Origin of the sequence: Methylophilus luteus, from assembly GCF_042676265.1 — a bacterium.
Classification (GTDB): Bacteria; Pseudomonadota; Gammaproteobacteria; order Burkholderiales; family Methylophilaceae; genus Methylophilus; species Methylophilus luteus.
This window is the reverse complement of the sequence record NZ_JBHTKB010000002.1, coordinates 516,398-574,068: the sequence shown is the minus strand read 5'-3', so window position 1 is coordinate 574,068 and position 57,671 is coordinate 516,398. Positions and strand designations below refer to the sequence as shown.

The following is a 57,671-nucleotide window of genomic DNA, read 5'->3' as shown; positions in this document are numbered from 1 at the left end:
CAAGCTTGCAGTAGAGACCGGCCTATTGGTCCATCATCAACGGTGCGCTCTTGGCATAAGGCTTGGCCAGCGGCTCACCGACAAACAGCCCTTGCGCAGGCCATTTGACGCTTTTCCAGTAAGACTCAATCAAGGTTTCCCCGGCCAGGTAGTGCCCCATCACTATTTGCGGATTAGGGAATTTCTGCCAGTAATTGCAAGGTTCTGTCACGGTGCCATAACTGCCGGTGACCCCGGCATCCAGCCAGCGCGTGGCAGGCATTTGACCGCTGCGGGTCAGCGTACCGCCAAAAGAGGTCAAATGATCGGCTATCGCACCCGGCAGATAACTGTTGGTCAGCATGTAATCGACCTGCGCCTGGCCGGTAAAGTAGAACATCACCGACTGGGCTTTCTCCAGCGCTTCCTGGTTCAGCGTATGCAAGGTCAGGCGTTTGGAGTTGACCGTGGTGCCATCCGGCGGAAAAAACGGCTCGCGCGGTCTGGAGCGGGCGGCGTCCTTGGTTTTGAGGAAATAGCCATTGCCTTCATTGAGGCTGAATTCACTCATGGTGCCGCGGTCTATCAATGCTTTGGCCGCATCTACACTGGTGATAGGCAGCAGCATGGAGAGGCGGATATGATGATCTGCCCAGGGCCGCAGTGAGCCACTGTTAAAGTAAGGGCTGTCACGGCCGGGGTCACAGGTTTTTTTACACTGTTCCAGGTCCAGCCCCAGGGTCAGCGCGCTGGTCAGGCTGTTGCACTGCACGGCAAACGGCGTTTTCCACACCACTAACAACACTTGCTGATCGCCGAGCTTGGCTTCGATCTGGTTTTTCAGTGACTCGAACTCCGCCACGCTGAGCACGTCCTTGCTATGCCGCGGCAACTCCACGCCTATCAGGTTTTCGGCCGGCACCTGACGCGCCTGCAAATAATAACGGGCGACTTCTTCACTGAGTGCATCATTGATATTGTAAATGACCGCGACATCCTCTGGCTTGAGCAGAGAGGGCCTGCTGCGTAATTGCCGGCTAATATCGGTTGCCCCGGCCAGAACTTCACTCAGCATTAACAGACAAAACAGACAGAGTGCAACAATGAACACCCCCTTTTTTCGGTTCAAACGCATCAAGACCAGCCACTCCGTTTATGGTTATAAATATACAGCTCAGGCAAACTAAACCGCGTAAAATTCAATCATAGCGCAGATTAGCACGACTATCTGACGACATTGATTCAAGGAGATGCAAGCAATGACGACTACGCAAACGATTCTGATCACCGGCGCCAACCGTGGCATAGGGCTGGAATACGTAAGCCAATATGCGCAGGCAGGCCACACGGTATATGCCACTGTGCGTGATGTCGGCAGCGCCTATGACCTGCAAGCGCTGGCGGCCAGGCATAGCCAGGTGCATGTGCTGCCACTGGATGTCGCTGATATTTCGGCTATCCGCGCCCTGGCTACGCAGTTATCCGAGCTGACTATAGATATCCTGATCAGCAATGCCGGTATCTACCCGCCCAGCGGCTTAGGCACCACTGACCCGCAGGCATGGCTGCATGCTTTTCAGGTTAACACTCTCACCACCTACTATCTGGCAGAATCATTTTTAACCCAGTTGCAACGCGCCGAGAAAGGCAAGGTGATCGCCATGACCAGCAAAATGGGCAGCATTACAGACAATAGCAGCGGTGGTGAGTATATTTACCGCAGCACCAAGACCGCGCTCAATATGGTAGTCAAAAGTCTGGCGCTGGATCTGCAACCGTTCAATATCGCAGTGGCTTTGTTACACCCCGGCTGGGTGCGCACCGATATGGGCGGCCCTAACGGATTGATCAACACCGAAACCAGCGTGACCGGGCTGCGCAAAGTGATAGATGAGCTGAGCGTGGCGCGCTCCGGTGAGTTTATCGCCTATGATGGCAAAACCGTGCCCTGGTGATCATGTCTAGTTATCGTGTATAGGTGATCATGTAGCCTGATCGTTTAGCTGGTCGCCACCGGCAGCACCATCATCTGCTTCGGCAACCACCTTGTAAGGGCTGCGCTCTTCCAGTTCATTGACATAATGCTGCATGGCGGTTTCTTCCCTGGCTAAAAAGCGCTCTACACTTTGCTGGAAATCCTTATGCGTCAACCAGTGGTAAGAACAGGTGGTATAAGGTACAAACCCGCGCGCCAGTTTATGCACGCCTTGCGCGCCGCCCTCAAAATAACGGATACCGTGACTGATGCAGAATGCCTGCGGCTGGTAATAGCACAACTCGAAATGCAGGCAGGAAACATCGCGCAGGCTGCCCCAATAGCGGCCATACAGTACGTCCGGCCCCAGTATACACAGACTGGTGGCGATATCTTTTCCCGCCTGGGTGGCAATAAATAGCAGGATATTGTCAGGCATGTCGCGCACTATCTGTGCAAAGAATGCCATGGTTAAATATGGCTGGCTGCCGTGCCGGTGATAGGTATTGCTATAGCATTGATAAAACAGGGCCAGTTCATCTGCAGTCAGCTGGTGCCCATTACGCACCCGGCAAGTCACGCCTTGCTGGGCAACCTTGTTTCTCTCCTGGCGTATTTTTTTACGCTTGTCACGGCTGAGCACCGCCATAAAGGCTTCCCAATCGGCATAGCCGTGGTTCTCCCAGCGAAACTGCACCCCTTCACGGCGCAACAGGCCTTGCGCTGCACACTGCGCTGCTGATGCTGGGTCGGGGAACAGTACATGGCTGCCGGATAATGCATTTTCCTCGCACAGCGCACGCATCTGCTGCAACATGGCAGCGGCAAGCTGCTCAGGTTCAGCATAATCAGGGTGTACCAGCAAGCGCGGCCCGGTGACTGGGGAAAAAGGAATGGCAGAGATCAGTTTTGGATAGTATTTGCCGCCCGCCTGTTCGTAAGCATCGGCCCACGACCAGTCAAACACATATTCGCCGTAGGAATGGGTCTTAATGTAGCAAGGGGCGGCAGCGACCAGTTGCTCGCCATCTGATACCGTCAGGTGATATGGCACCCAGCCGGTCTGCTGGTCTACCGATGCCGAGGTCTCAAACGCGTGCAAAAACCTGTAGTCCAGCATGGGGTGTGGCCCGGCCAGGGCTTGCCAGGCGTCAGCTGGAATATCCTGCAGTCCACGCTGCCAGCTAAAAGATAAATGACTAAGGGGCATGCTCAGTTTATACCATGCGCACAGGCTATCTGGTAAGTAGCAAACACATAAGGGGCAGATCGCCAGGCCAGCTGGCAGGTAGTGCTAAAACTAGCTGGGGCGTTTGCGCAGGCCGGCACTCTCTTTACCGGAAGAGTTCACCGAACTGCTGGCGGGGATCACTGAAGGGTTGGATTTGGGCTTGTTCTTGAGTTTGGCATCCATGTCGGCTTCGCTCGCCGCTGCCTGCTGGGCCTCAGTCCGCGATTCAGCTTCACGCTGACGCTCGGTCATTTTGGCATAGGCGTTTTCCAGCTCTTCCAGGGTAATGACACCGTCGCCGTCGAGATCGACATAAGAGAAATGTCGTGCCACCTGTGGCAGGCATAAAGTGGCCTCTTCGCGGTCCAGGGTTTCGTCGTTATCGCGGTTACATTCGTTAAAGCGCTGCGAAATGCTGTCATGCATGGCTTTACGCTTTTGCTGCATCAACTGATGGTCTGGGTCGGTATTGCGGGCATACTCGGTAAGCGCCCTGCGCAAGCGCGCACGGTCTTCCGGGCTGAAGTTGTGTTCCAGGGTCTTGGCTAGTCCGGCATCGTCGTTGTCCACCACGCGGTTATCACTCAGGCGGATAGGCAACTTAAGGTCGGCACATGCAGGCAATGCTAGCAACATGGTCGTTGTTAGCAAAAAAACCTCATTTAAATGTTTTATCGCTCTAAACATCCACACCTATACATAACATCGTGTCTTAATGTCAGCACCTAGCTAGGCTGGGCGCAAGCTGGGTACAATCTAAGACCACTCGGAAAAATGCCAGCTGACTGCAAAAAGTCAGGCTGCATACCATAACGCAACTCTTGCAAGCACATCAACAGTTTTAACACAAAATAGCGTGTTTCAAAGCAGCGTTTAGTGCAAACGGGCACTCATGATGCCTAAGGATTGTAAATGTAATATTTCATACAAACGCTAATTGTAACCAATTTGTAACTGCACCCATTTCATGCTCTATGCAGCTTGGAGTATAATGTCAGCTGATAAGTTTAGTCCCCCCAGCCGTTTTATCATCAGGTCTCATGACCCCGGTATTTCGGCTTAACGCGTTAACCAAGACGCCAGTTTTAGTGTGAAGGTTCGTATGGCAGAACAGTTTAAAAAAATCCTGATGGTCGATGACGACTTGCGCATGCGCGAACTTTTACAGCGCTACCTGACGGAACAAGGCTTCAATATCAAATCTGTGTCTGACGGCAAGGAACTGGACAAGGCCATGGCGGCCGAGAGTTTTGATCTGCTGATTCTTGACCTGATGCTGCCGGGTGAAGATGGCCTGGCCATCTGTCGCCGCTTGCGCGGTGCCAACCATGTCACGCCCATCATCATGCTGACCGCGCGTGGCGATGAAGTAGACCGTATCGTCGGCCTGGAGATGGGGGCGGACGACTACCTGCCTAAACCATTCAATCCGCGCGAGTTACTGGCCAGGATCAACGCCGTGTTACGCCGCCATGAGATCACGCCCAAGCTGGTCGCCGACGATAAAGCTTCCGCCTTCCAGTTTGGCGAATTCGTGTTTGATATCAACACCCGCAGCCTGAGCAAGAACGGCACCCAGATCACCATCACCAGCGGTGAGTTCACCCTGTTGAAAGTGTTTACCGAGCACCCGCGCCAGCCGCTGTCACGCGACCGGCTGATGCAACTGGCCCGCGGGCGTGAGCTGGATGTGTTTGACCGCAGTATCGATGTGCAGGTCTCGCGTCTGCGCCGCATCATTGAACCAGACCCGGCGCACCCACGCTACCTGCAAACCATGTGGGGCTTTGGCTATGTGTTCATTCCTGATGGCGAATCGCCACAGTAACGCTGTGCGTGACCACGCCTAGCTCTCGTGCGCCTACTACCCCGCAGATTACTCTCCCGCATCATGTTGCTGATCGCCATTCTATTGGCGGTCAGCATTTATGCGTCGCTCAAGATCTTTGATTATTTTGATCGCGAACCGCGTGCCACTGCGGCCGCGTTACAAGCTGTCACCATCGTCAACTATACGCGCGCTTCGCTGATCGCCTCACACGAGAACCGCCGCCTGGCGCTGCTCTCCGAACTGTCAGGCCGCGAAGGCGTGCGCGTCTATGCGGCAGATTTTCTGGAAGACATAGAAACATTGCCTGCTGACCCGTTTATCAGCCTGATGGCGCAGAAGATACGCGACAAGCTGGGTGAAGAAACCATCATCACGGTTAACCACTACGATATTCCCGGCCTGTGGATCAGTTTTAATGTCGGCCAGGATGATTTCTGGGTGGTCATCCCCAAGATCCAAGTCGACCGGCCTTTCCCCTGGCACTGGCTGGGCTGGGCGGCGGTGGTCGGCCTGTTGTCGCTGGTGGGTGGCTACCTGCTGACTGCGCGCATCAACCGGCCCTTGACCATGCTGGTGCACGCTGCTGAACGTTTGCGCAATGGCGAACCGGCCCCCAAACTGCCTGAGGACAGCGTAGAAGAACTGCGTGAAGTGACGCATACCTTTAACGAGATGGCCGAATCACTGGCCAGGCTGGATGCCGAGCGCACCCTGCTGCTGGCCGGCGTATCGCATGATATACGCACGCCACTGGCCAGATTGCGGCTGGCGGTGGAAATGCTGCCGCAGGAAGCCGATTACATGAAGCACGGCATGATAGAAGATATTTCCGATATGGATAATATCATTCACCAGTTCCTGGATTTTGTGCGTGGCGTGGAAGGCGAACCTACCCGCATGATGGATATCAATGATCTGTTACGCGCTTTGTCTGAACGGCAACTGCGCGCTGGCCGCGAGCTCAAGATATCGCTGGGGCCCAAATACTTCATCCCTATCCGGCCATTGGCCATGCAGCGCCTGCTGGACAACCTGGTAGGCAACGCCTACAACTACGGCAAAGGCAAAGTAGAGGTGCGCAGCCAGGTGATGGCCGACAAGATCGTGGTCAGCGTGCTGGATAATGGCCCCGGCATTCCACCCGAGCATGCCGAGCGCTTGTTACGCCCGTTTGAACGCATGGATAGCGCACGCAATAAATATGAAGGTGGCAGTGGGCTGGGGCTGGCCATTTGCAACCGTATCTCCAAACTGCATGGCGGCCAGCTCTACTTGCTCAACCGCCCCGAAGGCGGGCTGGAAGCCAGGCTGTCGCTGCCTATCCTGCCAAATACTTAAGCCACCGACAGTAGTGCGCCTGCCCAGACTACGCTAGCGTCAGCCGGCAGCACCCTCAGCCGGGGTGAACCAGTTCAGCCGTGAGCGCAGCTGCACCACTTCACCTATGATGGTCAGGCTGGGCGGTTTCAAACCGGCGGCCGCCACATCCTCAGCCAATCTCGCCAGGGTAGATTCCACCACACGCTGCTTGTGCGTGGTGCCTTGCTGTATCACCGCGGCAGGCATGTCCGGCGAGACGCCATGCGCGACCAGTTGCGCGCAGATCTGCTCCAGCCCGACCAGCCCCATATAAATCACCACTGTTTGCCGCGGACGCGCCATCGCCTGCCAGTCCAGATCCACCGTGCCATCCTTGAGGTGGCCGGTAATAAACAGGCAGGCCTGCGCATGATCTCTGTGCGTCAACGGGATACCGGCATAACTGGACACGCCATTGGCAGCGGTGATGCCAGGCACGACCTGGAACGGGATACCATGCTGCATCAGCGTTTCAATCTCTTCACCGCCACGGCCAAAAATAAACGGGTCGCCGCCCTTGAGTCGCAACACGCGCTTGCCTTCCAGCGCCAGCCTGGCCAGCAAGGCATTGATCTCTTCTTGCGGCAAGGTATGCTGATCTCGCGATTTACCGACATAGATCAGCTCGGCATCACGGCGTACCAGCTCCATCACCTCTTTGCTCACCAGTTTGTCATATACGCAGACGTCGCATTGCTGCATCAAACGCAACGCACGGAAAGTCAGCAGATCCGGATCGCCAGGCCCGCCACCGACCAGATAGACCTCCCCGCGTGCCGGTGCATCGTCACTTTGGTTGATCAACTCAGCCAGCAGTTCGCGCGCCGCCTGCTCCTGGCCGGACAATACCCGCTCGACCAGCGGGCCATTCAATACCTGCTCCCAAAACCGGCGCCGGCTTTGCGTGGTGGAGAACCTGGCTTTGACCTGCTCCCTGAACTCGCCGGCTATGGTCGCTATGCGGCCATAAGCGGCCGGCAGCATGGTTTCAATCTTGCTGCGTATATGCCGCGCCAGCACCGGCGCATTGCCCTCGCTGGAAACCGCAATCACTACCGGGCTGCGGTCTATGATAGAGCCCATGGTGAAAGTGCACAGCGCAGGCGCATCCACCACATTGACCGGAATATTCAGGCGTTTGGCCGCCACTGACACTGCCTCGTTCACCGCCTCATCATTAGTCGCCGCGATCACCAGGCAAGCGCCGGTCAGCTGCTCGGCGGCAAAACGGGTCTTGACATACTCGATCTCGTTTTGCGCCAGCATCTCCTGCAACTCGCTGCTTAGTTCAGGCGCGATCACCACCACACTGCCGTGCGCCTTGCGCAGCATGATGACTTTGCGGGTCGCCACGTCACCGCCGCCTATCACCAGGCAGCGACGTTGCGCAATATTGAAGAAAATCGGTAAGGCTTGCATGCAGGTCAGGTTTTTTGAGAGAACACCATTTTACCGCAACCCGTGAATTGCGCTGCCGATTATCATGTCAGCCACAGTCAAATACGCTAAAATGCTGTTTTGATTTGAAAAATTGCTAGATGAAGCAGGACAGCGGTAAAAAGATATTCATTAAATCGTTTGGTTGCCAGATGAACGAGTACGATGCTTCACGCATGGTGGATCTCATGCGCGAACACGACGGCATGACCCAGACCGACAATATGGAAGAAGCTGATGTCATCCTGCTCAACACCTGTTCGGTGCGCGAAAAGGCTGAAGAAAAAGTGTTCAGCCACCTGGGCCGCATGATCCCGCTCAAGGAGAAAAACCCCAACCTGGTCATCGGTGTCGGCGGTTGCGTGGCCAGCCAGGAAGGCGACGCCATTATCAAGCGCGCACCGTATGTAGACGTTGTATTTGGCCCGCAAACCCTGCACCGCCTGCCGGAGCTGATCCAGGCCAAACGCGCACAGAACAAACCCCAGGTCAATATCACTTTCCCCGAGATTGAAAAATTCGACCACCTGCCGCCACCAAGGATAGAAGGTGCCACCGCCTTTTTAAGCATTATGGAAGGCTGCAGCAAATACTGCACTTTTTGCGTAGTGCCTTACACCCGCGGCGAAGAATTTTCGCGCCCGTTTGAAGACGTGCTGACCGAAGCCATACAACTGGCCGAGCAAGGGGTGAAAGAAATCACCCTGCTAGGGCAAAACGTCAATGCTTACCGCGTGCAGTACGAAGGCATAGAAGCGGACCTGGCCATGCTGATCGAAACGGTGGCCGAGATCCCGCAGATAGAGCGCATACGCTACACCACCAGCCACCCTAACGAAATGAACGAGCGGCTGATCGCCTGCCACGCCAATGTGCCTAAACTGGCCAATCAATTGCATTTACCGGTGCAGGCCGGCAGTGACCGCATCCTGATGGCGATGAAGCGCAACTACACCGTGCTGCAATACAAAGGCCTGATCCGCAAACTGAAAGCGGCCAATCCGGCACTGACCATCACCAGCGATATCATTGTCGGTTTCCCCGGCGAAACCGAAAAAGAATTCCAGTCCACGCTCAAGCTGATGCGTGATGTCGGTTTTGATTACAGCTTCAGCTTTTTGTACAGCCCGCGCCCGGGCACGCCGGCCAGTTACTTGCCGGATGAAACCGCGCCAGAGATTAAAGCCAACTGGTTGAAACAATTGCAAGCTGAAAACGAAAGCAACGGTGACGCCATCAGCCGCGCCATGCTGGGCAGTGTGCAGCGCGTACTGATTGACGGCCCGTCCTGGAAAGACCCCACGCTACTGGCAGGCAAGACTGACAATGGCCGCGTGGTGGATATCGCCGCCGATGCACGCTTTATCCACCAGATGGTCCAAGTAAAAATTACCGATGTCTACAACCCGCACCGCCTGGTAGGCGAAATAGTGAATTAAGCATGGAAATCACCCTAAAACCTGAAGACAATCTGATGCTGGCCAATTTGTGCGGCCCGCTGGATGAAAATATTCGCCAGCTGGCGAATGGCCTGGATATTGACATCAACCGCCGTGGCAGCACTTTTCATCTGACCGGCACCGAGACCAATATGCGGCTAGGCGCACAAATGCTGGAGAATTTTTATGCGCGCGCGAAAAAACCGATAGAGCTGGAAGACATACAACTAGGCCTGGTCGAAATCGATAAGCTCAAGCCAGAAGAAGTAGCCACCAGCGCCATGCCGACGCTGATGACACGCCGTGGCGACCTGCATGGCCGCACCCCGCGCCAGGTCAGCTATCTGCAACAGATACAGGATCACGACATCACCTTTGGCATAGGCCCTGCCGGCACCGGTAAAACCTACCTGGCTGTCGCCAGCGCCGTAGATGCGATGACGCGTGACCGCGTCAAACGCATAGTACTGGTACGCCCGGCGGTAGAAGCCGGTGAGCGCCTGGGTTTCCTGCCCGGTGACCTGAACCAGAAGGTAGACCCGTACCTGCGACCGCTGTATGACGCGCTGTATGATCTGGCCGGTTACGACACGGTGAACAAGATGTTTGAACGCGGCGCGATCGAAGTGGCACCGCTGGCCTATATGCGCGGCCGCACATTGAACCAGAGTTTTATCATCCTTGATGAAGCGCAGAACACCACGCCAGAACAGATGAAGATGTTTTTGACGCGCATAGGCTTTGGTACTAAAGCGGTGATCACGGGTGATGTGACGCAGATAGACTTGCAACGCCACCAGAAAAGCGGTCTGGTTGAAGCGCAGAAGATTCTGAAAGAAGTCAAAGGCATCGCCTTTACCCAGTTTATGTCACAGGATGTGGTGCGTCATCCGCTGGTGCAGAAGATTATTAATGCTTATGAGAGATATGAGCAGGATAGTTAAAGCTTAGCCTAGCGGAGTTACGGGCGACGGCTGCACAGCCAAGTCTGCTTGCTTTAGAGCACACTGATTGCAATTTTCTTTGTGGTTTTAATAGGTATTTCTTTGGATGGTTCAGTGTTCCGTTTGTGTTCTGTTTCGGCGTTTTATTTCGCCCCTCGGCGAGTTACTTTTCTTTGCTTGCCCAAAGAAAACGTAACCAAAAGAAATGCACCCTAGCTTCCGCTTGTTTCCTGCGTTGCTCATCAAAATAAGCGCTCGCGAAACTCGCCCTAGCGGCCTGCACACTACGCAGGCCACCGCGGAACTCAGACAGTCGCTCCCTTCCTCCTTATTTTGACTCCGCTACTCGGCGCGTCAGATAGGGGCCCAAAGTCAACACCACCACGATGTGACTTCTGTTAACTGCATTGGGCTGAGGGCGCTTAGCGCCTATGTAATCTAAAACCAACCCGCCAACCCTCTTGCTGTTTTGCTTTTGCTTTGTTTGGTTTTATTGCGCTAGTCGAGCGGGATACGATGTGAGAACGACCTACCACACTAGCCGCGTAGTGCCTTTCAGGGTCCCCTATCTGACGCGCCGAGTAGCGCAGGCAGCGTGGGAGGGGTCGGCCAGCGTCTGTTCGAGTTCCGCGGTGGCTTGCGCAGTGTGCAAGCCGCTAGGGCGAGTTTCGTTGGACGCCCACGTTGACGAGCAACGCAGGAAACAAGCGGATGCTAGGGTGCCCTTTCTTTTGGTGCCTTTTCTTTGGGCACGCAAAGAAAAGACACTCGCCTACAGGCGAAATAAAACGCTGAAACAGAGCACTACACCTTCCAAAGAAATACCTACTAAACCCTCCAGCAAGCGCTACATCTTTATCCTAATGCAACCAAGCTATGTATGAACCTTGCCTGGATGGCCGCCCCTCGAAACTTCGCTACGCTACGTTTTCCGACCTACGCCGGAATGACGGGAGAACCTAGCGTCCACCATTCAATCCTCACCCCTCAACATAAGTCGCAAACTTCTTCATCACCTCATCAAACAATGCACTCTCCACCCACCCCGCCAACCACACCCTCAAATTGCCATAAGCACTTTGTGCAAACCACTCGCTATCCACCGCCGCAAATTGGCGGATAAACGGAAAAATCGCCACATCCGCAATACTGGCAGCATCACCCAGCAAATAGCGATGACCAGCCAGTGCCGTTTCCAGCCGTTGTAAAAATTGCTCACCCTGCTCACGGTAAAACAATTGTGATTGCTCAGGATAGCGATCAGGGTATTTATAGCGGTCTAACGCTTTTTTAAACTCACCATCATTGGCACTAATCAGCGCATCGGCCTGCGTTATATCTATGTTTAGCCAGCCTTGCGCATCATTCTGCTGCAAGGCCCAATGCATGATATCCAGGCTTTGCTCCAGCACCGTGCCATCCGGCAATTGCAATACCGGCACCGTGGCTTTGGGGGAGATCTGTAATAGATACTGCGGTTTTTCGCGCAAGGAGACTTCGCGTAGTTCGACTTGCACCTGGGCTGCCCATAACGCCATACGGGCGCGCATGGCATAAGGGCAGCGGCGGTAGGAATAAAGGATAGGCAATGCCATCACAGCAGCGCTTTGCGGCTATCCTTGATCAATTGCGGGCCTTTATAGATCAGGCCACTGTACAACTGCACCAGGCTGGCACCTGCCGCGATTTTTTCTCTGGCATCTGCACCACTGAGAATGCCGCCTACGCCTATGATAGGCAGACTGTTTTGCAGGCTTGCCGCCAATGTACGGATCACCCGAGTAGAACTCTCCTTGACTGGCGCACCAGACAGACCACCGACTTCTTCGCCATGCGGCAAGCCTGCAACCGCTTCACGCGCCAGTGTGGTATTGGTCGCGATGACGCCATCTATCCTATGCTGCATCAATAAACCTGCGATTTCCTGCACTTGTTCAGTCGTCAAATCAGGCGCGATCTTCAAAGCGACCGGTACATATTTGCCATGCACTTGTGCCAGGATATTCTGCTCGGCCTTTAAGGTGGCCAGCAACTGGCTGAGCGCGTCTTTTTCCTGCAAGGCGCGCAGGTTCTTGGTATTGGGTGAAGAGATATTCACCGTTATATAGCTGGCATGTGCATACACTTTGCGCATGCAGGTCAGGTAATCCTCAGCCGCGCGTTCGTTAGGCGTATCAAAGTTCTTGCCGATATTGATACCCACCACGCCTTTGAATTTCGCTGCCTTCACATTCTGGATAAGCTGGTCTACGCCCAGGTTATTAAAACCAAAACGGTTGATGATGGCTTCGGCCTCGGGCAAGCGGAACAAGCGCGGTTGCGGGTTGCCGGGTTGCGGGCGCGGGGTCACCGTGCCGACTTCGAGAAAGCCAAAACCCAGTGCGGCCATACCGTCTATCACCATGGCATTTTTATCCAGGCCGGCGGCCAACCCTACCGGGTTGGGGAAATGCAGCCCCATCACTTGCCTGGGTTGGTCAGGCAGACGCCCGGTCGCCCATGCCAACAGACCCAGTTGCTCAGCGCGTTTAAGCGATTTCAGCGTCAGGTCATGCACTTGTTCGGCGTCCAGCCTGAACAGTAGCGGTTTTAATAAGGAGTACACATTCATCAACTATTTCCTGTTATTGGCGCGTGAAAAAGTGATTTCACAGCATGCGGCATGCATGGGGTTTGCGTTATATCAAAAACCATTTCGGTGTAACAGCTCAGAATAATCATCAGCTAGGTAGTTTCACTCACAGGAGGACATACGATGAAAATTCTGATTGATTTATTCTCTACTGACTATGGTTTGATGAGCCTGATCGTCATTGCTGCCATCACCATGGTCATGACATGGGCAGGGATTTATGTTTACCTTAAAGCACGCAAGTAAACCGCCCTTTTTACATATAAAAACAATCACCTTGCCGTTTATTACGCGTTTAAGCCCTGCACCTGCAGGGCTTGCATTTGAATTATAGCAGCCCCGCTTAGTTACTGGCATACTCCAGGCAGGTTGGCGCGCTACAGCACGCCCATAAACAATCCACAATGCCTGCCACCCTGGCATCCGGGCACGAATAATAGGCCTGGTTAACCTGCTTTTACGCAATAACAGCATTTCATTTATGCTATACTCACGAGCTTATTTTTCCTCCACTGATTCATTTCTTTAGGTAGCGTATGGAATCAAATATTAAAGAATCTGCCCGGTTTTTATTGTTAGAAGGTGTGCATCAAAACGCCATTGATACACTGAACAATGCAGGCTATACCAACATTGACTATGTCAAGACTGCTCTGGACGAAGATGCCCTGATCGAAAGGATCAAAGGCGCACGCTTTGTCGGTCTTCGTTCACGCACGCAAATCACCAAGCGCGTACTTGAAGCAGCTGACAGGCTGGCCGCGATCGGCTGCTTCTGCATAGGCACCAACCAGGTCGACCTGGACGCTGCACGCGACAAAGGTATTCCGGTATTCAATGCCCCTTATTCAAACACACGTTCGGTAGCCGAGCTGATCATTGGTCAGATCATTTTATTGCTGCGTGACATTCCAAGAAAAAGTGTTGCGGTGCATCAGGGCTCCTGGCCTAAAACAGCTGCCAACTCGAATGAAGCACGCGGCAAGACACTGGGCATCGTCGGTTACGGCAGCATAGGTTCGCAATTATCCGTACTGGCGGAAAGTCTGGGCATGAAGGTCATCTACTTTGATGTGATCACCAAGCTGCCTTTGGGTAATGCGCGCCAAGTGGGCACCATGAAAGAATTGCTCAACCAGTCTGACGTGGTGTCTTTACACGTGCCTGAACTTGAGACGACCAAAAACATGATGTCGACTGCCGAGTTTGAAGAAATGAAGCCCGGCTCTATCTTTATGAATGCTGCGCGCGGTACTTGCGTGGATATTGAAGCCTTGGCCGTTGTCCTGAAAAACGGCAAGCTGCGTGGCGCTGCCATTGATGTGTTCCCGACCGAGCCGAAATCCAATGACGAGCCACTGGAATCTCCATTGCGCGGTCTGGACAACGTGATCCTGACACCGCACGTCGGTGGTTCAACCGAAGAAGCGCAAGCCAATATCGGTATTGAAGTGGCAGAGAAATTTGTGCAGTTTGCCGGCGCGGGCAACACCGTTTCTGCCGTCAATTTCCCGCAGATCGCCATGCAGCAACAGCCGAATACGCACCGCTTGCTGCATATCCACCACAACCAGCCTGGCGTGTTGTCCAACATCAACCACCTGTTTGCCGAGCAGAACATCAACATCGTGGCGCAGAGCCTGATGACCAGCAATGATATAGGTTATCTGGTCATGGATGTGGCGGATGTAGACTCCAAACTGGCGTTTGAACAACTGGATAAAGTCGCCGGCACCATACGCCTGAGATTGCTTTACTAATCAGTCGTTAGTGACAAAAAAAGCCTTGCAGTGATGCAAGGCTTTTTTATTGCTGCTTGGGTGAGAAAAATACTTTAAAGCATCAGCGCTCAGCCCAACCCTTTAGCTTGCTGGTCTTACCTATGCCAGGGTTAAAACTGTTGGTCGGGTCCAGCACCCGGTAAAACTTCCTCAGCGGCTCCTTGGCGATATATTCGTGCCCAACATTGTGTTCCGCCGGATATTCCGCACCACGCGCATCAAACGAGCTTAATATCTTCTGCTTTAAAGCTTTGGCATCTACGCCTTTTTTCAGCACGTAGTTCTGATGCATGACATGACAGAATAAATGGCCGTAATAAAACTTGTCGGCGATCAGGTCATCGATCTCTTTCGGCAGTTCTTCAAACCATTTGGCTTCGTTTCTGCGTAGCGCCACGTCCACCGTCATCATAGGCCCTAGCGATTCTTTATGCAGGGCATGGTAGCGGCCTATCGCACCGCCGGCGACAAACCTGTGCAAGATGGCTTTATCGCCTTCTTCTTGCGTGCACTCGAAGTAATCACCCTGCTGTGTTGCAAAAAACTGCTGCAGATAGGCACGTGCCTCCGCTATGCCTTCACCGCTCATTTCCAGTATCCAGTGGTGCTGGTACTGCTGATGATAGGCTTCCATGCGGCTGGGCAGGTGGCTGGGTAACAAGTAGCTGAACCATTGCATGATGACTTCAGACAGCTTGGCCGGCAAAAACCTGAAATTGCTGGCAAAGCGGTCTATGGTGCGTTTCATGCTGAACAGGCTGGGGATCACTTTTGAGCCTAGCGTGTTAATCACCCAGAAAGTGTCTTTGCCGTATTTTTTGGTCACTGCATAGCAGTCGCGGTGCAGGTACTCACCCGAGACTGGCAGCGTTTTAAATTGAGTCAGGATCTCGCGGCGCATGGTCGCCAGCACTTGCGCGTCATTGGTGCCTACATAAAACACCTGCTGTTTCTGGATAGGGTAGGTGTCCAGGCGTACGGCGAATACAGCCAGTTTGCCGGCGCAACCAGAGGACTCGTGCAGACGGCGGCCGTCATTGTTAAAACGTGCCGGGGTATCGGCATCGACTTCGCGTACGCGCTCGTGATAAACATTATCTGAGGCCAGTTTATCCGGATGCTCGATATCTGCCTGGCGGTATTTCTTGTGCTGCAGATTGGTGAGTATCTGCTCAGGGGTATCCCCTAGCTGTATGCCTAAATGGTTCACCAGTTGCAGGGTGCCATCGGCCGTGATTTGCGCATAGAGTGATAGCTCGGTATAAGCCGGCCCGCGCTGCACCAGCGCACCGCCAGAGTTGTTGCACACACCACCTATGATAGATGCGCCTATGCAAGAAGAACCTATCACCGAATGCGGCTCACGGCCAAAAGGCTTCAAGGTCTCTTCGAGGCCGAACAGGGTGCTGCCGGGCAAACCTATGATCTGCTTGGCGTCGTTGATCAGGTGGATATCACTGATACGCATGGTGTTAATAATGACGATAGGCCTGTCGTAGTCATTACCATCCGGCGTAGAGCCACCAGTCAAACCGGTATTGGCCGCCTGCATGATGACTGCCACATCGGCTGCCACGCAGGCTTTTAACAACTGCCAGATCTCCAGCAAGCTGCCCGGTCTGGCCACCGCCATCGCGTCACCCGAACCAAAGCGGAAACCTTTGCTATAGGGGGCGATCTTGGCATGGCTGGTCAGGACGAATGACTTGCCGACTATGGCTTGCATGTTGCTGATCAAGGTTGCACTGGCTGGATGTGTCATAGGGAAACTAAAGGCATGCTAGTTAAAATAGGCAGCAGAATTATAGCATGTTCACTTTTGTGGCACGCTGGCGACTACGCAAGAACTCCACTCGCTTTAGAAACCGAATCGGGATTCCATAGTCTGAGAATAAGAGTAGAATCTGGCCTGCATCAGCTTGCCACTATGACAATAAGCAACCGTTTTAGGATAGTTAATCTAGATTTAAACATCATGTCGAAATACAAATTTGCATACAAAAAATGGATCATGCCGCTGGTGGCCCTGGCTTTGTTTATTGGCCTGGCGATGGCAGTGATGCATAAACCGCAAGCGCCGGAAGTGACTTTCACTACGCTGGATGGCAGAAAGATCAGCATGGCATCGCTGCGCGGCAAAACCGTACTGGTCAATTTCTGGGCTACCGATTGCCCGGGCTGTATCAAAGAGATGCCGACGCTGATAGAAACCTACAAACGCTATAAAGACAGCAATTTTGAAGTGATCGCAGTGGCCATGCCCTATGACCCACCGGCCCAGGTACTCAATTACAGCCAGGAGAAAGCGTTGCCGTTCGCGGTGATGCACGATGGCTTTGGCGAGATGGTCAAGGCCTTTGGCAATGTCAACCTCACCCCTACCGCATTCGTGTATGACCCGCAGGGCCGTCGCCTGCAAAAAGTCATAGGCGAGCTGGACTTTCCCAAACTGCACGCATTGATAGAACAGCAGGCACACTGACCATGTTATGGATCAAAGCATTTCACATCTTGTTTGTCACCAGCTGGTTCGCCGGGCTGTTTTATCTGCCGCGTATCTATGTCAACCTGGCCATGGAGCCTGATGCACAGGCCTATGCACGCTTGCTGCTGATGGCACAAAAGCTGTATCGTTTTATGCAGCCGCTCTCCATACTGGCCTTAGGCTTTGGCATCTGGTTGTGGCTGGGTTACGGTTTTAGCGGTGGCTGGCTGCATGCCAAACTGACGCTGGTGTTTCTGCTGCTGGGTTATCACCATTATTGTGGCAAATTGCTGAAACAGTTTGCCGCGCATAGCAGCCGGCGCTCGCACACCTGGTTTCGCTGGTTCAATGAGATCCCGGTGTTGCTGCTGCTTGTGATCGTCATTCTCGTGGTGGTCAAACCTTTTTAAGCCATGCTGCAAAGCCTGCTGCAATCTGAATGGTTGATACGCATGCTGGATAAATCCGGCAAGCAACCAGTGCAAAAGATGCTGGGCCTGTTCTCTATTCTGGATGATTTACTTTCCAGCCCCTGGGCAAGCGGGCAACACGCACACGACGCCACTGTGCAGGCCGGCCGCCTGCAAAGCTACCTCACCATACAGTCACAGAAAGCTGGCGCCAAGCTACCCGAGATGCTGGCTAACCAGCTGTATTTTATGGCCATCAGCGCCTGCCAGGAAAAGCTGGCCCACCCTGACTCCACCGCCCTGCTGCATGCGCAGCGCGCAGCACAAGCCCTGATCAAGGAACAGACCAGCCGCGACATCAACTGGCTGGCAGTGCGCAATTACGGCATCGTGGCAGTGGTCATGTGCAGCGGCATACTGGCTGGGCATTTCTGGCCCGACTCGCCACCAGTTGAGATACGCTCTGCGCATGCGGCTGAGCCATTCAGTCGCCAGCAACCCGCAAAACCAGCGCCCAACCCGTTCTCTTTCGAGGCCAGCCCGTCTGAAACAGCGGCCATCTATAGCCGCCTGGAAACCATGAAACATGGTGATTGCCGCCTGATCGAAGTGCTGCACCTGCCGGACAGGCTCAAAAGCGTCTATATCGAAAACGTGATCAATGGCCACGTCACCACCAACCGCGACGAGCAGGTGGTGGTGAATCAGCTGCTGGATCAGGTGCAATGTAATTACACGCCAAAACTGATGGCCAACTCCAGGTGATCAACCACGCTGTCAACTTGCCGCCGTGGCTGAACGCAACATAGATACTATACCGTTTAGTATAGGGTGTTATAATTCAGCGCATGAGTGTGCTCAAGCAAAAAATCCTGCAGGTATCTACGGACTTGTTCCAGACGCGTGGCATCAACTCCACCGGCGTAGACACCATAGTGGCGGTGGCGGGCACCACCAAGATGACGCTGTACAAATACTTTGAAACCAAAGAAGAGCTGATCCTGGCAGTCTTGCAGCAAAGCCATCAGGACTTTCAAGGCTGGATGAATGAAAAACTGGCCGGCCTGAGCGACAAACCGGACGCCAAGATACAGCAACTATTTGATTTTATTGAAGAATGGGTGACCGCACCTTCGTTTGTCGGTGTCGCGTTCATCAAGGCTTCGGCTGAATTCCCCAACGAAGAAAACCGCATACACCAGCTGTCATCCCGGCAGTCACGCGAGTTCCGCCAGTTTATCCATCAGCTGGCGCAAGAAGCACAGATCAAAGATGCAGAAGGCCTGGCGCTGCAGCTTTCTATCCTGTTTGAAGGCGCGGTGCAGGCAGAACAGATCAAACGTGGCTGCGGTGCCATCAAGTCGGCCAAAAAAGCGGCTAAAACCCTGATCGATATCGCGATCAAGCAATCCTGAAGGCCTGCCACACCTGCCACAACCCGATCTGCCCATGCCTGGCTTAACTATATGGCTAAACTAGCGCTTGCCAGCTTAGTGGCTGGCGGCAATAATAGCCGCTCATTCTCAACGCTATCATTAACCCCAGCTCAAACGACACATGAAAATCCTAATTTGCGGCTCTTTGGCCTATGACACCATCATGGTGTTCCCCGACCAGTTTAAAAACCATATCCTGGCAGATAAAATCCATAAACTCAGCGTGGCATTCCTGGTGCCTGAGATGCGCAGAGAGTTTGGTGGCACGGCGGGCAATATCGCTTTCAACCTGCAGATGCTGGATGGCCAGCCGCAGATCATGGCCACGGTTGGCGATGATTTTGCCCCTTATCAACACTGGCTGGATCAGCACCAGATCACCAGCCAGCACATTAAAACTATTAATGGCGCATTTACCGCGCAAGCCTTTATCACCACCGATATAGACGACAACCAGATCACCGCATTCCACCCTGGCGCCATGCAGCAGGCGCATGCCAATAGCGTGCAGGATGCCAAGGATGCGGTACTGGCGATCATTGCACCGGATGGGCGTGATGCCATGTTCCAGCATGCCAAAGAATGCCATGAAGCCGGCATCCCGTTCATGTTCGACCCCGGACAAGGCTTGCCTATGTTCAACGGCGAAGAATTACTTTATTTTATTGAGCTGGCAGACTACCTGGCAGTGAACGATTATGAGTCTCAGGTCATCCAAGATAAGACAGGGCTGACACTGGAGCAACTCGCCGCCAAAGTGAAAGCGCTGATCGTGACCCTAGGTAGTGAAGGCTCACATATTTATGCTGATGGTCAACGCCATGAAATTCCGTGCGTTAAAGCGCAAGCAGTAGTAGACCCGACCGGCTGTGGTGATGCCTATCGTGCTGGCTTGTTATACGGCATTGCCCGTGGTTGGGACTGGAAAGCCTGTGGCCGCCTGGCAGCAACTCTGGGAGCCATCAAGATCGCACACCGCGGTGGCCAGAACCACAAAGTCAGCCGGGAAGAGATTGAAAGTATTTATAGCCATGCGCTGGTACAGGATGCGATCAAGGAAGACCCTTCTTTAGGTCGTCCAGCATCTAGCTAAACCTTACGTTTAGCTAACCTGGAATCCAGTTGATGCCATAAATAAATTCAAGGCAGGAATAAGTTTAAGGCGGAAATAAGTCAAGACAAGGAGAAAATCAATGTTGGAACAAACAATGAGAGTACGCGCATTAAGGTTAGTTGCTTTAGCAGTGCTAGTGGGGTTTTTAGGCGCTTGTGCCAGTTCTAACTCCGGCAGTGTCTACTCGCGTGACGAAGCGCGTAAAACACAAACGGTGAAAACCGGTGTGGTCGAAAGTGTGCGCAGCGTCAAACTGGAAGGTACCAAGTCACCAGTCGGTACTGTTGCTGGCGGTGCGGTAGGCGGTATTGCCGGTAGCAGCGTAGGTGGCGGCAAAGGCAGCATCATTGCTGCTGTGATAGGTGCGGTGGCCGGTGGTCTGGCAGGTTCGGCGATCGAAGAAGGTGTGACCCGTAAAAACGCCTATGAGATCACCGTCAAGCTGGATGGCGGCAACCTGGTCTCCATCGTGCAGGAAGCAGATGAGCAGTTTGCGCCTGGCGACCGCGTGCGTATCGTAGAGAATGGCTCTACCTCACGTGTCAGTCACTAGATTCAGTCATACTGAGCAATAAAAAAGAGCGGCCAGTCCGCTCTTTTTTATTGCCTGCCACTAGTCATATCTGCACATAACTGTCACAACAAAGTCACCAATCATTCACATCGCAATCCTATTCTCTCGCTAAATAGTAAGGAGAAGTGTGATGTTTGAACCAAACCTGCAACAGCCTGACATACATCAGTCTGAAATTCAAAACACTACCCCGCTCTCGCGTAAACCGGCTGCTTCACTCAGCGTAGCGCTGGCCACCAGCGCCGAAGAGATCGCCGAAGCGCAACGCCTGCGTTTTCAGGTTTTTTCCGAGGAGATGGGCGCACAGATCAAAAACAGTCACGGGATGGACGTGGATGGTTTTGATGCGTTTTGTGACCATTTACTGGTGCGCGATGATGCGACACAACAAGTGGTTGGCACCTATCGCATCCTCAACCCTATGCAGGCCATGCTGGCTGGCGGCTATTACTCCGCCGGTGAATTTGATTTAAGCAGGTTATCGCCGCTGGCTGACAGAACCGTAGAAGTCGGCCGCGCCTGCGTGCATGCAGACTACCGCACTGGTGGCACCATCACTTTACTGTGGGCAGGACTGGCCAAATACATGATGGCCCGTCAGTACGAATATATGATAGGTTGCGGCAGCCTCTCCATGCATGATGGCGGCCATATGGCTGCTTCACTGTTCAGCCGCCTGCGTGAAGAATACCTGTCGCCAGCTGAATATCGCGTTTTTCCGCATAACCCGTTGCCTATCGAAGCACTGGATCAATCCTTGCCGGTCACCTGCCCGCCATTGATCAGGGGTTATCTGCGTCTGGGCGCTTACATTTGTGGCGAGCCGGCCTGGGACTCTACTTTTAATACTGCAGATATGCTGGTATTGTTACCTTTCTCGCGCATGAACCCGAAATATGCAGCGCATTTCCAGAAATAATTTAGTTTTTAATTTTTGACCAAAACACCATTACTCATACGCGGCTGGCGCATCACCCGCATCATCCTGCTGGTACTGACAGGGCTGACCCTGGCAACAGTTGTATTGCCGATGGCCAGTCGCCGCGTGCGGCTGGGTCTGATCCAATGGTGGTGTCAAAGCCTGCTGCGCAGCTTTAATATCGCCACCACCGTTACTGGGGCCTTGCCTGGCAAAGATACCCACGGCGTGTTGTTTGTCGCCAACCATATCTCCTGGGTAGATATACATGCCATCAACAGCGTGCTGCCGGTGCGTTTTGTCGCCAAGCTCGAAGTGAGCAAATGGCCGGTATTTGGTTACCTGGTCAGAAAATCCGGCACCATCTTTATTAACCGCAGCCGTCAGCGCGACGCGGCGCGCGTGGTGCAACTGGCCAGCAATGCTTTGAAACTCAGGGATAATTTATGCGTTTTTCCGGAAGGGACTACCACCGAAGGCCAGCAGGTGCTGCCGTTTAAAAGCAGCCTGATACAGGCCGCTATTGATGCCAACAGCATAGTCATCCCGGTGGCGATACGCTATGCGCTGGCTGATGGCAGCCTGAACCTGGCTGCGGCTTATGCCGGCGACACCACCATGGGCGAATCCATGCTGGCATTTATCAACATGCGCCGGCCTGCTGTTCATTTACATTTTTGCCAGCCTATCATGGCCAGGGATATGAGCCGCCAGGCACTGGCCAGGCTGGCGCATGACGAGATCACGCAGGTGCTCTACCCGGCGGCGCACTATCAGCAAGCGGTTGCCTGAAAATCATGAGTCATGGCACATAAGCCTGCCAGCCGGCTTTTATAATCAGCAGTATCACCATCACAATAAACACCCGCCGCACCAGCACAGCACCATGCCTGAGTGCCAGCGCGGTGCCCAGCAGGCTACCGGCCACATTGGCTGCTGCCATCGCCAGCCCCACCTGCCACCAGACATGCCCGGTAGCCGCCAGCAATAACACTGCCGCCAGGTTAGACGCGGCATTCAACACTTTGGCCGAGGCTGACGCATGCAGGAAATCTACCCCGAGCAACCGTATCAGCAGAAAAATAAAGAAACTACCGGTGCCAGGGCCAAAGAATCCGTCATACCAGCCTATCAGCCCGCCTATCGCCATCGCCAGTAACAAACGTACCCGCTGCGAGCGCAACGGGCTATGCAGCATGCCGAACTGGCGGTGCATCAGGGTATACAGCAACACAAACAGCAAGATCAGCGGCAGCAGTTTGCGCAGCAACTGCGGGTCAGTCCGGGTCAAGGTCCACGCGCCCAGCCACGAGCCAGCAAAAGCCACCAGCGCAGCCGGCAGCAACCAGGCCCAATCCAGCCTGACCCGCTGTGCATAGCGTAACGCCGCCACTGCCGTGCCGAATACGCTGGAACATTTATTGGTGCCCAGCAGCAACGAAGGCGGCAATGCCGGGTAGGTGGATAACAGCGCCGGCACCGTGACCAGGCCACCACCACCGACCATGGCATCCATGATACCGGCCAGAAATGAAGCCAATACGACCAGCCAGAGATCCGTCATGGCAAGCAGCCGCTTTTTAGTCGCCGCCGCCAGTCGCTGGCCGGTCGCGTTCATCCAGCGCCACTTGTACCACCTGTTGGCTATCAAGATCATAGGCTGTCAGCTGGCGCCCCCATAAACAACCTGTATCCAACGCCACCACGCCGTCACCCTGGTGCAGGCCTAATGCTGACCAGTGGCCGAACAGTATCGTTTGTGCCTGTGCCGAGCGCCTATCGGGGATCTGAAACCAGGGATAATAACCGGCCGGCATATCCGGCACTTCGCCTTTGAAAGTGAATTCCATCTCACCCTGCGCGCTGCACAAACGTATGCGGGTAAAGGCGTTGACGATGGCGCGCAGCCTGTCCATGCCCACCAGCGCATCATTCCATTGCGCCGGGCTATTGCCATACATGGCGAATAAAAAGCTGGCGTAATCCGTGTCGCGCAAAACGGCCTCTACCTCTTCAGCCAGCCGCTTGGCTTTGGGCAGTGTCCATTGCGGATACAGGCCGGCATGCACCATGGCATAGTCGTCTTCTAGCACCATCAGTGGCTGCTGGCGCAACCAGTGCATGAGCTCACCGCCCTCTGGCGCAGCAAAGATCTCGGCCAGCGTGTCAAACCGGTGCGGTGGGCGCACGCCATGGGCGACAGCGATCGCATGCAGTTCATGGTTGCCGAGCACCAGACGGATCTGCACCCTGTGCGCATAAGCCCAGCGCAATACAGCCAGCGAGCCGTTGCCGCGATTGATGATATCGCCCACCAGCCATAGCTGGTCAGTTGCCGGCTGAAAGTTTATTTCTGCCAGCAACTGCATCAGCGAGTGATAGCACCCCTGTATATCCCCGATTGCATATCTTGCCATGCCTGCCACCTGTGCCTGTTTTTTTTAACTCTTAGCTTCTATTCTGCACTATAAACCCAGCATCACCGAAAATTAGTACCGCTGAAAATTAGTACCGCCGGCAAATAAAAAAGCCGCTTGTGACAAGCGGCTTTTGCATGTGCTGGCTTTTATTTTTTCAAGCTGGCAGCATCAAACTTTGCACCGGCCTGATTCGCCATATAAGCGACCGCATCGGCTACTTCGTGATCGGTCAGGTCAGCACCGCCGCCCCTAGGTGGCATGCTGCGTATACCTTCGATCGCGTGTTTCACCAGCGTCTCGTAACCTTGTGAGATACGTGGACCCCAATCACCGGCATTACCGATTTTTGGCGAACCCAGTGCACCGGTGCCATGACAGGCAGCGCAGGTCACTTTCACGATCTCCTCACCGCTTTTTTCTACATGCTCGCCAGCTTCTGCTGCAACCTCAACCGTGGCTACCGGCTGGATATTTGCGGCTATTTTTTGCTCAGCTGCTTCAGTCACCTCTTTGGCTGGCGCAGGTTTTTCACTGCCTATGACGCCAAAAAGATAAGCTAACAGTGACACTACCAGAGTGAATCCAATAATTGTGCCTGGTATCACAATGATTAACTCTTTGATGCTTGAACCTTCCTTGTACCCCGACATATCTGTGCCCCATTGATTTTGAAATTACCTGCGCGATTATAACGCAGAACCCGTTGTCATGAAACGTAACATGGCTGTTGCAAGCCGCACAGCCTTTATCACGGCTAAAAACAAAACAGCCAGACAAATACTGTCTGGCTGTTGTTGCTTATGCTAAAACTGATGTCGGGTGAAGATTACTTCTGGCGGCGACGCAATGCGCTCAAAGCCAGCACACCCAGGCCCAGCATAGCGGCAGAGGTCGGCTCTGGCACTGCGCTGATGCTGTAAAGTGTAGTGGTGTTAGAACCCTCGTTGGCAAATGCCAGATAAGACTTTCCACCAAACTCGAACGCAACCAGGCCTTCAGGTGCCAGATCGCCGGCAGAGACTATCATGTCGATAAAGCTGACTTTGGTCGGGTCAGTGATATCAAACAGGGCAATCGCGCCACTGGTGGTTCTTTCCAGGCCGACTGCAGCAATGGTGCGGCCAGCCAGCTCGAACAACTCTACACCTTCAGGCTCCACACCTTTGTCGCGGCTACGGCCATCATCGTAAATACCGCGTGCGGCTGCTTCTTTATCCAGAATGTCGCCACTGTCATAAACCAGCGCGCCATTGGCGTCACGGATGCTGAAAGAGCGTGCACCTGCCGCATAGAGATCACCTGGTGAAGAATCGGTATTTGAAACACGGATATTAGCCAGCACGCCGGTCGCGCCTAAAGAACTGGCCGCAGAACGGTCACCATCATCTTCACGGAAATCGCCTTCATTCGCGGTCACCAGATAAGTCTGGCCGCCTGCAGAATAAGCAGCGATACCATCTGGCATGTACAAGCCTTTGACGTTGGCACTGATAAAGTTGATATTGCCATCATTCAATGGATCTATGCTGTTGCCCGGCTTGCTGAAATCCTTGACACCCAGGCCGACCACATTGGTGAAGGTGTTGGTGTTCAGGTCCAGGATACCGATCGCATTCGCTTCTTGCAGCGTGACGTAAGCCTTGCTGCCATCCGGGCTTACCGCGATGTATTCCGGTTCAAAGTTCATGCCGGTGTTGGTACGGATATGAGTACCTGAAGTCGGCACGCCGTTAAAAGTAGCAGTCGCGGCCACGCTACGCGAGGCGACATCAATCACAGTCACGCTACCTTGAGGGTCATTCACTGCCGGGTTGTAATTGCGCGGGATAGTAGAGCCTATGCGTGTGCCGTAGGTGCTTGGCGTACCTTCGTTTGCCACCAGGATCTTTGAACCATCAGGTGTGAATGTCACCATGTCTGGCAACGCACCTACGTTAAAAGTGTGAGTGCCTGCAGCCAGGCTTTTGCTGGAAGTATCATACAACTGCACGATACCGGCATTGGTGCGGGTGTTGTTTTCGATCGCGAATGCGGCCAGGCCATTTTTGATGCTCACACTATTGATACTGCCGTAAGCGCTGGTATCTATATGTTGCAGAAAGCTGCCGGTAGTGGCGTTCAATACATCTACGCCCTTGACCCCGGCGACCCACAAGGTATTGGTGATGGCATCATAAGCCGGGATCTCAGCCAGGTAACCGCTACCGCTATGGGTGAACGTCCACTCCTTGCTGATCTGGTAAGTGTTAGCGGCCTGCGCAGCACTCATAGTGCCCAACGCTAATGCCAGCATTAAAGTCATTTTTTTCATTATATCCTCTCCTCAAAAGTCCTTAGAGGATACGTAGAAAATATGACAAATCCTTGAAGCTGGTATGTCAGCAATATTTCAGCGGACTATTCTTCAATCAACCTCAAGAATAATGTTTTATTCGGATATCCAGACATATAAAACCAGTCAATCGGTAAGCACCCACTCTCCATTAAAGCCGTGCATGAGCATAATTTTGCGGATACACCACTTTTTCGCGCGCGTCGGTCCAGATAATGTCGCAATTCTCGTCATCGATATGCATCATGCGGCCATCGCGGTCCACGCAATACTCACCACAGACGATGCGCTCCTCCACTTGATAACCCTGAGCAATACGCGTGTAATCAAACAGGATAGAACGGATCACCGTACTGTCACGCTGGATATGGCAGCCATTGCTGATCCAGGTCGGGCCTATGATGCGTGCGTTCTTATCCACGCGCGAGCCTGACCCTATATACACCGGCCCCTCAATCTGCGTGTGCTCCCAATCGATATGCACATTCAAGCCCACATACACCCCGGGCCTGATCTGCTTGCCGGGGATAGGCATAGAAGGGAAAAAGCCCTGCATCATCTGTTGCATCACCAGCCAGTAATCAGCCACCACACCGATATCTATCCAGTTAAATGGATGCTGTATCGCATAAAAAGGCAGGCCGCGCTGCACCAGCAAAGGGAACAAGTCAGACCCTATATCAAACTCGCTACCGCTCGGAATCAAGTCCAGCACCTCAGGTTCAAAAATATAAATACCGGTGCTGGCCCAATTAGAACGCGCCTCAAGCTGGGTCGGCTTTTCCTGGAAAGAAATGATACGCCCCTCCTGGTTGGTCACCACAATGCCATAGCCAGATACCTTATCCATAGGCACCTGCATAGTCACCAGGCTGGCCAGCGCACCCTTCTTTTTGTGCTCATTCACCGCGCGCGTGATATCCAGATCTATCACCGCATCCCCGCACAGCACTATGGTGGTCTCATCAAAAAAACCGCTGAAATCCTGTATCTTGCGCATACCACCGGCAGAACCGACCGCATGCGGCACCACCTGGCCATCGATAATATCGCCCTCAAACGAATAACCAATATTCACCCCGAAGCGATGCCCGTCTTCAAAATAATCCTGGATCTTTTTGTGCAGATAACTGACATTGATCATGATATCGGCCACGCCATGCATGGCCAGATGCTCAATCAGATAAGCCATCACCGGCTTACCCAACACAGGAATCATAGGCTTAGGCAACTCATAGGTGAGCGGCCGCACACGCGTGCCTTTACCAGCGGCCAAAATCATGGCTTTCATCATTGCTTATATCCTTAAATAACTTTAACGTTTTTCAGGATCAAGCATAGTCATGCTCTATGACAGGATTATTTCAGGCGACTTATGCCAGCAAAGGCATACAAAAAGACTACCAGCGCGCCAAGGCAGCGCGACTTATTTGCTATAATGGCCGGATTGCGCCCGTAGCTCAGCTGGATAGAGTATTGGTTTCCGAAGCCAAGGGTCGTGAGTTCGAATCTCGCCGGGCGCACCACTCAGATAAAGAAGTGGGCACTTGTAATAGTGACCCACTTTTTTATTGTCCATCGAAGCCTTGATGTCTCCACTAACAGCCGTCCAAAAGTTACTCAGCTTGCATGCAATCTTGTAACCCCATGACTTATGGGGACTGAGATTTCTCAGCGGGAAGAATTCTTCAACCTTGATATTAAGAATCTCTTCATACTTACGGATGGTGCGTTTGGCCGCTAAAAATTGTAACAGCCTCACGCTCAATTTGGAGCATTTCGGACTCCCGGTCTAGTGTCCGCTGAGCCATCTTGATCAAGTTAGCAGTTTTATGGGGACTCTTTCCCATGAAGATTTCTTAGGACCTTGAGAGCAATGACAGTTGTAAATGCAGGGTAACGTGCAACTGTCTCAAATCAAAGCCAAACTCAATCACAGCAATTCATTGCCACTTTTATCAAATTCGGGTTTATGATTTGGTTTTATGTATTTATACCCCTCGTGTTATATGCCCGGGTAGATCACTAGCCAAAATTAGATTTAATTAAATTCGGAACATTATGAATAATCCATCTGTTGAAATTAACCTTCCTGATCGCTATGACATATTGAAACGCAAAGCTGAGGGTCAGTTATCTCAGATAATCTCACCAGTTCAAGATGCTTTAAATCACATAGATAATATTTCTCAAGATATGCGAGCTTCTTCCAGAGGAAGCTTCATGGTACTGAGGGGAGACTCAGGAACTGGAAAGTCAACCTTTATTCATACCGTTGGGTTGTTTAGGGAAAATGTAGAAATTATATCCATATCAAAAGAAGAGGATATCGGAAAGTTTTTATCTAGCTTATCAGCAACCCTATCCAGCATGAGGATTATTGTATTTGAAGGGCGCGAAGCATTAACGGATGTTTCAAATGAGCTTCTAGAGAAATCTATCCACGCAATCAATTCTTTTATAAGAACGGAAAAAGGGGAAATGACTTTAATTGCTTGGCCAGTTAATAGAGATGACTTAGCAGAAAAGCTTGCTCACCTATCAAATGTATTAGGTGCGGAGTCACTCTCAGGAATAGATGGGCCGGTATACATATTCAAAGGCCCAGAAAAACAAGAGTATTTGAATATTGCTAAAAACACAATTGCCCTTCTGAATCAAGGAGAAAACATACATGACCTCGGCATATCCAATGATAGAGCGAACGAATTAGTCTCCAACTCAAAGACAATTGGTGAATTGCTAGTAAAAATTAGAAGTGAATTACTATCCAATCAAAAAACACTAAAAGCACTTTCAAAAACTGAACGTTGTAGAGTATGGATTGTAATTTTGGCTGGTAACGAGCCCGACAGCGACATTGATGCTATTACTAGAGGCACAATGTACTCCGCAGATGTCGATAGAATGCTATCAGTTACTAACGCAAACATAGTACATGAGTTAAAAACTCATCCTGAAAAGATCGGCATGATAGGAACATATTTTGATGCCAGAATTTTACATATACCAATTTTGGCTGCACTTGCCGCAGTCAGATCTTACGCAGACCAAAAATTAAAAAACACGATGAAAAACATGGGGATGCAGGTAATATCAGATAAAAAAGTTAAAGATAGGTTTTCAGAAACAGGATTGGTTTACTCTTTTAAAAACAAGCCAATAGGATCAAGAAAAGTTGGCGGGAAAGTTGGATCAAACTCAACAGCTGCCTTTGAAAAATTAACTACCATTGCCTCTAATGATGATGTATCACTCAATAAGGCACTAGCAGAATGTCTTAAAGATATGGGGCTAATTAAAAGCTACACATATGAAGAAGATTTTGGAGGCAGATTAACAAGACGAACGGATATTGTCGCTGTAACAGATGAATATACCGTTAGACTTGAAATTATGTGGAGAAAGAAAACAGGTAGGGCAGAAATTTCAAACTACGCACTTACAAAACTTTATAACTATGGAAAAGCAGTTGGTTACCTGTAAAACTAAGCCTGCTATTGTGACTATCTGTCTGATCAACTACTTCCTTTGTATAGGCTATGACAAATTATAAACAGGCATCTTAGGAAAACTTTTAGTTTATCTTGGGACTTGGGATATGCCAACCTTTGAGAAAGCGCCAGCGTCCGAGCTGCGGGGGCATTTAAGCCCGCACTCAGAGAGAAGTACCCCTGCTTCAAAAGAATTTTTAAGAGACGCAGATTACTTTACACCAGTGCCCATCTTCATCTTCTCTGGCGCACCATCAATAAAGCATAGCCAAGATAGTGAATACTAACTTGGCTTTTTTAATGTTTTACTGCGGCAATAACTTTTAGCTTCAATTACAGCTAAAAGTCTTCATGACTAGCGGTGAGGATTACCAGTCAGTACTCACGCTTTCAATCCTTCCAAAAGCGTTTTAAGAGCGCCATCAATTGCATTTTCCCCAACCTTTTCTGCAAAGAGTAAGCCATCAATAGAGAGCATGGTTAATCCATGCACTTGCGCCCAGCATGCAGCCGTTTGGTCATTAAGCTCTCTACGTTTAAATTCTTTCTGGTTTTGTCCAGTCTCCAAAATCTCTAGCAATACGCCAAGAGCAGACATCGCTCTTTTATCCAGATGAACCTGGCTTGATTCAGTATTGGCTTCAGCGCTGAACATTAATTTATACAGGGAAGGATGCGTCAACCCGAATTGAATATATGCTTTTCCAGCAATGAAAAAGCGATCAGTTGGCGTTATGCCCGCTAACTTCAATGCCTTTGTCAGCTCTGCCCCCATTTGATCAAAGCCAATTAAAGCGAGTTCTGCCAATAAAGAGTTTTTATCAGGAAAATGTTTATAAGGGGCGGCGTGACTGACTTCAGCACGCCTCGCTACTTCACGCAACGTGAATTGCCAGCCGTTGTTTTCCGTAAGCATGTGCAAGGCTGTATCAACAATCACTTTTTTTAAGTTGCCATGATGATATGGACGTTTAGCTTCCTCAATCTCACTCATTTGTTCATCTTTTTCAGATACTCAATATAAATAATTATATATCTTTAGGTTAATGTTGTCGCTGCTCACATAGTTGACAGTGTAAACATATGGGAATATCATGCCGTTATGTTTACACTGTAAACATTTCAGGATTTTCTTTATTACCCAGACAAAGCCGTCACTTAAGGAGATAGCCATGAACACACTAAATGAATTGCCTACAGAAACAATTTCTTTAACGTTAAATAGTTGCCTTGCTAAACAAAGGGCAGCTTTTCTTCAAGAAGGTCCGCCAACGATAGACCAAAGGCGTAACAATTTAAAAAAGTTACGGAGTGCAATATTAGAAAATAAACAACAATTCGAGCAGGCGGTAATGTTAGATTTTGGTAATAGATCAGCACATGAAACTGCCATCATGGACATCATGTCGGTTGTGCAAGGGATTGATTACCTTTTAAAGAATTTGCGTCGCTTTATGCGTACGCAAAAACGTCATGTCCCACTTAATTTCCAACCTGCTCGTGCGTATGTCACTTATCAGCCTTTGGGTGTAATAGGGATCATGTCACCCTGGAATTATCCGGTTGCTTTAGCGCTCATGCCGCTTGCAACTGCCCTCGCTGCCGGAAATCGTGCAATGATCAAACCTTCTGAGATGACGCCGGCTACAAATAAAGTTTTAACGTCGATACTGAGTGAAATCTTTTCTACGAGCGAAGTGGCTATATTCACGGGTGATATCAAAGTGAGCACCGCTTTTACCGAACTTGCATTTGATCATTTATTGTTTACAGGGAGTACTCAAGTTGGCCGCCATGTCATGAGAGCTGCGAGCGAGAACCTAGTGCCTGTGACACTGGAGCTCGGAGGAAAGTCTCCCGTGATCATTGATGCTGAATATCCTATTGAACATGCAGCTAAAGAGGTTGCCTATGGAAAGCTGGCAAATGGCGGCCAGATTTGCATCGCACCGGATTACGTCATGGTGCATGAAACACAGCTTGATCAGTTTTTGACGGCTTACGATAAAGCGGTCCGTAAACTCTACCCTAACGGACCTGGATCAACCCAATTTACCTCTGTTATCAATCAACATCATTTTCAGAGATTATCCAATCTGATTGAGGATGCCAAAATCAAGCAAGCGCGTGTCGTTGAAGTTGGCGTTAATCCTCAGCAAGCACGACAACGTGTTAACACGCTTGCTCCCACCGTAGTATTCAATGTGAACGATGAAATGAATATCATGCAAGAGGAAATTTTTGGGCCGGTGCTACCCGTCATGACTTATAGCAACATGGATGATGCAATCGCATATATCAATGCACGCCCACGTCCACTGGCACTCTATTATTTCGGGCATGATAATTTGAACCGTCAGAAAGTGATGACGAGAACCACTTCGGGAAATCTAACGATCAATACCACGATTCTGCACTATGTCATCGAGGACCTACCGTTTGGTGGGATTGGCCCAAGTGGAATGGGCTCCTATCATGGCATTGAAGGTTTCCGCACCATGAGCCATGCAAAAGGGACGCTAGAGTTCAGAAAATGGAATATGAGCAGTGTGCTTAGAGCGCCATTTGGACCGTTAGCAGACTTCATACTAAAAGCCCTATTGCGATAATTACCCTATGATCAAATCCATTTTATTTATAGCTATTTTGCTAACCAGTTTAATTGTGTTTGCCAATAGCGATGAAAGAACGAAGCATATGCCTTTTAAAAACCAATTCGAATCTGCGGAAGACACGAAGTCACGTGCTTCTATTGGCTATATGCTTCACCGAGCGTGGGTGCAAATGACCAATCAGAAAGCCGATGAGAATAGTATTAAACAATCATCAGTGAACATAAAGCAACTGCAACAGCATGACTTCTCTGTCACCTGGCTTGGACACGCCACTATGTTGATTAAAGCTGGTGATCTTTGGATATTAACGGATCCCGTCTTTAGTCAATATGCCACGCCGACTCCACCGCTAGGACCAAAACGCCTGGTACCGCCAGCGTTAGATATCAGGGATCTGCCGCATATCGATATTGTGCTCATTTCTCATGATCATTTTGATCATCTTGATTTGCAAACGGTAACAACATTGGCCAACCAAAAAAATGGTAGCCCGTTGTTTTTAACTGGGCTCGGTCTGAAATCTTGGTTTGCTGACAATGTGGTAGCTGCAAAAGTAGAAGAGCTCAGTTGGTGGCACGAAACCAAGTTTGGAAATGCAAATTTTAAATTTTTACCCGCTCAGCATTCAAGTGGTAGAACATTTACTACTAAAAACAAAACATTATGGGGAGGATGGCTAGTTGAATATGCTGGTAAGAAGCTCTATTTTGCTGGCGATACCGCTTATGAAGAAAAATTGTTCGCACAAATTTCACAAAATGTAGGTCATATCGATTTGGCCGCGTTACCGATAGGCGCTTACAAACCCCGCAATTTAATGCGTTTTGAACATATGGACCCAAGTGAAGCTGTGCAAGCACACAGAGACTTAAAACCGGTGAAATCGATTGCGATACATTGGGGAACATTTCAACTTGGCGATGAAACATCAGAGCAAAATCGCAAAGACTTTGCTGCTGCTATTGCAAACCAAAATGTAGAAAATTTCAATTTAATAGCGATTGGACAGACAAAGGAGATAGCCAATGTTCATACTCCGAATTAATCACGCAGCCACTTATATTAGATAGGCCGGTTTAATCTGTTGGTCGTGAGCTCCCAGCACACCTATGCCAACTTAAGAGCCGATGCGCGCCATGGCGGTATACGGCAAGCGTCTTGCGAAGTGGTCTGTAGCGTATTGGAAATACAGCACAGCTCGTTGTAGAGAAGTCATTTTTACGTTATGTTTAGTCCATGATCTTGTTCGGATACCATAAGGAAACATAATGCGAAGTATAGGAAACTTTCTCTGGTTCATCTTTGGCGGCTTTTTCATGGGCCTGGCATGGTGGTTTTTTGGTATTCTGGCCTTCATCACCATCATAGGCATCCCTTGGGGTAAGGCCTGTTTTGTCATCGGCCAATTTACCTTCTTACCATTCGGTCGAGAAGCGGTGAGCCGCAACGTGTTAAATCAGAAGGATGACATAGGCACTGGTGTGCTTGGGTTTATTGGAAACGTCATCTGGTTTATCTTTGCCGGCGCATGGTTGGCAATCGGTCATATTATTTCTGCACTTGCTTGTTTCGTCACTATCATCGGCATTCCTTTTGGCATTCAGCATCTGAAACTTGCTGGCATTTCACTCGCCCCAATCGGTAAAACAATCGTCAGTAAATAGCTTTACCAACCATCAATACTGGCATTCATGCAGCCCGTCACCCTGCGTCAATTGACTAAACAATTTAGCCAACCCGGACGGCTGGATGCCATCTACCTGCGTCCGGGTCGTGGTCAGCCTTGTTTGCAACAAGATCAAGCCGATGCCATTGCCAACCTTGGATTACAGGGAGATCGCGCAAGTTTGCGCCAGTCATCGGCACCGAATGGAAGCAAACGACAAGTGACTCTGCTGCAAGCAGAGCATTTACCAGTGATAGCAGCGCTCACCGGGCATGCACAGATTGATCCGGCTTTACTCAGGCGCAATCTGATTGTTTCCGGCATCAATTTGCTGGCGACAAAATCGCTATTTAAAGATCAGCCTTTGCTTCTATTGATAGGTGATGTGGTGCTGGAGGTCACGGGTCCTTGTGAGCCCTGCTCAAAAATGGAACAAGTGCTTGGGCCCGGGGGCTACAATGCTATGCGCGGCCATGGCGGTATCACGGCACGTATTCTGCGCGGTGGTATTTTACGTATTGGCGATACAGTACAGGTCGTTATAAAGACTGATACTGATAAAGCTCAGCACTCTTCCCTACCCCTTTTCGGCAGTGACTAGCAGTCAGTTTCAACTGTTATTCAAGCTAACGAAATCTTAATTGAGCAGTACCTACTTTCATCTGCACTGAAGCTGGCTCAGCTAAAAATGATGGTTGAAATAGCCTCCCAATCACCTGCATCTATCCACCTGAAAAACTGTTCTTTCCACAGGCTGAACAGTCAATGACATAGACAAATGCAAACTCGCAATTCAGCATTCATCAGATTACGCCAAAGTAAAAACCACTGAAATTTACAAACTGTCAGGAATATTAAGGTTTTTAATTTTTAGTTTGGTAATATATTACGACAATTATTCTTTTATTAAATATTTACAATCTTGACTGATAGCAGCGCGTGACGGCTTGTTAATTTGCCGGCAATTGCGCGCTGAATCACTGGCAGAAAAATGTTGCAGCCCTGCGTTATCAGGGCTGAAAAAACATAGTGCAGCATTCTAATTTGCAGAAGCACTGTATTGCATAGTTATGATTGATATCGTTAACAGCAGCTAACCAGGACTTGGGTCATGAACCTTTCACTGCCAACCAACATAGACCATATTCTTGTCATTGATGACGACCCGTTGATGCAAATTGTCGTCAGTGCCCTTTTCACCAAAGCTGGTCATGTACAAGTTTCATGCGAGGGCACGGTCAGGTCGGGTATCGAGTGGTTTGACGATAAACCTGCCACAGATAATATCGTACTGATTCTAGACCTTGGCCTGCCGGATGGCGACGGCAAAGACGTGCTTGATTACTTGTCCACCCATAGGCCACAAACACCTGTGATCGTGATCACATCCGAATCCACCATAGAGACCAAGCTGGCGGTTCTCACTCAGGGGGCAGATGCCTACCTGCAGAAACCGTTTATCCATGAGGAGCTGCTGGTCACGCTGCGTTCAGTCTGTCGCCGTGTTTTTGCGGCTGAAGAGCGCGGTTCACTGGCACACTGGCAACTGATAGTGCGCCAATGGATACTGATCGCGCCGAATGACGTGGAGATACGCTTGAGTGTGCCGGAAACCCAGTTGCTGGATCTATTGCAACGCCATTACGGCAAGCCGGTTTCCAGACTCAAGATCAGTGAATCTCTGGGCAGTTTGTATCGCTACTCTGGCAACAGCCTAGAGGCCATGATCAGCCGCTTACGCAAAAAAATCAATCAGGCCTACCCTGATGTTGAGGTTGTCAGAGCGGTCAATGGCACCGGCTATATCCTGGTACTGGATATACGCTGACAGCCGACTATGGCAGGCCTCGACTGTGGCTGGCCTCTACTATGGGCTGGCCTTAAGTTTATCTGACTGATCTGGCAATCTTCAGCACGCTGGTTGAGAGATTTAATTCGGTCTTGCGGATATTGCGCAGACTCACATCAAACACATAGCGCCCACCGACCTCTTCCAGCCCTATCATTCCCCCGCGCTCCAGAAAATTGGGCGTATCACTAATGCTGAGCACATTCCGGCTCTGCAACCAAGTTAAATAGTTAGAGATCTCGGCGTCAGGCAAATCATTTGCCAGATAAGCAACATGGCAATCTGCCAGCTCGTTGACTGCACTGACCTGGATGATTTTCAATGAATGTCCTTTCACCAGCTGCGACTCCAGGGCGCGTGAGCCGCGTATGAAATTATCGTTTTGGGTACGGATGCATACATTCAATACGGCGTTGTCAGCGAGGCTGGTTTTAGGCCAGGTGCTGAACCTGGAGAAATTCAGCAGAAAAGCCATTCTGACCTCGGCATCCGCAGCGTAAGTGGCTAGCGGTCGCAGCGTGAATGTCATCACTAACAGAATATAAACGAAGCGTGCTAGAAGTCCCAACGGATCTCTCCCACCAGGCTTCTGGGCGTACAAAGCATCCACATGCGAGTACCCTGGTCAAGCATGACACCCCTGCCCTCATAAGCGTTACACATGCCGTTATTCAGGCTGCGGGCATTCAATGAAAGCTCGATATTTTTCACCGGTTTCCAGCGCATGCGCATGTCAACCGTGGTATAGCCTGGCCGGGAATAATAGGATGATCCGCTAGTAGAATCTCTCTCACTGATACGTCGGATATCCATGCTGGTACTAAAGCGGGCAGTCGGCTCCCAGGTCGTCCGCAGGAATGTAATGCTGGTGGGGATCAATGCCGCTTCATCAGCCTGATTGGTTTCACTCACCACATGGTTCAAGGTCTGTGAAAACTGCAAATGCCAGTCATGCAAAAGTCGCCAGTCTACACTTAGCTCGGCGCCTACTGTTCTGAGTTCGCCTTTATTACCGGGGCTCACATAGTTGGTCACATAGCCTTGGGTGGGTAAAGTGCTGGCATCAGTTCTGTCGAACGTAAACGATGACAAGCTAGTGTATTGATTGCTAAATACGTTGATATTGCTGTGCAGCTTAGAGTTCCACTGTGCTCGCCAGCCCAGCTCGGCCGAATTTAAATACTCACTCTTTAAGCCACCATCTGAGCGAACGATGGTTGCAGATGGTGGCAGCCCCCCTTGTGCTGGCTTGTACTCAACGCCTAACTCTATATCCTGGTCAAAGCGTCTGGGCACACGTACCGCCCGCGCCAGCTTGCCCCATAGCACATGATCGGAATGCAGGTTCCACACCAGGCCCAGGTTGGGAGAATACTCCCAGCCGGTGTATTGGTTGTGATCCATACGTGCGCCTAGAGACAGCAATAGCTTGTCGTTGAGGGTGATCTCATCCATGGCGTAAAGACTGCTATAGACCATGGTGGCCTCAGGTTTTTTAACGATGACTTGGCCAGACTTGATGTGATCATCCACAACGCGTACAGATGCGCCCCAGGAGATATCGTGGCCGTGACCTACATAAACACGGTTTTGTATATCTGTATCAAATATATTTTCTGTCACGTCGACTATACGCTGAGGTTGAATGGCCGGGCTCAGCCAGCCTGTGCCTATGTCTAAACGTACATAGGAGGCATTCAGCTGCATCGCGCTTCCATTCGCCAATACCCATTCGCTATGCCCGCGCAGACTAAAGCCTTTAGACTGCTCTTTAAAGCGGGCAAGGTCGTCCTGACCTTCTATCATTGAAATCCAACTTGTACCATCACTCACGTAAGCATCCGCAGCAAAATCCCACTTGCCACCATCGCGGTTATAACCATCCAGCCGAAAACCCGCTGAATGTTTAAAAAAGGCATCCTTAGCGCTGCCACCGCTCAGATTCTGGTTAGGGTTTGAATGAAAGTCAGACACGTATCCACGGTAAAACACACTCTGGTCGGCATTCGCCCCGCCGAACTTTCCACGCAGATATTGTTGCCAGCCACCCCCAACCACCACAGTGGAAGTTTGCGTCGCAGCGGCAGATTTGGTGATGATATTGATCACCCCATTGACTGCGTTCACCCCCCAGGTCGAGGCACCAGAGCCACGAATGATCTCCACTCTCTCTATATCATCAATTGAAAAACCCAGGCCTTCCCAATTCACGCCGGAAAATACCGGGTCCAAGGCATTGCGTCCATCTATCATCACCAGAAGTTTGTTCGAGATCCGCCGCGCCCCGCCTCTGATAGTCACTGCCCAATGATTGGCTGATACCTTGACCACATCCACGCCCGGCACCATCATGAGTACTTCAGGGAACTCAGTTGCCCCAGACTGCCGGATATCCTCAGCGGTGATGACGGACATCGCCGCCGGCACTTTGGAAATGCTCTGCGGTCTTTTAGAAGCGGTGACCACCTCTACATGCATCAGGTCTTCAAGAGAGGTATCACGCAAAGAAAATTGCGTATCCCCCTCTTCAGCCATTGCCAGCGGTAGCAGCTGTGTCATTGCCAGCAACAGGCCTAGCAGCGCAACGGCAAGCGGCACTGAGTTGTAGCGCTGCTGGCCAGGGTTTATCGGTGGGGATGTCATAGTTGCAGATAGGGTATACATAGTAAATCCTTCTGACTAGCACGGCTAAGATGGCGATCTGGCAGCTCGTTGACGGCGCTGATCTGAATGTTTTTTAGTGAATGTCCTTTCACCAGCTGCGCCTGTAAGCAGCGTGAGCCGGGGATGAAGGCGTCGCTTTGGGTTGGTATGCAAGGATGCAATACGGCGCTGTCAGCGCGGCTGACTTCAGGCCATGTGCTGAACCTGCAAAAATTCAGCAAATAAGCCAACCTGGTGACGGCATCCGCTGCGCAAGTGGTTAGCGCTCGCAGAGTGAATGTGGTCACCAATAAAATGGCTATGAGGCGCGCTAGAAGTCCCACCGTATCTCTCCAACCAGACTTCTGGGCGTGCAAGTCAAAAACATGCGAGTGCCGTGGTCAAGCAAGACACCCTTGTCTTCATAGGCGTTGCACATGCCGTTATTCAGGCTGCGTCCATTCAGTGAAAGCTCGATATTTTTCACCGGCTTCCAGCGCATGCGCATATCAATAGTCGTATAGGCTGGCCGGGAATAATGGGGTGATTCGGCAGCAGAGCTTCTGTCACTGGTACGCCGTATATCCAGGCTGGTACTGAAGCGGGCATTCGGCTCCCAGGTCGCCCGCAAGAATGTAATACTGGTGGGTATCAATGTCGCTTCCTCAGCTTGATTGCTTTCACTCACAACATGACTAAAGGTCTCTGAGAGTTGCAAATGCCAGTCATGCCGAAAACGCCAGTCTACACTCAACTCCGCGCCTACTGTTCTTAACTCGCCATTATTATTTGGGGTCACATAGCTGGTCACATAGCCTTGTGTGGCAAAAGTGCTGCCATCAATTGAGCTGACGTTATAGGACGACAAGCCAGTGTAATCATTGCTGAACACATTGAAATTGGTGTGCAGCTTGTTGGTCCACTGTGATCTCCAGCCTAGCTCGGCCGAATTCAGATACTCACTTTTGAAGGCACCATCCGCGCGAACGACTGTTGTATTTGCAACTGGCAGCACCCCTGCTGGCTGGTAGTCGACGCCGACCTCTACATTGCGGTCAAAGCGCGTAGGCACGCGCACCGCCCGCGCCAGCTTGCCCCACAGCACATGATCGGGATGCAGGTTCCACACCAGGCCCAGGTTGGGAGAATACTCCCAGCCGGTGTATTCGTTGTGATCCATACGTGCCCCTAGCGACAGCGTTAGCTTGTCGTTGAGGGTGATGTCATCCATGCCGTAAAGACTGTAAAACAGCTGGCGCGAGTCGGGTTTAGTCACCTGGACTTGCCCGGTCTTGATTTCATCACTCAACACGCGGGTAAATGCCCCCCAGGAGATATCATGGCCATTGCCGACATACAGGTGATGTTGTATTTCGGCATCGAAGATGTTTTCTGTGATGCCGAGAATACGCTGCGGCTGAATGGCGGGGCTCATCCATTCTGCGCCTATATTGGTATGTACAAAGGAAGTATTCAGCTGCAAACCGCCGCCATTGGCCATAGGCCATTCGCTATGCCCGCGCAAACTAAAGCCATCAGTCTGTTCTTGATAGCGTGCAGCCTCTCCCCTGCGCTCTACCACTGAGATCCAACTGCTGCCCCTGTTATTGTAAGCATCCGCAGAAAAATCCCACTTGCCACCATCGCGGTTGTAGCCATCCAGCCGAAAACCCGCCGAATGTTTAAAATAGGAATCCTGAGCACTGCCACCACTCAGATTCCGATTAGGGTCTACATGAAAGTCGGACACGTATCCACGATAAAACACACTCTGGTCGGCATTCGCCCCGCCGAACTTTCCGCGCATATATTGTTGCCAGCCACCACCGAGCACCACACTGGAAGTTTGCGTCGCAGCAGCAGATTTGGTGATGATATTGATCACCCCATTGACTGCATTAGACCCCCAGGTCGAGGCACCGGAACCACGAATGATCTCCACCTTCTCTATATCTTCAAGCGGGAAAGCCACGCTTTCCCAGTTCATGCCGGCATACACCGGGTCGTATGCATTGCGGCCATCGATCAGCACCAACAGTTTGTTCGATATCCTATGTGCATGCCCTCTCACAGCGACTGCCCAGTGGTTGGCTGATATCCTGATTACATCCAGCCCAGGCACCATCATCAGTAATTCAGGTAACTCGGTTGCCCCGGACTGCCGGATATCCTCGGCGGTAATGACAGACATCGCCGCCGGCACTTTGGAAATGCTCTGCGGCCTTTTGGAAGCGGTGACCACCTCTACATGCATGAGGTCTTCAAGTGAGGCATCACGCAAGTTAAATGTCGGGTTTTCTTCCTCAGCCATGGCAGCTGGCTGCAGAGTGGTCGCCAGCAGCAGGCCCAGCATCGCAACGGCAGGCGACACTGAGCTGTAGTGCTGCTGGCCAGGGCTAATCGGCGCGGATTTTATCGATGCAGAGAGGGTAGACATAGCAAATCTTTCTGACCAATAAGGCTAAGCTGTGAATGCGTAAGCAGCGAACGGCTGGGGTTTACCATAAAAATACCCCTGCAAAAAATCACATCCGAGTTCGGTGAGTATATTGGCCTGTTCCTGGGTTTCCACGCCCTCAGCCACCACCACATATTCCATGGTTTTTGCAATCATCATAATGGCGCGCACTATCGCCTCATCCTGTTTGGAATGCTGCAGCTCATTGACAAAATGTCTGTCTATCTTGAGTACATCAACCGGAAAATTCTTCAGGTAACTCAGTGACGAAAAGCCAGTGCCAAAATCATCGATGGCGATACGTATCCCCAAGGCACGCAAGGCGCGCAGGTTGTTGACCGTGGACGGGGTGTGATGCATGACTATGTTTTCTGTCACTTCCAGCTCTAGCCTGGCTGCCGGTAGTTTTGAGGTCTCAAGCGCATGGACGACTTGCTCATAAAAGTCCGCACTTAACAGTTGCAATGGCGAAAGATTGACCGCTACTGAAAGCGGAAAACCGGCTTCAGCCCAGCGCGCGGCATCGTGACAGGCAGTGTTCAATACGTAACTGCCTATCTCGGTGATCAGCCCGCTCTCTTCAGCGACCGCAATAAAGCTTGCAGGACTCAACAGGCCTTTTTCAGGATGCCGCCAGCGTAGCAGCGCCTCCACAGAAACCATCTTTTTGCTGATGGCATCCACCTGTGGCTGGTAGAACACTTCCAGCGATCTTTCTTGTAATGCCACACGCAGATCAGCTTCTATCTGCACTCTATCCAGCAGTCGCGCGGTCAGCCTCGGCGTGTAGAACTGGCAGTTGTTCTTACCCATGGTCTTGGCTTCAGACATGGCAGTATTAGCAAACTTGAGCAGGTTAAGCGCGTCGCCCGCATCTTCAGGATAAACACTGATACCCATGCTGAGATTGAGAAAAATAGAATGCTGACCTACCTGATGCGGCCCTCTTAAAAAGATCTGCATGCGCTGTGCCAGTAACAAGGCCTGCTCAGCAGTGTCCACCTGCGGCAATAGCAGGGCAAACTCATCGCCACCCAGCCTGGCCGCAAAGGTTTCGCCGGCATCAAAAAATGGCTGTTCACTCTGGCACAAGCGGTCTAAAAAGTCGGTTCTGGATAAATGATCACTGATCAGGCCAGCCACTATCTTTAACACCGCATCACCGGTCTCGCTGCCCTGGCACTCATTGATCAGCTTGAAATCATCGATATCCATCAGGATCACCGCAAACTTACTGAGCTCTGCCTCGCCTTGCACTATGGTCTCAGAAACGCGTCTGAGAAATTGCCTGCGGTTAGGCAGCCCGGTCAGCAAATCGTGATCAGACAGATACTGCACCTGCTGTTCGGCCCGAAACCGGCCGGTGATATCGCGCAATACACACAAGGCTCTGTCATGGGTGATACGGGCAATATTACCCTCCATGAAGCGCGCATCCTGGCCTGGCACAGTCAGGCTGAAAGGGATAGTGTGTACGACTTCATGCTGCAAGGCGTTTTGCAGATCCTGCACGAAAAACCTATGCACCTCAGGCGCAAAGAACCCGGGCAGCGATTGGCCGGCACTCAATATGCCAGCTTCTTCCAGGGCACCATATGCCTCGTGTATCAAGCCTTCACCATCCAGCAGGCAGATGGTATCGGGCAGGGCCTTGAGCATGGCGCGATTACGCGCCTCAGACAGTTGCAGCTCTTTAAGCGTGCGATAGGACTGCATGACATAATCCATGCGGTAGCCTATCAGTGACCAATCGATAGGCTTAGGCAGAAAGTCTGTCGCGCCAGCATCATAAGCGAGAGCGATAGACTGAGTGTCACGGCAGCCGGTGATCATCACCACCGGCAGTTCAGCATGATCGCCACGGATATTACGGCACACCTCAAAGCCACTCATTTCCGGCATATCGACATCGAGCAGCACGATCTGAAACTCATCGCTGGAAATACAGCGCAAGGCTTCATGGCCATTACTTACCGTGTGCACCTCATACCCATTTTCTTGCAGCATGGACTGTAGTGATAACTGCATGATCACGTCATCATCCACCACCAAAAGTTTCCCTTTATTTAGCATAATCACCCTTCTGTACGGTAGGTGGCGCTCAGCTCATGCACCACGAATGCATATTCGCATTTCACTGATTTGATCAAGATGTCCGACTTATCCAGCACACCATCCCTGGCTGAGGCCTCGATCAGACTGAGTGTATGGGCCAGAAACTCGGCCCCCATATTGCCCGCGCTAGACTTCAAGGCATGCGCGGTGCTGGTCAGGGCGACGGTGTCGCCTCTGTGGTATACCCTTTGCATTTCGGCCAAGCCGGTTGGAAAAGTCTCACAAAAGGCGTCTAACAAACGCAGGATAAGTGGCAGCTTGCCGGGTTGCGAGATCGCAGCCAGGTTACGCAGGGAATGATGATTGACATGGTGCAACACCTTGGCCGGTAGCGGCTCAGGGCCATCCGCAGGCGCTGCTGCATCTACAGGGCCGGTGACCTTGAGCCAGCGGTTGAGCACGCCTTTGAGCTGATCCTGCGTATAAGGCTTGATGACGTAGTCGTCCATGCCAGCCAGCATGCATTTGACTTTATCGCCGGCGATCGCATTGGCGGTTAAAGCAATGATGGGAATACGTGGCTGGTCTGCCTGTTGCATGGCACGTATCCTGCGCGTGGTTTCGTAACCATCCATCTCTGGCAGATGGCAGTCCATAAAAATGGCATCGAATGCTTGGTGCTCTAACAAAGCGAGCGCCTCATAGCCATCATTGGCAAGCGCCACCTGCATGCCCAGGTCTTCAAGCATATCGATCGCCACCATCTGATTGATCTTGTTATCCTCAACCAGCAACACATGGGCCTGGTCTAGGCTGGCTGACGGAGTGGTGGGTATGCGCGCAGCGCCGGTCACGGCATGCTGTATGGCGCTGTAGAGTTGCGCAAAGCTCAAGCCTGGCTGCAGCAAGGTAGTGAGGGCGAATCTTGCCGCCAAGGCCTGGGCATTTTCGCTGTCAGCCAGCAGCAACACCGGTGTCTGGTCCCAGCGATAGTCGGCACGGACCTTCTCCAGCAACAGCACGTAATTACCCTGCTCAAAGGCCTCACTGATCACAATCGCACCGTAGCCAGCCTGGCCTGCAGCATCGAGCCCGGCAAATGCGGCCGTCATCTCAGTCAGCAGTTCACATTCAATATGCACCGCACTCAACTGGGCGCACACCGGGGCGAACTGATCAGAAGCCGGCATACAAGCCAGCACACTTAAACCGTCAAACCCGGGCTGATTCATCACTCCCTGCGCCATCACTGATTTGTTCAGTGTCAGTGCAATCGTGAATATAGAGCCTTTGCCCTCTTCACTTGTCACAGAAAGGGTCCCGCCCATCAGTTCTAACAATGAGCGGCTGATCGATAGCCCCAGTCCGGTACCGCCATAGGTTCTCGAAGTGGAGTTATCCGCCTGCGAGAAATGATCAAAAATACGCGTTTGCAGTGATTGCGGGATGCCTATGCCGGTATCCTGCACCGCGATGGTGAACGATATGGTGTCGTCTGTTTCTGCCGTGACTTCTGTCATCACCGTGATGCCACCCTGCTCGGTGAATTTCAAGGCGTTATTGAGCAGGTTGACGAGCACCTGCCTTAAGCGCAACGCATCGCCGCGCAGCAGCAGTGGCTGTGAGGTCGAGTCCTGCACCCGCAGGTAGAGGCCTTTCATCATGATCATTTCGCGGAACATATTGCTGGCGTCAGCGACCACAGAGATGATATTCATATCAGCATCATCCAACTCTACTTTGCCGGCCTCGATACGCGAAAAATCCAGAATATCGTTAATGATCTGCAGCAGATGCTGGCTCGAAGATTCCACCACTTCAGCAAACTGTCGCTGCACATTATCCAGTGGGGTCTTTAACAACAGCTCTATCATGCCAACGATGCCATTCATGGGCGTACGGATCTCATGGCTCATAGAGGCGAGGAAATCACTCTTGGCCCGGCTGGCCTGCTCTGCCAGATCCCTGGCCTTGACCAACTCCTCTGTCCGTCTGTTGACCTCGTTATCTAGATGGTCCATTTGATCAAGAATGGCCCGATTGGCCGTCCTCAACTGCAACAGCATCAATTGAAAGCCTTGTTGCAACTGATTGATCTCAATGATGCGGCTGGTCTCCAGCTCTTGCTCAAACACCATCAGCTGCCTGGTATCAGCAATATTCTCCATCACATGCGCCAGCTTGGTTAATGGCGAGACCACCATACGTATACGCTTGGCAAACAGTTGAATCGAAATAAGCACTGCCACCGGTGAGATCACCAGCAAAAATATCAGCAGCTGCCCTAAATGGGTGATCAAAGGTTTTACATCTACACCTAGCCTGAATGAGCCCAGATTAAAACCATCAAAACTGATCGTCTTTTGCAAGACTATGCTGGTACCCTGGATCTTCTGGTACGGTTGCGGATGCCTGGACGGCTTGGCAAGGGCTGGTTTTTCCACACCAGGCCGATAATAGCTGGCAAACAATTGCTGATTATTGTCGTAAAGCTCCACATACTTCACGTCCGTGACTGAATCGAGGTTAGCCAGCACTTTTCTGGCGGCTTCGCGGTCGCTAAAACTCAAAGGCGCAACGACGTTGTCTTCCAGCATCATCATCCTCAGGTGTATGTCTTCCAGATGAAACTTGATCATCAAGTACGAAGCCACCACAAATGAGGTTATGCCCAGCACCAGGATAGCGCCACCCACGGTGGTGACGACCATGTCACCGATATGTGACAACAGGTTGGCGGGAGTTTTCATCCTGCTGATCTTAAGTGTTGGTCTGTTCACAGGGCACCTTTGAAAAGTAATCGCGTGGCCGCATGGCTCACTGCTCATATCCTTATAACGAATTTATATCTATGTTTCTTAAAGCAGAATACAGGGTTAACTTAGCGCTCTTTCAATGATTCAGAAATGGTTTTGGTGATAGGCTTGGTCAAATAGCTCAATACGGTTTTTTCCCCGGTCGAGATATCCAGCGTAGCGGTCATCCCCGGCTGCATCTCAATCGCCTTGATGCCCTTTTTACCGCCATGGGAGATCTCCTGCTTGTCGATCAGCACTTGCACCCGGTAATAGAACACCTGTCCCTGCGCTGTATTCTCTACCAGGGCATCCGGGCTCACATAGCTGACCTTGCCGCGCAATACTCCATACACACTGTAATCATAGGCATCCAGCTTGATCGAAACCGGCAAACCAACCAGCACATAGGCCACATCTTTAGGTTTGAGCTTAGCTTCAACGATCAGCGGACCATGGGTAGGCAATATCGTCATGATCATATCGCCTGGTTTGACTTTTGCACCTGGCGTGGTCAGCTCGATCTTGCTCACAAAACCATCGGCCGGTGCGTGTATCTCGGTGCGTTCAAGCGTGGCCTGCCGGTCAAACAACACCTGTTGCTGCGTCGCCAGATCTTCTTCCGCCTTGGTCATATCGGCCTGGGCATCCTGAAAATACTTGTTCTCACGATTGGTGATGGTGCCTTGTATTTCAGACATTTGCCGTTGCAGGCGGATAATGTCCGACACTGCGATATCGCCGGTCTCCAGCAGTGGCTCATTGATTTTAAGCTCTTGGTTGACCAGTGCCAGGCTACTCCTGAGCGCAGCGATCTCCTGCTGCAGGGCTTGCTTGCGCCGCTTATACAGCTGCGTCTGATTGGAGACAAAGCTGGCATATTGCAAGGCATCCGCAGGAAAAGACAACTCGCGCCCATACACTTCGGCGTGCAAGCGTGCCAGATTGGCCTTGAGTGCGGCCACTTTGGCCCGGCTGTCATGGTAGCCAGCCTCAGCCTGCTGGCGCTCCAGCACGACTAGTGTCTGCCCCTTGCTCACCTTATCCCCTTCATGCACCATCAGCTGATCGATCACACCATCCACCGCAGCCTGGATCACCTGGGTCCTATCTTGCGCAATGACCTGGCCTTGTGCACTGGCCACTTCATCGATACGTGCATGTTTTGCCCAGTAAATAAAACCGCCCAGCCCCAGGATAAAAAACAGAATGACAAAATAGTGAAAGAATCTATCGCTCATTTCAAACTCCTTCTTGCGCGTTCACGGTAACAGTTTCTGCTGGCGCGGTGGTAGATGGCCGGCCCTGCAACCGCTGCAATACGGCATCGCGCGGACCATCGATCAAGATACCTTGCGGGCCCAGCACTATCAGGCGGTTGACCAGCGCCACCAGCGCCGGTTTATGTGTCACCAGCAGCAGGGTTTGCGTGGCGGTGGCCGCCTGCTGAATGGCAGTCAACGCCTGGCCTTCAGTGCCTTCATCCATGGCCGAGGTAGGCTCATCCAGCAGCCACATATTGGGCTTGGCCAATAACAATCGAGTGAGTGCGATAAGCTGCTTTTGCCCACCAGACACCCCCGCGCCGCCTTCAGCGATCTGCAGATCCAGGCCTTTGGCATGACCCGAGACCAAACGGATCAGCCCGGTCGCTTCGCAGGCGGCCAGAATAGCGGCATCCGTGATGCCGACCAGGCCTATGGTCAGATTGTCACGCAGACTGCCTTGCAACAGCCGTATCTCTTGCGGGATATAGCCTATCTGTTCAGATAGCCAGGGGCGGGATAATTGCTGCATATCCAGCCCATCCAGCAACACCGTGCCCTGCACCGGTTTATACAAGCCACCCAGCAGCTTGAGCAATGTGCTTTTTCCTGCACCTATGCTGCCTATAATACCCACTTTCTCACCCATGCCTATGTTGAGATTTTCTATCTTCAGGCCTTGTGTACCTTCTTTATAAGCGAACTGCAGGGCGGGCACCATGATATTGCCGAGCAGGCGTTCAGGCACCAGCGGGGTCTCCACACCTTCATTATCCATTTGCAGGGAAAAAACCTTTTCCAGGCTCTCGAATGAGATCTTTGAATTACCCCATTGCACGATCAGGCCAGGCAGTGCCCCCACTGGTGCCAGCACGCGGCCGGAGAGGATAGAGCAAGCGATCAGGCTACCGGTGGTCAACAGGCCGGTAGAAGCGATATACGCCCCCATGCACACCAGCACCACATAGCTGGATTGCTGTAAAAATGCGGCAAGGTAACTGGCGTGCTCGCTGTAATGGCGTATGCTGACATCCTCTTCAACTGACTCCCGGCTCAACATGCCCCAGCGATTGAGCTGATGCCAGCCTGCACCAGTGGCCTTGATCGACTCTGCGCCTTCAACAGTCTCAACCAGCAAGCCCAGTTTTTTGTTACTGGCCATGGTAGAGCTGCGGGTGTGCGCTTGTATGCGCTTGCGATACATCAAGCCCACCAGCATGGAAGCCACAAAAAAACCGATAGGCACCAGCGCCATCTGCAACCCTGCCAGCATCACGATCACCAGCAGGAAAAGAATGGCGAATGGCACATCGATCAAACAGTAAAGCACCGCGGCAAGTACAAAAGCGCGGATAGTCTCATAGCCACGCACTTGCGAAGACAGGCTGCCCACACTAGGCGGAAACTGATCCATGCGTATATTCAATAGCCGCTGGAACACACGGTGCCCCAATTCAATGTCTATGCCCTTCATGGCACGGTCCTGAATCGCAGAGCGCGCCATCTTGATCACCAGCTCAAATACCGCCGCGACCAGGGCACCCGTGGTTAACACGATCAGGGTGGGCACCCCTTGCGTGGGGATCACCCTGTCATACACCTGCATGGAATACAATGAACCCGCCAAAGCCAGTGTATTGGCGATGATTGCAGCAAAACCAACGTAAAACAACACATGCGAGCGCTGCAACAAAACTTGCTTGAACAACTTTCTCAGGCTGGCTTTCTTCTCACCGACCACCGTATTCTCTATGGTCGAATAGCTTGCGCCTGCAGGCAGTGACGCCACCTGCGTGCGGCCTGCCGGGCTTTCAACTACCCAGTTACCATCGCTGCCTTTACCGAGAATGATATGCCAGCCCATGCCTGGCAGCATGGCGATCGCAGGCAGTACTTCAGGCCTGACTTTACGCATCCACACCGGCGGCTTCAGGCCCATTTCTGCATGCAGGAGCTTGATAGCCGCTTTGGCTACGCGTGCTTCCAGCATGACTGGCGGTGCAGGATCAGCTACCAGTTCAGCGTCCACCACTTCAGGCGCGTGCGCGCTATGCTTTACCGCATCAGGGCTTCCCAAATCAGGGTTTACCGCATGAGGACTCAACGCATCAGGCTTGATCAACTCATGCAACACGGCCGATGGCTCCGCCCGCTCATGAGCGTCTACAGCAACGCTTGCAGTCTTAACCTGCCCCAGGCATTCCTCATAGATCGCATGCATTTCACGCTTGGAAAGTTTGCGCGCATTGGGACTGGTGACTGCCAGCCTGTGCGCCAGCCATTCAAAATCGGCCATCGTCAGTCCATGCGCCTGTTTACCTTGTTTATTGTTCCACCACATCATGTTCTGTTTCCTAACCAGGGGAATTTCCCACTGAGCACATCGAGTTTGTAGCGGGTGACCACCAGCTGGGCATTGACTTCGGCCAGTGCCTGCTCAGCGATCACCAGATCCCTGGCAACGTTCACCACGTCATACCAGCTGCGTTTACCGGCCTTGAACAGCCGCTTATAAGACTCCAGCACTTCCGCTGCTGTTTTGGCATTGGCAAGTGCATTACCCAAGCGTTTGCTGGCTGCGGTGCCTGCCTGCCACTCTATCCGGATAGACTGTACCAATGAACGCTCAGCCGCGACACGCAGCGCGCGCACGCTTTGCACACGCGCCTGCGCAGCCTGTGCTTGCGCAAAAGACGATAACCCCGCACCAGGCTGGTACTGCACGGTTAAAAATACCGAATCATTGTCAAAAGTACCGGGGGCAGTCGTGGTGGTGTGCTGTGCCTGTAAAGCCAGGCTGGGCCAAAGGGCTGCTTTCTGCGCGCGCTGTTGCGCATCTGCCACTTCTATATCTGCAGCAAAACGCGACAGCACTGGATGATTATTCAAGGCATACTGAACGAATTGCTCTTCATTTTCATGGTTGAAAAACTCACTGGCTGCCACACCGCTCTGCAATTCAATCTCACTCGCGGTGACCTCGCGGCCGGCCAGCAATGACAACTGCGCCAGGGCAGAATTACCATTAGCCTGCTCATTTGCCAGCTCACTTCGGGATTGGTCCAGCCTGGAAGAGATCAAATAACTATCCGACAATGGCGAGGCACCTTGCGCGATACGCCGCTTGACCAGAGCCTCCAAAGAAAGCAGCCGCTCAAGATTATTGTTTGAGGCCTTTTGCCGACCCAATGACGATTGCAATGTCTGATAAGCCGACACCACGTTCAAAGCCAGGCCATACTGGGCCTCCAGCACGGAGAATTCAGCGGATTGTTTCTGGCTGCTGGCAGCATCCACCCCGGCAGTGATCCGGCCCCAGGTCCACAATGGCTGGGTCAATTGCAACGTGGTCACATGCGTACCATCACTACGTTGAGAGACTTGCGCACTAGGCGCAGGGTAATATTGCAGTTCAGCTGCCCGCAATCCATAGGCTGCCTCATTCACAGCACCATTTCTAGATTCAACGTTAGGGTGTGAGCGCACGGTTTCTTTCACCAGTGCATCCAGTTGCTGGGCCAGGCCAGATGTCGCGCTCTCACTTACTGTAGTTGAGTAAACCTGACAGCTATTGTCAGCCAGCGCAACATTGCGCTTAAATTCTGACAAAGGAGACAATCGCAAACCACCAGCCGAGCCAGGCGCGACAAACGAGGTGCCACTGCCGGAGTTTATAGCTGGAGTGCAGGCAGAAAGCGCCTCACCAGCAACAGCCTGAGTAAACATCAGGCAGAGAACTAAGCTAAAAAGATAAAGCACGCTACCCCCTAAAAAAACATTACTATCAATTCATGTGGGGGATTTTTTCATTAAGTAGAGGTCAGTAACTGACAATTTCTGACAAATCGTCAGGAAATGTGATAAAAACCGGGATTTTTTCCTGAAAACGCGCTGGTTAGTACAGGCAAACACGAAAAACTGACAGCTGTTATCTGAATCGCCACCTGATAAAGGCTTAAGCAGCATGCAACTGCTGACACAAAACAGCCTCACTTAAGCAAATCAAAATCAAGCAAATCACAATTCATTGCAGCTAAGCGCCGCCATCAAGCTAGCCGTCGGCGCTGACAACCCCTCCTGATAGGCGCTCACATGCCGCATCATCGTGCTGACAAGCGCGTGAACGAATGCACTCAGTTGTCAGCCACTACACTTGTCTCCATGCCCTAGCCCCTATGTACTTATCTCATGCCCTTGATCTGCACCAATCTATGCCCTAAAGCACTTATTCTCAACGCTACCGTTCTCTAACCCCCAACCCCTGCTTTTAAGCCCCTAACCCTTACTCTTTAGCCCCCAACCCCTAATCTCCAGCCTCTAGCTTAGAAGCTGACTAATCTTTTTTTTCGGCTGTGCCTGAAACCAGGCATCTTCGCCATACAAAACCACCGAATCCATGCCCAACAATCTGGCGATTTCCTCGTGGGCTTGATCGATCAGCTGGCAAATATGGTGCGCGTCCTGTTGCGCTTCGTGATAAATGTTGTTGAATATATCCGGTAAAAGACCGATATCCCACGCTTCAGCCTCCATTTGAGAGAGCATGATCTGTGCACAGCGTACGCAGGCAGAAAGATAGTACGCACCCAGATATTTCTTTTCGTCGATCTCACACAAAATCTCAGCCACCACTGAAAAATACCTGATCTTCAAGTCCTCACTCATACGACCTCCTCAATACTTATGCAGACAAATACTTATTCAACTGAATATTTATGCATTGAACATTCAGGAATACAGTAAAACAGCCAAAAAAACTGCCTGCCAAACCATCTGGCGGGCCCGATCACAGCTGTTAAAGTATATTAAGCATGGCCCTGCCGTAGCTGACACTCGCTGATGCTGCTTTTGCCGGCGTGATTGGGGCCAAATGGGGCCGTATTTTTAAATCCTGTCGCATACTTAAGTGCTGTCGCATCCTCAATTAAAAGCATGCTTGCAGTTTGCGTTGTAAGCGGCCTCAGCCATCACACCCAGGCAGTGATACTGGCCAAACCTTGAACATAACCTTAAATCTAAGCGGCAGCCCCCCCAAAAACAAAGAGCCCTTACTGCCCGGCAACCCAGAGTAAAGGGTTGCGGGAGTAAGGGCTAAAACGGCAGGGCTCACCCGCCGGGCACTCGCACAGCTATTTTTTCACTTGATCAGCATTGCTGATCAACCTTGTAGGTCCTCAGCATTGCTGAACAACTTTAAAGGCCACAGCAATGCAGCTGATAAACTTTCCAGGGCATCAGCATTAAAGCTGATCAACTTTCTAAGTCTTCAGCATTGCTGATCAACCTTGTAGGTCCTCAGCATTAAAGCTGATCAACGTTCTAAGTCCTCAGCATTGCTGATCAACCTTGTAAGTCATCAGCATTGCAGCTGATCAATTGCAGGTCATCAGCTTTGCAGGTGATCACCTGGCCATGCGATTATTTTAAGCAAGTACTTTAAATTGATTATCCAGCCTCATTTGCTCTACCAGATTGTCCAGCGTGATATTGCCGGTTAAACCCGGCACAGTCGTCGCCATAGTCGCTGCATTGACCACCACCTGGTTATTCGCGTCTACACTCAAATTATCCAGCGTCATAAACGAGCTCTTATCAAAGCCAGCGCCATTTGCCTTACCGTCATGATCAACCTGGATCTGCACCTTGCCATTCAGGTTCACTGCACGCACAAAGTCTGACAAATTGCTGCTGGCGGTAAAGCCTGACAGCAGTGCAGACACATCGATCACATCGGTTTCATCCGCTCCCTGGCCTGCGCCTTTGCCCAGCTTCAAACCAAAGTCTTTGATGGTGGCGCCACTGTTCAACGGGGTCTTGACGTTGAATATAAATCTGTCATGGCCACCGCCGCCAGTCAGTGTGTCGCCGGGCTCACCAGCAGGTGCGCCATTTGGCAAAAAGACGTTATCCTGTTTGTCTCCCACCATCTGCTCAGCCAGGTTAGTGCCCAGCCTGACGTCGCTGCGGGTGCTCAGGTTACCCGCCAGGTCGACCTGCTCGGCCTTCAGGGTATGCACGCCGTTAGATAAACCCTTCGCCACAAAGCTCCACTGACCCTCTGAGTTGACCGTGGTGCTGCCCAGCAAGGTATTACCGTCAAACACACGCACGCTGGCGCCCACCTCGCCACTGCCGCTGACGTTAAAGCCGGTGGCCTGATCGCCGGTGACCGCATTCACCACCGGCGCCAGAGCAACCGTATCGTAGTGCAGCACTTCTAGCGAAGTCTTGACGCTGCTGTTGCCAGCCACATCGACCTGGGTGGCGTACAGGGTATACGCCTTATTCGCTACCAGTGCATTGCTGCCCGCACCGGTATTGATACTCCAGGCACCACTGGCATTGGCAGTGGTGGTGAAGGTGCTGATCACACCATCGGTACTGGTCGCCACCAACGTGACAGTGGCGTACGCTTCCGCTGTACCTGTCAGCAGCGGGGCAGATTTAATATATCTGGGGACAGGATCGAATTTCGGTACAGCTGCCGAGGTATCTATCACCAGGTTATATGCGCCTGAGGTTTTAACCACCGTCACACCATCGGCGGCCAGCTCTTTGGCCACGACACTATGCGTGCCTGCGGCCAGGGCGGCAACAAGTGTATACGTCCACCCGCCATTCGCATCGGCTGTCACCTGAGCCAGCTTGGTGCTGCCATCATAGATATCCAGCTTGGCACTCGCCTTCGCGCCTGTGCCTTTCAGGGTCGGGGTGGTGTTACTGGTGACAGCGTCCCCTTTCTGAGCGCTATCGCTCGCAGCATCCATCACCGGCGTGCTCAGCTTGCTGGTATCTATGGTGAATTGATAAGGGGCAGAAGCTGCACTCACATTACCTACCACATCGGTCTGCTTCACCGTGATGCTGTGGCTGCCATTAGTGGTCATATTACTGGTCTGAAAGCTCCATAAACCGTTGCCATTCGCCTTGGTGGTGCCCAGGCTGATGGTGCCATCAAACAGTTCGACTATGCTGCCTGGCTCGGCCAGGCCGCTTAACAGCGGATCAGCACTCAAAGTATTCTCCACTGGTTTGGTAGGTGTGTTGACGGTGGTGATATAAGCGGGTGAACGCCCTGTTGTTCCCATACGCACCGCACCACTCTCACCCGCCTTGAGCTGGGTATAGCTCAAGCCATTCAATGGCGTTTCGGAGATAAATACATCTATATCAGACACTGATGCGAGATCAATTTCAGAATACGGGATATCTTTAGAACCGTTGGACAAAGCGTAAACCTTGATCTGGTCTATGGTGAAAAACTCGCCCAGATCAACCATGATCCAGTTATCGGTGGTGGCTCTACTTGCCGCATAGCCGTTATTATTCTCACGGTCAAAATTACCATTCGTCACCCCGGATTCCTTGTAGCCAGCGTAGACGTCGCTTCCGGTCAAACCTGCTGTGACTGTTTTACCCCGCGCGACATTGGTGCCGTTTGCATAGACTTCCACTTCGTTAACATACATCCTGTTCGCATTAGCGCCGTTTTGTTTTAACAGCACATAGCGGGCGCGGGCAGAGGCAGGTTGAGCGAAAACAGGCGCAATGGCGGTGGTATCCACAGTCACCACCGCTGCTACACTGGCAGCACTCTGGTCGCCAGCCGCATCCACCTGCCTGGCGGTGTAGCTGTACTGACCATCCATCAATACGGCAGGCACTTGCAAGCTCCAGTTGCCGTTCGAATCGGCCTTGGCAGTACCCACCAGACTGCTGCCCTGATAAATATTCACGGCATTATTTGCATCCGCCTTACCCTGCAGCACAGGTGTGGTGACATTAGTGATGCCGTCACTTGCCACTCCGCTGTCACTCGCTGCTGACAGCGATATGCTAGGCGCAGCAGCAGGCGCGCTGATATCTATGGTCAGCACCGTTGGCTTAGAGGTACGGATGGCAGTGACACCGTCAGTGCCAAGTTCTTTAGCCACATAACTGTGGGTGCCTTCTGTCTGGCCACTCAGGGACAGGCTCCAGTTGCCGTTGCCGTCAGCAGTCACAGTGCCGACCTTGTTGTCGCTGCCGTTAAAGCTATCCCACACTTCTACTTTAGCCCCGGCTTTGGCCACCCCAGTGAAGCCAGGACTGGTGACATTGGTAATGCCATCACCCTTGATGCCACTATCCGTGGCCACTGCCAGCACCGGGGCTGCAAGCAGCGCCGTGTCTACAGTCACCTTCGTGCTGGTCTGGGTGCTCAGGTTACCCGCCCGGTCTATCTGCTCGGCCTTCAAGCTGTGGTCGCCGTTAGCCAAGCCCTGCACCACAAAGCCCCATTGGCCCTGGGCGTTGACAGTAGTGCTACCCAGTAAGGTATCACCGTCAAACACACGCACGCTGGCACCTGCCTCGCCACTGCCGGTGAGACTAAAGCTCGGCGCCTGGTTGCCGGTGACCGCATTCACCACCGGAGCCTGCACTTGCGTATCGTAGTTTACCGTTTGTACTACACTCTGCGCGCTGCTGTTGCCAGCCACATCAACCTGGCTGGCGCGCACGCTATACACTTTGTTCGCTACCAGTGCATTGCTGCCAGCACCGGTATTGACACTCCAGGCACCACTGGCGCTGGCGGTGGTGGTAAAGGTCTTGCTCACACCATCGTCACCGGTCGCCACCAGGGTGATAGTGGCGTACCCTTCCGCTGTGCCTGTCACTAGCGGGGCAGATTTAGTATTTGTGGTGATGGGGTTCACTAGCGGCGCAGCGGCTGTGGTATCGATCACCAGGACGTAGGGGTCTGAGGTTTTCACCACCGTCACACCATCGGCAGCCAGCTCTTTTGCCACGAAACTATGCCGGCCCAGGGGCACGTCGGCGGGTGGCGTGAACGTCCATTGGCCACTCGCATCGGCAGTCACCTGACCCAACATGCTGTTGCCATCAAAGATACTCAGTTTGGCATTCGCCTTCGCGCCTGTGCCTTTCAGGGTCGGGGTTGTGTCACTGGTGACAGCGTCGCCTTTCTGACCGCTATCGCTAGACGTATCCAGCACTGGCGCGCGCAGTTTGCTGGTATCTATGGTGAATTGATAAGGGGCAGAAGCCGCACTCACATTGCCCGCCACATCGGTCTGCTTCACCGTGATACTGTGGCTGGCATTGGTAGTCATGCCACTGGTCTGAAAGCTCCATAAACCGTTGCCATTCACCTTGGCGGTGCCCAGACTTTTCTCGCCTTCAAACAGTTCGACTATGCTGCCTGGCTCGCCCAGGCCGCTTAACAGCGGGTCAGCACTCAAAGTATTATTCACTGGTTTGGTGGCTGTGTTGGCGGTGGTGATGTAAGCGGGCGTGGACCCTGTAGCTCCCATACGCACCGCACCACCCTCACCCGCCATGAGTTGGGCATAACTCAAGTCACCCAAGGGCGTTTCGGAGATAAATACATCAATATTAGCCACGCGTGCAAGATCATATTCAGAACCCGGGATATCTTTAGACCCGTTGGACAAAGCGTAGACCTTGATCTGGTCTATGCTATAAAAGTCACCCAGATCAACCATGATCCAGTTATTGGGCTTGGCTCCAGTTGCATAGTAGCCGTTATAATTCATACGGTCAAAATTACCATTGGTCACCCCGGATGGCGTGGTGCCAGCGTGGATCGCGTATACATTCATCACACCTGTTGTGACTGGTTTATTCAGTGCGACATTGGTGCCATTTGCATAGACTTCCACTTCATTCACAGCCATCTCGCTGGCAATCGCACCGTTTTGTTTTAACAGCACATAGCGGGCGCGGGTGCTTGCAGGTTGCACAAAAACAGGCGCACTCACGCTGCTATCCACAGTCACCGCCGCTGCCACACTGGCAGCACTCTCATTGCCGGCTGCATCCAATTGTTTGGCGGTAAAGCTGTACTGACCATCCGCCAGTGCAGCGGGGACTTTCAGGCTCCAGTTGCCGCTCGCATCGGCCTGGGTATTGCCCACCAGGGTATTGCCCTGATATACATTCACCTGCGCTTTGGCATCAGCCTTGCCACTCAGGGTAGGCATGGCCACTTTGGTGATACCATCCGCCGTATTGGTGCCACTGTCGCTCGCAGTGGTTAATGACAAGCTAGGTGCACTACCAGGCGCGGTGGTGTCTATGGTCAGCGCGGTTGGCTTAGAACTACGGCCGGTACTGCCGTCAGCGGCTATTTCTTTGGTCACATAACTGTGGCTGCCTTCTGCCTGACCAGTCAGGGTCAGGCTCCAGTTGCCTTTGCTGTTAGCAGTCGCAGTGCCAACCTTGATGCTGCTGCCGTTAAAGGTATCCCACACTTCCACCTTAGCATCGGCTGCTGCTGCCCCAGTGAAGCTGGGGCTGGTGACATTGGTGATGCCATCACCCTTGATGCCACTATCAGAGGAAACGGCCAGCACAGGGGCTGCTAGCAGTTTCGTGTCTACGGATACCGTCGTGCTGGTCTGGGTGCTCAGGTTACCCGCCCGGTCGATCTGCTCGGCCTTCAAGGTGTGCGCGCCGTCAGCTAAACCCGGCAGCACCACAAAGCTCCACTGGCCCTGCGCGTTAACA

General features: G+C 52.0%; 44 protein-coding genes and 1 tRNA gene (1 of these 45 cut by a window edge). 22 read left to right on the top strand and 23 right to left on the bottom strand.

Annotated elements, in window-relative coordinates; genetic code table 11:
• Positions 1–22: 22 nt before the first annotated feature.
• Entirely contained in the window at positions 23–1,054 is a 1,032-nt protein-coding gene (locus ACFQ1Z_RS12145) for a TIGR03790 family protein (RefSeq protein ID WP_379057928.1), read from the bottom strand.
• A 184-nt stretch (positions 1,055–1,238) separates the two neighbouring features.
• Between ACFQ1Z_RS12145 and ACFQ1Z_RS12140 the strand changes: the two genes are divergently transcribed.
• Entirely contained in the window at positions 1,239–1,934 is a 696-nt protein-coding gene (locus tag ACFQ1Z_RS12140) for an SDR family oxidoreductase (RefSeq protein ID WP_379057927.1), read from the top strand.
• Between the two features lie 27 nt (positions 1,935–1,961).
• Here the strand turns inward: ACFQ1Z_RS12140 and ACFQ1Z_RS12135 are convergent, their stop codons facing one another.
• Positions 1,962–3,164: a GNAT family N-acetyltransferase gene (locus tag ACFQ1Z_RS12135; protein ID WP_379057926.1), complete on the bottom strand. Its 1,203-nt coding sequence runs from the start codon at positions 3,162–3,164 to the stop codon at positions 1,962–1,964.
• A gap of 90 nt (positions 3,165–3,254) precedes the next feature.
• The gene (locus ACFQ1Z_RS12130) at positions 3,255–3,821 is read right to left on the bottom strand and encodes an EF-hand domain-containing protein (RefSeq protein ID WP_379057925.1); all 567 of its coding nucleotides are present in this window, start codon (positions 3,819–3,821) and stop codon (positions 3,255–3,257) included.
• A 466-nt stretch (positions 3,822–4,287) separates the two neighbouring features.
• Here ACFQ1Z_RS12130 and ompR point away from each other — a divergent pair, with 466 nt between their 5' ends.
• Together ompR and ACFQ1Z_RS12120 are read left to right on the top strand one after the other, a co-directional pair.
• Entirely contained in the window at positions 4,288–5,013 is a 726-nt protein-coding gene (gene ompR / locus ACFQ1Z_RS12125; protein WP_379057924.1) for an osmolarity response regulator transcription factor OmpR, read from the top strand.
• 27 nt (positions 5,014–5,040) lie between these two features.
• Complete coding sequence (locus tag ACFQ1Z_RS12120; protein ID WP_379057923.1) at positions 5,041–6,354, top strand: ATP-binding protein; 1,314 nt, start codon at positions 5,041–5,043, stop codon at positions 6,352–6,354.
• A 39-nt stretch (positions 6,355–6,393) separates the two neighbouring features.
• Here the strand turns inward: ACFQ1Z_RS12120 and cysG are convergent, their stop codons facing one another.
• Entirely contained in the window at positions 6,394–7,794 is a 1,401-nt protein-coding gene (gene cysG, locus ACFQ1Z_RS12115) for a siroheme synthase CysG (RefSeq protein WP_379057922.1), read from the bottom strand.
• Between the two features lie 119 nt (positions 7,795–7,913).
• On the opposite strand from cysG, the gene miaB reads away from it, so the two are divergent.
• Together miaB and ACFQ1Z_RS12105 are read left to right on the top strand one after the other, a co-directional pair.
• Positions 7,914–9,251 carry a tRNA (N6-isopentenyl adenosine(37)-C2)-methylthiotransferase MiaB gene (gene miaB / locus ACFQ1Z_RS12110; RefSeq protein ID WP_379057921.1) on the top strand — a complete coding sequence of 446 codons (1,338 nt, stop codon included), beginning with the start codon at positions 7,914–7,916 and terminating at the stop codon, positions 9,249–9,251.
• Positions 9,252–9,253: 2 nt separating this feature from the next.
• Positions 9,254–10,195, top strand: a complete 942-nt coding sequence (locus tag ACFQ1Z_RS12105) for a PhoH family protein (RefSeq protein ID WP_379057920.1) — start codon at positions 9,254–9,256, stop codon at positions 10,193–10,195.
• A 980-nt stretch (positions 10,196–11,175) separates the two neighbouring features.
• Here ACFQ1Z_RS12105 and ACFQ1Z_RS12100 read toward each other — a convergent pair.
• Complete coding sequence (locus tag ACFQ1Z_RS12100) at positions 11,176–11,790, bottom strand: glutathione S-transferase (protein WP_379057918.1); 615 nt, start codon at positions 11,788–11,790, stop codon at positions 11,176–11,178.
• Entirely contained in the window at positions 11,790–12,806 is a 1,017-nt protein-coding gene (locus ACFQ1Z_RS12095; protein WP_379057916.1) for a quinone-dependent dihydroorotate dehydrogenase, read from the bottom strand. The genes ACFQ1Z_RS12100 and ACFQ1Z_RS12095 overlap by 1 nt, the downstream gene beginning before the upstream one ends.
• 144 nt (positions 12,807–12,950) lie before the next feature.
• On the opposite strand from ACFQ1Z_RS12095, the gene ACFQ1Z_RS12090 reads away from it, so the two are divergent.
• Positions 12,951–13,073, top strand: a complete 123-nt coding sequence (locus ACFQ1Z_RS12090) for a DUF3149 domain-containing protein (protein ID WP_379057914.1) — start codon at positions 12,951–12,953, stop codon at positions 13,071–13,073.
• Positions 13,074–13,363: 290 nt separating this feature from the next.
• Positions 13,364–14,587 (top strand): phosphoglycerate dehydrogenase, encoded by a 1,224-nt coding sequence (serA, locus tag ACFQ1Z_RS12085; protein WP_379057912.1) that lies wholly within the window; start codon positions 13,364–13,366, stop codon positions 14,585–14,587.
• An 82-nt stretch (positions 14,588–14,669) separates the two neighbouring features.
• Here the strand turns inward: serA and dld are convergent, their stop codons facing one another.
• Positions 14,670–16,370: a D-lactate dehydrogenase gene (gene dld, locus ACFQ1Z_RS12080; RefSeq protein ID WP_379057911.1), complete on the bottom strand. Its 1,701-nt coding sequence runs from the start codon at positions 16,368–16,370 to the stop codon at positions 14,670–14,672.
• Between the two features lie 213 nt (positions 16,371–16,583).
• Between dld and ACFQ1Z_RS12075 the strand changes: the two genes are divergently transcribed.
• From ACFQ1Z_RS12075 to ACFQ1Z_RS12040, 8 genes are all read left to right on the top strand, one after another.
• On the top strand, positions 16,584–17,090 hold the full coding sequence (locus ACFQ1Z_RS12075) for a TlpA disulfide reductase family protein (protein WP_379057909.1): 507 nt from the start codon (positions 16,584–16,586) through the stop codon (positions 17,088–17,090).
• A 2-nt stretch (positions 17,091–17,092) separates the two neighbouring features.
• Positions 17,093–17,503: a CopD family protein gene (locus ACFQ1Z_RS12070; protein WP_379057907.1), complete on the top strand. Its 411-nt coding sequence runs from the start codon at positions 17,093–17,095 to the stop codon at positions 17,501–17,503.
• 3 nt (positions 17,504–17,506) lie between these two features.
• Entirely contained in the window at positions 17,507–18,268 is a 762-nt protein-coding gene (locus ACFQ1Z_RS12065; RefSeq protein ID WP_379057905.1) for a hypothetical protein, read from the top strand.
• Between the two features lie 83 nt (positions 18,269–18,351).
• Positions 18,352–18,918, top strand: coding sequence for a TetR/AcrR family transcriptional regulator (locus ACFQ1Z_RS12060; protein ID WP_379057903.1), 567 nt, complete (start codon positions 18,352–18,354; stop codon positions 18,916–18,918).
• A gap of 142 nt (positions 18,919–19,060) precedes the next feature.
• A complete protein-coding gene (locus tag ACFQ1Z_RS12055; RefSeq protein ID WP_379057901.1) occupies positions 19,061–20,032 on the top strand; it encodes a carbohydrate kinase family protein in 972 nt (323 codons plus the stop codon).
• 115 nt (positions 20,033–20,147) lie between these two features.
• A complete protein-coding gene (locus ACFQ1Z_RS12050; protein ID WP_379058016.1) occupies positions 20,148–20,606 on the top strand; it encodes an outer membrane lipoprotein in 459 nt (152 codons plus the stop codon).
• 151 nt (positions 20,607–20,757) lie between these two features.
• On the top strand, positions 20,758–21,546 hold the full coding sequence (locus ACFQ1Z_RS12045; RefSeq protein WP_379057899.1) for a GNAT family N-acetyltransferase: 789 nt from the start codon (positions 20,758–20,760) through the stop codon (positions 21,544–21,546).
• 15 nt (positions 21,547–21,561) lie between these two features.
• Positions 21,562–22,338 carry a lysophospholipid acyltransferase family protein gene (locus ACFQ1Z_RS12040; RefSeq protein WP_379057897.1) on the top strand — a complete coding sequence of 259 codons (777 nt, stop codon included), beginning with the start codon at positions 21,562–21,564 and terminating at the stop codon, positions 22,336–22,338.
• Positions 22,339–22,348: 10 nt separating this feature from the next.
• Here the strand turns inward: ACFQ1Z_RS12040 and ACFQ1Z_RS12035 are convergent, their stop codons facing one another.
• The 5 genes from ACFQ1Z_RS12035 to ACFQ1Z_RS12015 form a co-directional block, all read right to left on the bottom strand.
• Positions 22,349–23,203, bottom strand: a complete 855-nt coding sequence (locus ACFQ1Z_RS12035; RefSeq protein ID WP_379057895.1) for a sulfite exporter TauE/SafE family protein — start codon at positions 23,201–23,203, stop codon at positions 22,349–22,351.
• Positions 23,127–23,963, bottom strand: a complete 837-nt coding sequence (locus tag ACFQ1Z_RS12030) for a symmetrical bis(5'-nucleosyl)-tetraphosphatase (protein ID WP_379057894.1) — start codon at positions 23,961–23,963, stop codon at positions 23,127–23,129. The genes ACFQ1Z_RS12035 and ACFQ1Z_RS12030 overlap by 77 nt, the downstream gene beginning before the upstream one ends.
• A gap of 149 nt (positions 23,964–24,112) precedes the next feature.
• Positions 24,113–24,616 carry a c-type cytochrome gene (locus ACFQ1Z_RS12025; RefSeq protein ID WP_379057892.1) on the bottom strand — a complete coding sequence of 168 codons (504 nt, stop codon included), beginning with the start codon at positions 24,614–24,616 and terminating at the stop codon, positions 24,113–24,115.
• A gap of 176 nt (positions 24,617–24,792) precedes the next feature.
• Positions 24,793–26,277, bottom strand: a complete 1,485-nt coding sequence (locus tag ACFQ1Z_RS12020; protein ID WP_379057890.1) for a choice-of-anchor I family protein — start codon at positions 26,275–26,277, stop codon at positions 24,793–24,795.
• 172 nt (positions 26,278–26,449) lie between these two features.
• Positions 26,450–27,589, bottom strand: a complete 1,140-nt coding sequence (locus tag ACFQ1Z_RS12015) for a sugar phosphate nucleotidyltransferase (RefSeq protein ID WP_379058015.1) — start codon at positions 27,587–27,589, stop codon at positions 26,450–26,452.
• A gap of 158 nt (positions 27,590–27,747) precedes the next feature.
• On the opposite strand from ACFQ1Z_RS12015, the gene ACFQ1Z_RS12010 reads away from it, so the two are divergent.
• Together ACFQ1Z_RS12010 and ACFQ1Z_RS12005 are read left to right on the top strand one after the other, a co-directional pair.
• A tRNA-Arg gene (locus ACFQ1Z_RS12010) sits at positions 27,748–27,824 on the top strand.
• 535 nt (positions 27,825–28,359) lie between these two features.
• A complete protein-coding gene (locus ACFQ1Z_RS12005) occupies positions 28,360–29,784 on the top strand; it encodes a hypothetical protein (protein WP_379057889.1) in 1,425 nt (474 codons plus the stop codon).
• A 390-nt stretch (positions 29,785–30,174) separates the two neighbouring features.
• Here the strand turns inward: ACFQ1Z_RS12005 and ACFQ1Z_RS12000 are convergent, their stop codons facing one another.
• Positions 30,175–30,786: a TetR/AcrR family transcriptional regulator gene (locus ACFQ1Z_RS12000; protein ID WP_379057887.1), complete on the bottom strand. Its 612-nt coding sequence runs from the start codon at positions 30,784–30,786 to the stop codon at positions 30,175–30,177.
• 178 nt (positions 30,787–30,964) lie between these two features.
• Here ACFQ1Z_RS12000 and ACFQ1Z_RS11995 point away from each other — a divergent pair, with 178 nt between their 5' ends.
• The 5 genes from ACFQ1Z_RS11995 (at position 30,965) to ACFQ1Z_RS11975 (ending at position 35,901) form a co-directional block, all read left to right on the top strand.
• Positions 30,965–32,401: a coniferyl aldehyde dehydrogenase gene (locus ACFQ1Z_RS11995; protein WP_379057885.1), complete on the top strand. Its 1,437-nt coding sequence runs from the start codon at positions 30,965–30,967 to the stop codon at positions 32,399–32,401.
• A gap of 7 nt (positions 32,402–32,408) precedes the next feature.
• On the top strand, positions 32,409–33,452 hold the full coding sequence (locus ACFQ1Z_RS11990) for an MBL fold metallo-hydrolase (protein ID WP_379057884.1): 1,044 nt from the start codon (positions 32,409–32,411) through the stop codon (positions 33,450–33,452).
• Between the two features lie 223 nt (positions 33,453–33,675).
• Positions 33,676–34,071, top strand: coding sequence for a YccF domain-containing protein (locus ACFQ1Z_RS11985; protein ID WP_379057882.1), 396 nt, complete (start codon positions 33,676–33,678; stop codon positions 34,069–34,071).
• A 27-nt stretch (positions 34,072–34,098) separates the two neighbouring features.
• Positions 34,099–34,674, top strand: a complete 576-nt coding sequence (locus ACFQ1Z_RS11980; protein WP_379057881.1) for an MOSC domain-containing protein — start codon at positions 34,099–34,101, stop codon at positions 34,672–34,674.
• A 510-nt stretch (positions 34,675–35,184) separates the two neighbouring features.
• Positions 35,185–35,901, top strand: a complete 717-nt coding sequence (locus ACFQ1Z_RS11975) for a response regulator transcription factor (protein ID WP_379057880.1) — start codon at positions 35,185–35,187, stop codon at positions 35,899–35,901.
• A gap of 58 nt (positions 35,902–35,959) precedes the next feature.
• On the opposite strand, the gene ACFQ1Z_RS11970 is transcribed toward ACFQ1Z_RS11975, so the two are convergent.
• The 10 genes from ACFQ1Z_RS11970 to ACFQ1Z_RS11925 form a co-directional block, all read right to left on the bottom strand.
• Positions 35,960–36,451, bottom strand: coding sequence for a YfiR family protein (locus ACFQ1Z_RS11970; protein ID WP_379057879.1), 492 nt, complete (start codon positions 36,449–36,451; stop codon positions 35,960–35,962).
• Positions 36,452–36,477: 26 nt separating this feature from the next.
• On the bottom strand, positions 36,478–38,586 hold the full coding sequence (locus ACFQ1Z_RS11965; RefSeq protein WP_379057877.1) for a TonB-dependent receptor plug domain-containing protein: 2,109 nt from the start codon (positions 38,584–38,586) through the stop codon (positions 36,478–36,480).
• A gap of 310 nt (positions 38,587–38,896) precedes the next feature.
• Positions 38,897–41,002: a TonB-dependent receptor plug domain-containing protein gene (locus ACFQ1Z_RS11960; RefSeq protein WP_379057876.1), complete on the bottom strand. Its 2,106-nt coding sequence runs from the start codon at positions 41,000–41,002 to the stop codon at positions 38,897–38,899.
• A 24-nt stretch (positions 41,003–41,026) separates the two neighbouring features.
• The gene (locus ACFQ1Z_RS11955) at positions 41,027–43,096 is read right to left on the bottom strand and encodes a two-component system response regulator (protein ID WP_379057874.1); all 2,070 of its coding nucleotides are present in this window, start codon (positions 43,094–43,096) and stop codon (positions 41,027–41,029) included.
• Between the two features lie 2 nt (positions 43,097–43,098).
• Positions 43,099–45,828: an ATP-binding protein gene (locus ACFQ1Z_RS11950; RefSeq protein ID WP_379057872.1), complete on the bottom strand. Its 2,730-nt coding sequence runs from the start codon at positions 45,826–45,828 to the stop codon at positions 43,099–43,101.
• Between the two features lie 131 nt (positions 45,829–45,959).
• Positions 45,960–47,114 carry an HlyD family efflux transporter periplasmic adaptor subunit gene (locus tag ACFQ1Z_RS11945; protein ID WP_379057870.1) on the bottom strand — a complete coding sequence of 385 codons (1,155 nt, stop codon included), beginning with the start codon at positions 47,112–47,114 and terminating at the stop codon, positions 45,960–45,962.
• Position 47,115: 1 nt separating this feature from the next.
• Positions 47,116–49,482 (bottom strand): ATP-binding cassette domain-containing protein, encoded by a 2,367-nt coding sequence (locus ACFQ1Z_RS11940; protein ID WP_379057869.1) that lies wholly within the window; start codon positions 49,480–49,482, stop codon positions 47,116–47,118.
• The gene (locus ACFQ1Z_RS11935) at positions 49,479–50,864 is read right to left on the bottom strand and encodes a TolC family protein (RefSeq protein WP_379057867.1); all 1,386 of its coding nucleotides are present in this window, start codon (positions 50,862–50,864) and stop codon (positions 49,479–49,481) included. The genes ACFQ1Z_RS11940 and ACFQ1Z_RS11935 overlap by 4 nt, the downstream gene beginning before the upstream one ends.
• A 591-nt stretch (positions 50,865–51,455) precedes the next feature.
• Positions 51,456–51,803, bottom strand: coding sequence for a hypothetical protein (locus ACFQ1Z_RS11930; RefSeq protein WP_379057865.1), 348 nt, complete (start codon positions 51,801–51,803; stop codon positions 51,456–51,458).
• 758 nt (positions 51,804–52,561) lie between these two features.
• Positions 52,562–57,671: the 3' portion of an Ig-like domain-containing protein gene (locus ACFQ1Z_RS11925; protein ID WP_379057864.1), read on the bottom strand. Its footprint extends 4,526 nt past the window's final position; 5,110 of the gene's 9,636 nt are visible here — the last part of the coding sequence; the start codon falls outside the window, past its right edge; the stop codon is at positions 52,562–52,564.

What these genes read in the sequence shown, in the direction of transcription:
- ACFQ1Z_RS12145 (WP_379057928.1), bottom strand. Translation starts at nt 1,054, where the DNA reads ATGCTGAGTGAAGTTCTGGCCGGGGCAACCGATATTAGCCGGCAATTA.
- ACFQ1Z_RS12140 (WP_379057927.1), top strand. Translation starts at nt 1,239, where the DNA reads ATGACGACTACGCAAACGATTCTGATCACCGGCGCCAACCGTGGCATA.
- ACFQ1Z_RS12135 (WP_379057926.1), bottom strand. Translation starts at nt 3,164, where the DNA reads ATGCCCCTTAGTCATTTATCTTTTAGCTGGCAGCGTGGACTGCAGGAT.
- ACFQ1Z_RS12130 (WP_379057925.1), bottom strand. Translation starts at nt 3,821, where the DNA reads ATGTTGCTAGCATTGCCTGCATGTGCCGACCTTAAGTTGCCTATCCGC.
- ompR (WP_379057924.1), top strand. Translation starts at nt 4,288, where the DNA reads ATGGCAGAACAGTTTAAAAAAATCCTGATGGTCGATGACGACTTGCGC.
- cysG (WP_379057922.1), bottom strand. Translation starts at nt 7,794, where the DNA reads ATGCAAGCCTTACCGATTTTCTTCAATATTGCGCAACGTCGCTGCCTG.
- miaB (WP_379057921.1), top strand. Translation starts at nt 7,914, where the DNA reads ATGAAGCAGGACAGCGGTAAAAAGATATTCATTAAATCGTTTGGTTGC.
- ACFQ1Z_RS12105 (WP_379057920.1), top strand. Translation starts at nt 9,254, where the DNA reads ATGGAAATCACCCTAAAACCTGAAGACAATCTGATGCTGGCCAATTTG.
- ACFQ1Z_RS12100 (WP_379057918.1), bottom strand. Translation starts at nt 11,790, where the DNA reads ATGGCATTGCCTATCCTTTATTCCTACCGCCGCTGCCCTTATGCCATG.
- ACFQ1Z_RS12095 (WP_379057916.1), bottom strand. Translation starts at nt 12,806, where the DNA reads ATGAATGTGTACTCCTTATTAAAACCGCTACTGTTCAGGCTGGACGCC.
- ACFQ1Z_RS12090 (WP_379057914.1), top strand. Translation starts at nt 12,951, where the DNA reads ATGAAAATTCTGATTGATTTATTCTCTACTGACTATGGTTTGATGAGC.
- serA (WP_379057912.1), top strand. Translation starts at nt 13,364, where the DNA reads ATGGAATCAAATATTAAAGAATCTGCCCGGTTTTTATTGTTAGAAGGT.
- dld (WP_379057911.1), bottom strand. Translation starts at nt 16,370, where the DNA reads ATGACACATCCAGCCAGTGCAACCTTGATCAGCAACATGCAAGCCATA.
- ACFQ1Z_RS12075 (WP_379057909.1), top strand. Translation starts at nt 16,584, where the DNA reads ATGTCGAAATACAAATTTGCATACAAAAAATGGATCATGCCGCTGGTG.
- ACFQ1Z_RS12070 (WP_379057907.1), top strand. Translation starts at nt 17,093, where the DNA reads ATGTTATGGATCAAAGCATTTCACATCTTGTTTGTCACCAGCTGGTTC.
- ACFQ1Z_RS12065 (WP_379057905.1), top strand. Translation starts at nt 17,507, where the DNA reads ATGCTGCAAAGCCTGCTGCAATCTGAATGGTTGATACGCATGCTGGAT.
- ACFQ1Z_RS12060 (WP_379057903.1), top strand. Translation starts at nt 18,352, where the DNA reads ATGAGTGTGCTCAAGCAAAAAATCCTGCAGGTATCTACGGACTTGTTC.
- ACFQ1Z_RS12055 (WP_379057901.1), top strand. Translation starts at nt 19,061, where the DNA reads ATGAAAATCCTAATTTGCGGCTCTTTGGCCTATGACACCATCATGGTG.
- ACFQ1Z_RS12050 (WP_379058016.1), top strand. Translation starts at nt 20,148, where the DNA reads ATGAGAGTACGCGCATTAAGGTTAGTTGCTTTAGCAGTGCTAGTGGGG.
- ACFQ1Z_RS12045 (WP_379057899.1), top strand. Translation starts at nt 20,758, where the DNA reads ATGTTTGAACCAAACCTGCAACAGCCTGACATACATCAGTCTGAAATT.
- ACFQ1Z_RS12035 (WP_379057895.1), bottom strand. Translation starts at nt 23,203, where the DNA reads ATGATCTTGATAGCCAACAGGTGGTACAAGTGGCGCTGGATGAACGCG.
- ACFQ1Z_RS12030 (WP_379057894.1), bottom strand. Translation starts at nt 23,963, where the DNA reads ATGGCAAGATATGCAATCGGGGATATACAGGGGTGCTATCACTCGCTG.
- ACFQ1Z_RS12025 (WP_379057892.1), bottom strand. Translation starts at nt 24,616, where the DNA reads ATGTCGGGGTACAAGGAAGGTTCAAGCATCAAAGAGTTAATCATTGTG.
- ACFQ1Z_RS12020 (WP_379057890.1), bottom strand. Translation starts at nt 26,277, where the DNA reads ATGAAAAAAATGACTTTAATGCTGGCATTAGCGTTGGGCACTATGAGT.
- ACFQ1Z_RS12015 (WP_379058015.1), bottom strand. Translation starts at nt 27,589, where the DNA reads ATGAAAGCCATGATTTTGGCCGCTGGTAAAGGCACGCGTGTGCGGCCG.
- ACFQ1Z_RS12005 (WP_379057889.1), top strand. Translation starts at nt 28,360, where the DNA reads ATGAATAATCCATCTGTTGAAATTAACCTTCCTGATCGCTATGACATA.
- ACFQ1Z_RS12000 (WP_379057887.1), bottom strand. Translation starts at nt 30,786, where the DNA reads ATGAGTGAGATTGAGGAAGCTAAACGTCCATATCATCATGGCAACTTA.
- ACFQ1Z_RS11995 (WP_379057885.1), top strand. Translation starts at nt 30,965, where the DNA reads ATGAACACACTAAATGAATTGCCTACAGAAACAATTTCTTTAACGTTA.
- ACFQ1Z_RS11990 (WP_379057884.1), top strand. Translation starts at nt 32,409, where the DNA reads ATGATCAAATCCATTTTATTTATAGCTATTTTGCTAACCAGTTTAATT.
- ACFQ1Z_RS11985 (WP_379057882.1), top strand. Translation starts at nt 33,676, where the DNA reads ATGCGAAGTATAGGAAACTTTCTCTGGTTCATCTTTGGCGGCTTTTTC.
- ACFQ1Z_RS11980 (WP_379057881.1), top strand. Translation starts at nt 34,099, where the DNA reads ATGCAGCCCGTCACCCTGCGTCAATTGACTAAACAATTTAGCCAACCC.
- ACFQ1Z_RS11975 (WP_379057880.1), top strand. Translation starts at nt 35,185, where the DNA reads ATGAACCTTTCACTGCCAACCAACATAGACCATATTCTTGTCATTGAT.
- ACFQ1Z_RS11970 (WP_379057879.1), bottom strand. Translation starts at nt 36,451, where the DNA reads ATGACATTCACGCTGCGACCGCTAGCCACTTACGCTGCGGATGCCGAG.
- ACFQ1Z_RS11965 (WP_379057877.1), bottom strand. Translation starts at nt 38,586, where the DNA reads ATGTATACCCTATCTGCAACTATGACATCCCCACCGATAAACCCTGGC.
- ACFQ1Z_RS11960 (WP_379057876.1), bottom strand. Translation starts at nt 41,002, where the DNA reads ATGTCTACCCTCTCTGCATCGATAAAATCCGCGCCGATTAGCCCTGGC.
- ACFQ1Z_RS11955 (WP_379057874.1), bottom strand. Translation starts at nt 43,096, where the DNA reads ATGCTAAATAAAGGGAAACTTTTGGTGGTGGATGATGACGTGATCATG.
- ACFQ1Z_RS11950 (WP_379057872.1), bottom strand. Translation starts at nt 45,828, where the DNA reads ATGAAAACTCCCGCCAACCTGTTGTCACATATCGGTGACATGGTCGTC.
- ACFQ1Z_RS11945 (WP_379057870.1), bottom strand. Translation starts at nt 47,114, where the DNA reads ATGAGCGATAGATTCTTTCACTATTTTGTCATTCTGTTTTTTATCCTG.
- ACFQ1Z_RS11940 (WP_379057869.1), bottom strand. Translation starts at nt 49,482, where the DNA reads ATGATGTGGTGGAACAATAAACAAGGTAAACAGGCGCATGGACTGACG.
- ACFQ1Z_RS11935 (WP_379057867.1), bottom strand. Translation starts at nt 50,864, where the DNA reads ATGTTTACTCAGGCTGTTGCTGGTGAGGCGCTTTCTGCCTGCACTCCA.
- ACFQ1Z_RS11930 (WP_379057865.1), bottom strand. Translation starts at nt 51,803, where the DNA reads ATGAGTGAGGACTTGAAGATCAGGTATTTTTCAGTGGTGGCTGAGATT.